At 40.5% G+C, this 57671-nt stretch carries 69 protein-coding genes and 2 pseudogenes (1 of these 71 cut by a window edge); 68 read left to right on the top strand and 3 right to left on the bottom strand.

Annotation, left to right across the window (positions count from 1 at the left end; all coding sequences use genetic code 11):
- From AM231_RS15000 to AM231_RS14790, 49 genes and pseudogenes are all read left to right on the top strand, one after another.
- On the top strand, positions 1-955 hold the 3' portion of the coding sequence (locus tag AM231_RS15000) for a DUF4037 domain-containing protein (protein ID WP_054403249.1). It extends 110 nt beyond the left edge of the window; 955 of the gene's 1065 nt are visible here — the last part of the coding sequence; its start codon lies off the left edge, out of view; it ends in the stop codon at positions 953-955.
- A 21-nt stretch (positions 956-976) separates the two neighbouring features.
- Positions 977-1843, top strand: coding sequence for an alpha/beta hydrolase (locus AM231_RS14995; RefSeq protein ID WP_054403248.1), 867 nt, complete (start codon positions 977-979; stop codon positions 1841-1843).
- A gap of 162 nt (positions 1844-2005) precedes the next feature.
- Positions 2006-2869, top strand: coding sequence for a serine hydrolase domain-containing protein (locus AM231_RS14990; RefSeq protein WP_242615166.1), 864 nt, complete (start codon positions 2006-2008; stop codon positions 2867-2869).
- Positions 2870-2887: 18 nt separating this feature from the next.
- Positions 2888-3157: a DinB family protein gene (locus AM231_RS14985; RefSeq protein ID WP_054403247.1), complete on the top strand. Its 270-nt coding sequence runs from the start codon at positions 2888-2890 to the stop codon at positions 3155-3157.
- A 531-nt stretch (positions 3158-3688) separates the two neighbouring features.
- Positions 3689-4048 carry a DUF6678 family protein gene (locus AM231_RS14980; protein ID WP_054403246.1) on the top strand — a complete coding sequence of 120 codons (360 nt, stop codon included), beginning with the start codon at positions 3689-3691 and terminating at the stop codon, positions 4046-4048.
- A gap of 66 nt (positions 4049-4114) precedes the next feature.
- The gene (locus AM231_RS14975) at positions 4115-4579 is read left to right on the top strand and encodes a hypothetical protein (RefSeq protein WP_054403245.1); all 465 of its coding nucleotides are present in this window, start codon (positions 4115-4117) and stop codon (positions 4577-4579) included.
- 58 nt (positions 4580-4637) lie between these two features.
- Positions 4638-4880, top strand: coding sequence for a hypothetical protein (locus AM231_RS29995; protein ID WP_242615165.1), 243 nt, complete (start codon positions 4638-4640; stop codon positions 4878-4880).
- A 432-nt stretch (positions 4881-5312) separates the two neighbouring features.
- Entirely contained in the window at positions 5313-5837 is a 525-nt protein-coding gene (locus AM231_RS14965; protein WP_054403244.1) for a phosphotransferase-like protein, read from the top strand.
- A 95-nt stretch (positions 5838-5932) separates the two neighbouring features.
- Positions 5933-6561 (top strand): annotated as a pseudogene (locus AM231_RS14960) (LysE family translocator).
- A gap of 81 nt (positions 6562-6642) precedes the next feature.
- Positions 6643-7224 carry a hypothetical protein gene (locus AM231_RS14955; protein ID WP_054403243.1) on the top strand — a complete coding sequence of 194 codons (582 nt, stop codon included), beginning with the start codon at positions 6643-6645 and terminating at the stop codon, positions 7222-7224.
- A 134-nt stretch (positions 7225-7358) separates the two neighbouring features.
- The gene (locus tag AM231_RS14950) at positions 7359-8888 is read left to right on the top strand and encodes a PucR family transcriptional regulator (protein ID WP_242615164.1); all 1530 of its coding nucleotides are present in this window, start codon (positions 7359-7361) and stop codon (positions 8886-8888) included.
- Between the two features lie 131 nt (positions 8889-9019).
- Positions 9020-10285: a cytosine permease gene (locus tag AM231_RS14945; protein ID WP_054403241.1), complete on the top strand. Its 1266-nt coding sequence runs from the start codon at positions 9020-9022 to the stop codon at positions 10283-10285.
- Entirely contained in the window at positions 10286-11389 is a 1104-nt protein-coding gene (locus tag AM231_RS14940) for a DUF917 domain-containing protein (RefSeq protein WP_054403240.1), read from the top strand.
- A complete protein-coding gene (locus AM231_RS14935; RefSeq protein ID WP_054403239.1) occupies positions 11382-12932 on the top strand; it encodes a hydantoinase/oxoprolinase N-terminal domain-containing protein in 1551 nt (516 codons plus the stop codon). The genes AM231_RS14940 and AM231_RS14935 overlap by 8 nt, the downstream gene beginning before the upstream one ends.
- A gap of 164 nt (positions 12933-13096) precedes the next feature.
- The gene (locus tag AM231_RS29990) at positions 13097-13405 is read left to right on the top strand and encodes an ankyrin repeat domain-containing protein (protein ID WP_242615163.1); all 309 of its coding nucleotides are present in this window, start codon (positions 13097-13099) and stop codon (positions 13403-13405) included.
- Between the two features lie 60 nt (positions 13406-13465).
- A complete protein-coding gene (locus AM231_RS14930) occupies positions 13466-14152 on the top strand; it encodes a hypothetical protein (RefSeq protein WP_242615162.1) in 687 nt (228 codons plus the stop codon).
- A 202-nt stretch (positions 14153-14354) separates the two neighbouring features.
- Entirely contained in the window at positions 14355-14858 is a 504-nt protein-coding gene (locus AM231_RS14925; protein ID WP_054403238.1) for a DinB family protein, read from the top strand.
- A gap of 161 nt (positions 14859-15019) precedes the next feature.
- Positions 15020-15445: a hypothetical protein gene (locus AM231_RS14920; protein WP_054403237.1), complete on the top strand. Its 426-nt coding sequence runs from the start codon at positions 15020-15022 to the stop codon at positions 15443-15445.
- Between the two features lie 45 nt (positions 15446-15490).
- Positions 15491-15913 (top strand): VOC family protein, encoded by a 423-nt coding sequence (locus tag AM231_RS14915; RefSeq protein ID WP_054403236.1) that lies wholly within the window; start codon positions 15491-15493, stop codon positions 15911-15913.
- Positions 15914-16017: 104 nt separating this feature from the next.
- Positions 16018-16236 carry a P-loop nucleotide/nucleoside kinase family protein gene (locus tag AM231_RS28220; RefSeq protein ID WP_082341648.1) on the top strand — a complete coding sequence of 73 codons (219 nt, stop codon included), beginning with the start codon at positions 16018-16020 and terminating at the stop codon, positions 16234-16236.
- A 137-nt stretch (positions 16237-16373) separates the two neighbouring features.
- Positions 16374-16460 (top strand): annotated as a pseudogene (locus tag AM231_RS30365) (AAA family ATPase); the annotation flags it as partial.
- Between the two features lie 22 nt (positions 16461-16482).
- Positions 16483-16635 carry a hypothetical protein gene (locus tag AM231_RS29985; protein ID WP_242615161.1) on the top strand — a complete coding sequence of 51 codons (153 nt, stop codon included), beginning with the start codon at positions 16483-16485 and terminating at the stop codon, positions 16633-16635.
- Between the two features lie 164 nt (positions 16636-16799).
- Complete coding sequence (locus AM231_RS14910; protein ID WP_053492323.1) at positions 16800-17309, top strand: GNAT family N-acetyltransferase; 510 nt, start codon at positions 16800-16802, stop codon at positions 17307-17309.
- Between the two features lie 96 nt (positions 17310-17405).
- The gene (locus AM231_RS14905; protein ID WP_053492324.1) at positions 17406-17726 is read left to right on the top strand and encodes a hypothetical protein; all 321 of its coding nucleotides are present in this window, start codon (positions 17406-17408) and stop codon (positions 17724-17726) included.
- A gap of 160 nt (positions 17727-17886) precedes the next feature.
- Complete coding sequence (locus tag AM231_RS14900) at positions 17887-18507, top strand: hypothetical protein (protein ID WP_054403235.1); 621 nt, start codon at positions 17887-17889, stop codon at positions 18505-18507.
- 67 nt (positions 18508-18574) lie between these two features.
- Positions 18575-19150 carry a uracil-DNA glycosylase family protein gene (locus AM231_RS14895; RefSeq protein ID WP_054403234.1) on the top strand — a complete coding sequence of 192 codons (576 nt, stop codon included), beginning with the start codon at positions 18575-18577 and terminating at the stop codon, positions 19148-19150.
- 141 nt (positions 19151-19291) lie between these two features.
- Entirely contained in the window at positions 19292-19780 is a 489-nt protein-coding gene (locus AM231_RS14890; RefSeq protein WP_054403233.1) for a DUF2569 family protein, read from the top strand.
- Between the two features lie 195 nt (positions 19781-19975).
- Positions 19976-20476: a DUF6985 domain-containing protein gene (locus AM231_RS14885; protein WP_053492327.1), complete on the top strand. Its 501-nt coding sequence runs from the start codon at positions 19976-19978 to the stop codon at positions 20474-20476.
- A gap of 39 nt (positions 20477-20515) precedes the next feature.
- The gene (locus AM231_RS14880; RefSeq protein ID WP_207383574.1) at positions 20516-20956 is read left to right on the top strand and encodes a GNAT family N-acetyltransferase; all 441 of its coding nucleotides are present in this window, start codon (positions 20516-20518) and stop codon (positions 20954-20956) included.
- A gap of 40 nt (positions 20957-20996) precedes the next feature.
- On the top strand, positions 20997-21290 hold the full coding sequence (locus AM231_RS28210) for an RNA polymerase alpha subunit C-terminal domain-containing protein (protein WP_082341647.1): 294 nt from the start codon (positions 20997-20999) through the stop codon (positions 21288-21290).
- Between the two features lie 111 nt (positions 21291-21401).
- Entirely contained in the window at positions 21402-21950 is a 549-nt protein-coding gene (locus tag AM231_RS14875; RefSeq protein WP_053492328.1) for a GNAT family N-acetyltransferase, read from the top strand.
- Between the two features lie 44 nt (positions 21951-21994).
- The gene (locus AM231_RS14870; protein WP_054403232.1) at positions 21995-22723 is read left to right on the top strand and encodes a hypothetical protein; all 729 of its coding nucleotides are present in this window, start codon (positions 21995-21997) and stop codon (positions 22721-22723) included.
- Positions 22724-22752: 29 nt separating this feature from the next.
- Complete coding sequence (locus AM231_RS14865; protein WP_165593406.1) at positions 22753-23016, top strand: GNAT family N-acetyltransferase; 264 nt, start codon at positions 22753-22755, stop codon at positions 23014-23016.
- A 6-nt stretch (positions 23017-23022) separates the two neighbouring features.
- Positions 23023-23433 (top strand): DUF4259 domain-containing protein, encoded by a 411-nt coding sequence (locus AM231_RS14860; protein WP_054403230.1) that lies wholly within the window; start codon positions 23023-23025, stop codon positions 23431-23433.
- Positions 23430-23795: a DUF4180 domain-containing protein gene (locus AM231_RS14855; RefSeq protein ID WP_054403229.1), complete on the top strand. Its 366-nt coding sequence runs from the start codon at positions 23430-23432 to the stop codon at positions 23793-23795. The genes AM231_RS14860 and AM231_RS14855 overlap by 4 nt, the downstream gene beginning before the upstream one ends.
- 222 nt (positions 23796-24017) lie before the next feature.
- A complete protein-coding gene (locus AM231_RS14850) occupies positions 24018-24548 on the top strand; it encodes a GrpB family protein (protein ID WP_054403228.1) in 531 nt (176 codons plus the stop codon).
- 29 nt (positions 24549-24577) lie between these two features.
- On the top strand, positions 24578-25585 hold the full coding sequence (locus tag AM231_RS14845) for a phosphotransferase family protein (RefSeq protein ID WP_054403227.1): 1008 nt from the start codon (positions 24578-24580) through the stop codon (positions 25583-25585).
- Between the two features lie 419 nt (positions 25586-26004).
- Positions 26005-26469 carry a metallophosphoesterase gene (locus tag AM231_RS30360; protein WP_341271613.1) on the top strand — a complete coding sequence of 155 codons (465 nt, stop codon included), beginning with the start codon at positions 26005-26007 and terminating at the stop codon, positions 26467-26469.
- 60 nt (positions 26470-26529) lie between these two features.
- A complete protein-coding gene (locus AM231_RS30355; protein ID WP_341271612.1) occupies positions 26530-26964 on the top strand; it encodes a metallophosphoesterase family protein in 435 nt (144 codons plus the stop codon).
- 115 nt (positions 26965-27079) lie between these two features.
- Positions 27080-28747: a DUF4091 domain-containing protein gene (locus AM231_RS14835; protein ID WP_242615160.1), complete on the top strand. Its 1668-nt coding sequence runs from the start codon at positions 27080-27082 to the stop codon at positions 28745-28747.
- Between the two features lie 136 nt (positions 28748-28883).
- Positions 28884-30647, top strand: a complete 1764-nt coding sequence (locus AM231_RS14830; RefSeq protein WP_054403226.1) for a sensor histidine kinase — start codon at positions 28884-28886, stop codon at positions 30645-30647.
- Positions 30625-31971 (top strand): response regulator transcription factor, encoded by a 1347-nt coding sequence (locus tag AM231_RS14825; RefSeq protein ID WP_054403225.1) that lies wholly within the window; start codon positions 30625-30627, stop codon positions 31969-31971. The genes AM231_RS14830 and AM231_RS14825 overlap by 23 nt, the downstream gene beginning before the upstream one ends.
- Before the next feature lie 124 nt (positions 31972-32095).
- Positions 32096-33826, top strand: a complete 1731-nt coding sequence (locus AM231_RS14820) for an extracellular solute-binding protein (RefSeq protein ID WP_054403224.1) — start codon at positions 32096-32098, stop codon at positions 33824-33826.
- 91 nt (positions 33827-33917) lie between these two features.
- Positions 33918-34808, top strand: coding sequence for an ABC transporter permease (locus AM231_RS14815; RefSeq protein ID WP_054403223.1), 891 nt, complete (start codon positions 33918-33920; stop codon positions 34806-34808).
- A gap of 11 nt (positions 34809-34819) precedes the next feature.
- Positions 34820-35710 carry a carbohydrate ABC transporter permease gene (locus AM231_RS14810; protein WP_054403222.1) on the top strand — a complete coding sequence of 297 codons (891 nt, stop codon included), beginning with the start codon at positions 34820-34822 and terminating at the stop codon, positions 35708-35710.
- Between the two features lie 49 nt (positions 35711-35759).
- Positions 35760-37037 (top strand): Gfo/Idh/MocA family protein, encoded by a 1278-nt coding sequence (locus AM231_RS14805; RefSeq protein ID WP_054403221.1) that lies wholly within the window; start codon positions 35760-35762, stop codon positions 37035-37037.
- Between the two features lie 213 nt (positions 37038-37250).
- Positions 37251-41603 (top strand): InlB B-repeat-containing protein, encoded by a 4353-nt coding sequence (locus AM231_RS14800; protein ID WP_054403220.1) that lies wholly within the window; start codon positions 37251-37253, stop codon positions 41601-41603.
- A gap of 434 nt (positions 41604-42037) precedes the next feature.
- On the top strand, positions 42038-43786 hold the full coding sequence (locus AM231_RS14795; protein WP_054403219.1) for a glycoside hydrolase family 35 protein: 1749 nt from the start codon (positions 42038-42040) through the stop codon (positions 43784-43786).
- A gap of 296 nt (positions 43787-44082) precedes the next feature.
- Entirely contained in the window at positions 44083-44631 is a 549-nt protein-coding gene (locus AM231_RS14790; RefSeq protein WP_054403218.1) for a GNAT family N-acetyltransferase, read from the top strand.
- Between the two features lie 222 nt (positions 44632-44853).
- Here AM231_RS14790 and AM231_RS29980 read toward each other — a convergent pair whose 3' ends face one another.
- The gene (locus AM231_RS29980; RefSeq protein WP_242615159.1) at positions 44854-45129 is read right to left on the bottom strand and encodes a hypothetical protein; all 276 of its coding nucleotides are present in this window, start codon (positions 45127-45129) and stop codon (positions 44854-44856) included.
- A complete protein-coding gene (locus tag AM231_RS29975; RefSeq protein ID WP_242615158.1) occupies positions 45129-45545 on the bottom strand; it encodes a class I SAM-dependent methyltransferase in 417 nt (138 codons plus the stop codon). The genes AM231_RS29980 and AM231_RS29975 overlap by 1 nt, the downstream gene beginning before the upstream one ends.
- Before the next feature lie 170 nt (positions 45546-45715).
- On the opposite strand from AM231_RS29975, the gene AM231_RS14780 reads away from it, so the two are divergent.
- The 19 genes from AM231_RS14780 to AM231_RS14695 all read left to right on the top strand — a co-directional run bounded on the left by AM231_RS14780 (position 45716) and on the right by AM231_RS14695 (position 57330).
- Positions 45716-46219, top strand: a complete 504-nt coding sequence (locus AM231_RS14780) for a 2,4'-dihydroxyacetophenone dioxygenase family protein (RefSeq protein ID WP_054403217.1) — start codon at positions 45716-45718, stop codon at positions 46217-46219.
- Positions 46220-46236: 17 nt separating this feature from the next.
- On the top strand, positions 46237-46656 hold the full coding sequence (locus AM231_RS14775) for a GNAT family N-acetyltransferase (RefSeq protein ID WP_054403668.1): 420 nt from the start codon (positions 46237-46239) through the stop codon (positions 46654-46656).
- A 95-nt stretch (positions 46657-46751) separates the two neighbouring features.
- A complete protein-coding gene (locus tag AM231_RS14770) occupies positions 46752-47102 on the top strand; it encodes a VOC family protein (protein ID WP_054403216.1) in 351 nt (116 codons plus the stop codon).
- Positions 47103-47201: 99 nt separating this feature from the next.
- Positions 47202-48269 carry an alpha/beta hydrolase family protein gene (locus AM231_RS14765; protein ID WP_082341645.1) on the top strand — a complete coding sequence of 356 codons (1068 nt, stop codon included), beginning with the start codon at positions 47202-47204 and terminating at the stop codon, positions 48267-48269.
- Between the two features lie 74 nt (positions 48270-48343).
- Positions 48344-49153, top strand: coding sequence for a DUF2785 domain-containing protein (locus AM231_RS14760; RefSeq protein WP_054403214.1), 810 nt, complete (start codon positions 48344-48346; stop codon positions 49151-49153).
- Positions 49154-49319: 166 nt separating this feature from the next.
- Positions 49320-49766 (top strand): hypothetical protein, encoded by a 447-nt coding sequence (locus AM231_RS14755; protein WP_054403213.1) that lies wholly within the window; start codon positions 49320-49322, stop codon positions 49764-49766.
- Between the two features lie 338 nt (positions 49767-50104).
- Positions 50105-50614 (top strand): hypothetical protein, encoded by a 510-nt coding sequence (locus AM231_RS14750; RefSeq protein WP_054403212.1) that lies wholly within the window; start codon positions 50105-50107, stop codon positions 50612-50614.
- A gap of 175 nt (positions 50615-50789) precedes the next feature.
- Positions 50790-51248, top strand: coding sequence for an NUDIX domain-containing protein (locus tag AM231_RS14745; RefSeq protein WP_054403211.1), 459 nt, complete (start codon positions 50790-50792; stop codon positions 51246-51248).
- 64 nt (positions 51249-51312) lie between these two features.
- Positions 51313-51597 (top strand): YciI family protein, encoded by a 285-nt coding sequence (locus AM231_RS14740; protein ID WP_242615157.1) that lies wholly within the window; start codon positions 51313-51315, stop codon positions 51595-51597.
- A gap of 30 nt (positions 51598-51627) precedes the next feature.
- The gene (locus AM231_RS14735) at positions 51628-52530 is read left to right on the top strand and encodes an RCC1 domain-containing protein (protein WP_054403209.1); all 903 of its coding nucleotides are present in this window, start codon (positions 51628-51630) and stop codon (positions 52528-52530) included.
- A 36-nt stretch (positions 52531-52566) separates the two neighbouring features.
- Complete coding sequence (locus tag AM231_RS14730) at positions 52567-53136, top strand: GNAT family N-acetyltransferase (RefSeq protein WP_054403208.1); 570 nt, start codon at positions 52567-52569, stop codon at positions 53134-53136.
- A 13-nt stretch (positions 53137-53149) separates the two neighbouring features.
- Complete coding sequence (locus AM231_RS14725; protein ID WP_054403207.1) at positions 53150-53692, top strand: histidine phosphatase family protein; 543 nt, start codon at positions 53150-53152, stop codon at positions 53690-53692.
- Positions 53693-53708: 16 nt separating this feature from the next.
- Positions 53709-54212 carry a GyrI-like domain-containing protein gene (locus tag AM231_RS14720; protein WP_082341644.1) on the top strand — a complete coding sequence of 168 codons (504 nt, stop codon included), beginning with the start codon at positions 53709-53711 and terminating at the stop codon, positions 54210-54212.
- Positions 54213-54275: 63 nt separating this feature from the next.
- Complete coding sequence (locus tag AM231_RS29095) at positions 54276-54434, top strand: hypothetical protein (RefSeq protein ID WP_165593405.1); 159 nt, start codon at positions 54276-54278, stop codon at positions 54432-54434.
- A gap of 91 nt (positions 54435-54525) precedes the next feature.
- Positions 54526-54915, top strand: coding sequence for an NUDIX hydrolase (locus AM231_RS14715; protein ID WP_054403205.1), 390 nt, complete (start codon positions 54526-54528; stop codon positions 54913-54915).
- Positions 54916-54938: 23 nt separating this feature from the next.
- Complete coding sequence (locus AM231_RS14710; protein WP_054403204.1) at positions 54939-55460, top strand: GNAT family N-acetyltransferase; 522 nt, start codon at positions 54939-54941, stop codon at positions 55458-55460.
- Positions 55461-55573: 113 nt separating this feature from the next.
- Entirely contained in the window at positions 55574-55873 is a 300-nt protein-coding gene (locus AM231_RS14705; protein ID WP_341271611.1) for a nuclear transport factor 2 family protein, read from the top strand.
- A 30-nt stretch (positions 55874-55903) separates the two neighbouring features.
- Positions 55904-56245 carry a hypothetical protein gene (locus AM231_RS14700; RefSeq protein WP_054403203.1) on the top strand — a complete coding sequence of 114 codons (342 nt, stop codon included), beginning with the start codon at positions 55904-55906 and terminating at the stop codon, positions 56243-56245.
- 74 nt (positions 56246-56319) lie between these two features.
- Positions 56320-57330: a phosphotransferase gene (locus AM231_RS14695; protein ID WP_054403202.1), complete on the top strand. Its 1011-nt coding sequence runs from the start codon at positions 56320-56322 to the stop codon at positions 57328-57330.
- A gap of 218 nt (positions 57331-57548) precedes the next feature.
- On the opposite strand, the gene AM231_RS28205 is transcribed toward AM231_RS14695, so the two are convergent.
- A partial coding sequence (locus AM231_RS28205; protein ID WP_165593404.1) for an IS3 family transposase occupies positions 57549-57671 on the bottom strand: 123 nt, incomplete at its 5' end.

Genomic DNA, 57671 nt, shown 5'->3' with positions numbered 1-57671 from the left:
TCCAGGTAGTGAAGTATTAGGATACGACACCATAATGTCAGCAGATCACGATTGGGGACCGCGAGTTCTTTTATTCCTTCAGGAAGAGGAAATCAGTAAAGTTGATGCATTTATTCAGTGTTTGGAGAGCAATGTCCCTGACGAATTTTACGGTTACCCAATAGATTCGAAACAAACAGTAATTACTTCGTTACCCCGGTTTTTAAAGACGAAATTGGGTGCAGACATAAGTCAAGGGCTTCAACCTATTGATTGGCTCACCTTTCCCTCACAAGTTTTAGCAGAGATTGTGGGTGGAGAGGTTTTTCGAGATGATACGGGTCAACTGATGAGCGTCCGTAAGCAACTCCAATATTATCCTCAAGATATATGGCTTTTTCTAATGGCTTCTACGTGGAACAGGATTGGGCAAGAAGAGCATCTGGCGCTTCGGGCAGGATACGTGGATGATGAAATAGGATCTTCCATTATCGCATCAAGAATTATAAGAGATATCATGAATTTATGCTTTTTGTTGGAGAAACGTTTTGCTCCTTATCCAAAATGGTTTGGTACCGCATTTAAGAAGTTGGACTGCGCTAATGAACTCATGCCATTACTGCTGAATGTTCAATTCGCTCAAACTTGGAAAGTGCGGGAGGAAGCCTTGTGCTTAGCCTATGAATACATTGCATGTAAACACAATCGATTGGGAATCACCGACAGAATAGATGAAGAGGTTACTCTATTCTACGATCGGCCATTCAGGGTTATACAGGGAAGTAAGATTGCCCAGACGATTGCTAAATCCATAACCGACCCGATGATCCGCAAACTCAATGAAAATAGACTTATTGGCGGAATCGATCACATAACAGATAATACTGACTTCCGATTGATCAATCAATGGTGTAACAGCGAGAATTCAACGCAGCGGAACATACTTCGTCTTGTTTTTGACAAGATTCTGGAATAGACAATGTTTGGAGGGGAATTAGTGAAGGAAACAAGAATCTATAAGCAAACAGAGAATTGTTCTATCAGTGCCGATATATATTATCAAGGCGCCGGAACTCCTGTAATTATATATATTCATAGTGGCGCTTTAATTTTTGGAACAAGAGAATGGTTACCTAATGAGCAGATTGAATATTTTAATAACAATGGATTTAGTGTAGTCAACATAGATTATCGCCTTGCACCGGAAACTAATTTTGAACTTATTATTGAAGATATAAGGGATGCAATTCATTGGGTACGAACGGGAGCAATACAATGGTACGACTTTGATATTAATAAAATTGCGGTTATGGGAGGATCAGCAGGTGGCTATCTTAGCTTACTAACCGGGACAATGGACTATAAGCCGAATGTTATTATTTCTTTCTATGGATATGGGGACATTTTAGGAAGTTGGTATACACAACCGAGTGAGTACTACTGTAAGAAACCTATAGTTGATAGGGAACATGCTCTCAATAAAATTGGGAATTCTGAGATTACAAATGGTAAATGGGATAGATTTGACTATTACGTTTATTGTCGCCAACAAGGAAGATGGATTCAAGAAGTATTAAAGATAGATCCTAAATCAGATGCAAATAAAATAAAGCATTACAATCCAGTTGACAATATTACAGAAGGATATCCACCTACTTTATTGCTACATGGCACTCAGGACACGGATGTACCTTATGAACAATCAGTCATTATGTATGAAAAACTCAAAGATATGGGGATAAATTGCAAGTTAATAACAATTGACGGGGCGGATCATGTTTTTGATCACAACTTCAAAGATCAACAGGTGCAGGTTGCATTTTCAGAATTATTGGAATTCTTGGAAGTTCATTTGCTTAAGTAATGTAATGGAAAACAAAAATGGATAATGTGCTTGAGACAATGCTGGTTCTTGTGAGTATTTAGATGAAACAATATGCAGATAAGGATGGAAAGAATGGATTCAATTATACTTCATGAATTTGAACGGGCTATAAAAAAGGTGAAGATCAAAAGCTGTCTAATTATGAGTGAAGATAGATTGATTTTTCAATATTATAAAAATAAAAAAGTTGAAATGAATCCTCAAAAAGTTAATTCGTGTACTAAAAGTATTCTATCCATACTTATTGGTATTGCACTTGATAAAGGATTTATAAAAAGTATTTCAGAACCAGTTAGTAGTTACTTTCCGGAACAAATTAATAAACAAACAGATGTTAGAAAACGACACATCACGATTGAGGATTTACTTACTATGTCGGCGGGGTTTGACTGGCCTGAATTTGGTGAATGGAACTATTTCGCCCCGATGGTGTTTAGTTCTGACATTGTGAATTATGTGTTTGAAAGAGATCTCCAAGATAACCGAGGAGAAAAAATGAATTATAATTCGGGTTGCTCGCATGTGTTAACAGCAATTTTGCAGAAAGCTACAGGGATGAAAGCTATTGAATTTGCAAATATTCATCTGTTCAAACCTCTGGGAATTACGAAAACAAATTGGTTTGAAGATAGTAAAGGCATTAACCGAGGTGCTGACGGCTTGAATATGTGCACGGTAGATATGTTAAAGATAGGAGCTTTGATTTTACATGAGGGTAAATGGAAAAACATCCGTATTGTTTCCTCGGAGTGGTTGAAGAAATCCACACAACCGTATTACCTAACTTATGAATCTATTGGCTATTATGCATATCATTGGTGGGTAAGAAACCTAAAGATAAATAGAGAAGAAAACAGTAATACAGAAATGATTTTTGCATTGGGATTTGGCGGTCAATATATTTGTATAGTACCTCAATTGCATATGGCAATAGCAATAGCTAGCGAGTTATACGAGGATTCGTTGAAACCATTAAGAATACTTGAAGAATTCCTTATTAAGTAATAAAAAAGGAGTAAGGATATGAAAAAAATAATTGATCAATACACAAATGGCTACAACTTAATAACTCAAGCTATAAATGATGTCTCCGATGAAGAACTCATTTATAGACCTGATGAAAAGAGTTGGAATATCAAAGAAGTGCTTATACATCTGGCAGATTCAGAAACAGTGGTTGTTTATAGAATAAAGAAGATCATCTCTGAGGAAGAACCCATACTTAATTTAATGCACCAAGAACTTTGGACAAAAAACTTAATTACATCGATCTTGATTATAGACCTTATTTAGAATTATTTCGTGCACTAAGAGAAACCACAGCTATGCAGTTAAGGACAATAGAAGAGAGTGACTTTAATAAAATCGGTATCCATGAGACTCTCGGGAAAATCACGCTGAAGGAGTTAATTGAACGATACTTTGAACATGTTGTAGGACATGTAAAACAAATCAACCGAATAAGAGGGGATTATAAAAAGCAGAGGACTCTTTTGTGAGATAGCAAGGAAGCCATGACTGGCAGACAACTTCTAAAGATCACCCGCTTTCTACAGAACCTTGACGCTCACATGATATTAACTTCAATTTCTCCTAGAAAGTTTACCCCAGATAGAATACATCAAAAAGCTTTGTTATGGTCGATTGTGACTTCATTGTATCTGGCCTAGAACCAGTCGATGAGATTACGGACAAAATAATAATAGAGCTTGAGAAACGAAATGTTATGTAACTCAATAAATAAAGGCGGTAGTTTGATTGGAACGTGATCGTTACAAAGAAAAAAATATGAATGCAGTTTCGGAAAGGTAGTTAGCCTCAATTATGAATAATACGAAGTGGACAGAGCTGCAAAATGCTGTTCTTAACACTTTGCCGTTTCCACCACCTTTTCAAGCAAAGTATGTATTAACTGAAACTCCGACTCCAAATGAGTTTGAGGATGATGTGTGGTACGTGGGGGATTGGGTTGAAGGACTGATACCCTTTTATGCTGTTGAATGGATAAGAGTTAGACCAAGACGGATTGTAAATATAGGGAGATTAATGCCACCTGAGTTAATTGATATTACTGAGGAGTTTATAGGGATATTGAAAGAATATTCGATTCCATATTACCAGAGTAACGATTCAATTTATATTTATGGATATACATCACAAATAGATAAATTAATAATAGATTAAAGAACGTTATATGAAATTGATGCAAATTGATGTAACAAGAAATTTGTGAAGTAGAGAGGTAACTTAATGGAAGACAATGAAGTAAGCTATACATCATATTCTCAAAAGCACTGTGAAATTGTTGAGAATGGTCCAGAAGCGATTAAAAAGTACTTAAGTGAATCAGAATATGGTGAGAAGCGAAGCCTTTTATTCAGTTTAGATCGATATCTTGATCCATACTTCGGGTATAATCTACCGTTTTTTGATGGAATAATCCTTCTATTACAGGAACAACTGTTCAAAGAACAAGATAAAGATATAAAGGATGATATAGTTCAATTACTTACTGATTACTCAAAAGGTCAGCTAGATTATCTTGCGGAACATATTGATAAGATTGATACTCATTATTTGGCTGATGCGCTCTATGCTATAGGTCTTACTTACAACAAGAAATATGTTCCCTTACTTATGAATTATGAGCATCATGAGAATCAAATTGTACAGAGAGTTGCTCAAGATGCATTAAAAGAACTCTCAAAAATATGATTCTGGGTAACTAAAAGAAGGCCCCATGATCATACAAAACAGTATAAGGAGAGGTTATATGACAAATAACAGAAAGCGATATATATTTTTTATTTTGTTAAGTATATTGTTTGTCATTTCAGCCTGCACGGGTACTAAATTTGATTTATATGAAGGAAGGTTATTGAATATTGCTGTTATTGGAGAACCACCTCAAATAAAAGAAAAGCAAGTTATCTTTAAAGAAATTTCTTTTGATGAAATGAATAAAGAAGACTTAGACAAATATGATGCTCTTTTGGTTATGAGAGAAAAATCTTAATCAAGCAGCAGAAAGACAATATGCAGATATATATACAAATTCACAGATCCCATTCTTTTTTATTTCAACTACAAGTCATGTTCCTTTTACCGAAAAAGGTGTTGAATATGATGAGACTTGGGATTGGTCTCCGGGTACGAGTTATGCTGTCAGTGCCTATAAATCAAATGAAGATGATACAATAAAATACTGGGAATTAGGTTTGTATAATGATGAAACAACCGATGAAAATATAGAAAAGCTTTATTCAAGAATTTTTATGCAAATAGAAGAGATAGATAGTTATTCTTAAAATAGAACAAGACAGTAATCTCAGAAGTAATGATCTGCGCATAACAATGAGTTAACGCTGTTATTGCAAATGATCTTTCTATGCCAGTAGAATTTGAAGAGTGAAGTTAAACATAACCCATGCAAAGGAAAATGAGAACTATGAATAAAGGAAGAATTATATTTTTGAATGGCGTAACAAGTTCAGGTAAAACTTCAATAGTAGAAGCTATGCAAAATTATTCTGATCCATTTTTTTATGTTGTTGCCAATGATCTTTTTGAAAATACGATTGGTGATAAACAACTTCGCACTGACTACTGGAAGTATTTAAGTGAAGTAATAATAATGATGTACTACACAGCAAGATTATTTTCAGATAGTGGAAAGAATGTTTTAATCGACGGGATACTTGTTGAAAGACCTGAGTTAAAGCCACATTATAATAGAGTCACAGATATTTTTCATGGATACCCTTTGGATATAGTTGAGGTGTATTGTCCTTTAGATATTTGTCGTAAGCGAAATAGCGAACGTGGTGACAGAAGAGAAGATCAATCAGACGAGCAAAATAGAATGATGTCACAGAACATTCGATATAGCTGCTCAGTCGATACCAGTATAAATACGCCAGAAGAATGTGCAGAAATCATTATCACATCATTATTCAAACAGAATAATAAATAATCAGAAGCCGAGGAATCAGATAATAAAGTGTTTGCGCATCAGGCATTCACCCTTGGTCTGCGGAAGGGTTCGAATCAGTAACCCAAGAACGTTCCATGAGAGGAAAACAAATTAAAATACGAGGTAGTAACATGACACCGTTCATGAAGGGGATTATACTCGGATTTTCCATAGCAGCACCAGTCGGTCCGATTGGGGTATTGTGTATTAAGAAAACGTTAAGCCAAGGACGATCATATGGATTCATAGCGGGTTTGGGTGCAGCAACTGCAGATGCCATCTATGGATGTTTTGCTGCATTTGGGCTTACCATCATTACGCAATTTCTAATTGGATTAATCTATTTGGAGCTGTGTTCCTACTATATTTAGCGTACATTACATTTAGGGCACCAGTGAACAATAGTTTCGAGGGAAATCATGCGAGGAGTAATTATTTCAAAACATTTGGAACAACATTATTTCTAACACTCACAAATCCGTTAACTATCATTTCGTTCATAGGAATATTCGCTGGAATGAATATAGGACCAGTGTTGGGATCTTCCGTTTATTTAGTCTTTGGAGTATTTATAGGCTCAGCAGCATGGTGGTTGTTATTAAGTTTTTTTGTTGGAATCTTTAGAAGAATGATTAGTGCAAGAACAATGAAATTAATTAATATGTTATCTAGTTTCATTTTATTAGGATTCGGAATTTATAGTCTTTACAGGATTTTCGAGTAAATATTTGTGAGTGTATCAACATAGTGAGAACTATAATCTATACATAAAAAAGGGTGTAATTGTAGGGGAGAGCAGCTAATTATGAGGAGATCCCACCTGGTTTTACTTATCATATTTATTTTGTTTTTATCAGCTTGTCAGTCATCTAAACAATTAAAACCAATAAAAGAAGAAACCATGGATTTCGACTTAAACACTGCAATGGAAATGGTTGAGAAAAAAGAAAAAATGATCATTGATTTAGCATTGAGAGAAAAGGTGTCAATACTGGAGTATAAGGAATTAGAGGAATCTTTTACTGAAGAGTTTGGAACTTATGCAAAGCAAATTCTATCCATATTATTTAACCATAATATGGATGCTGGCCCCGAGGCAGATATGTATGTACAAAAGAACACACTATACCCAACTGTCTTTCATAAAGGAATAACTGTAACAAATGCGGTCCTTTATAAGAGTTACTTCGAGAACGAGTTTTTTAATCAAACTATATTAAGCATAAAGGAAGAATATGTTGGTGATGATGAGAAGTTAAAGGATTGGCAGCGAGAATACATTTTTACTCCAAACGAAAATGGTGATTGGGAATTAAATGGATTTTCCGGAGAGATGAATTTCTTAGGAGAAGATTATAATATGAATTATTTAGAGTTAAATAGTTAATCAAACTTATTTGGTTGCTTATCATAACGAAGGTTATACTAGTAGGAGCAGCATGAATCGAACAAAAAAGTGGTGGTTGAATTGGGGTAACCGTTAAAGATTTACTGCAGCTGCCTTCATTTAGAGGAGCTCAAGTGGTCACTGGAACAAGCAGGCTTCATCAGACCGTCTCCTCTTTATCTGTTTTAGAGGTGGCGGATGTCAATTTCTTCTCGCAAATTATTCAAACCGTACAAGAAGAATGGTATGCCGAAGAGCTGGTCATTAGCTCTTTTTATTCCATTAAGGACAGCGTGGAGCAGCAATGCCAAACGGTTCAATATTTGCATGACCTTGGTGAAGTGGGGTTGATTTTATACTATGTTGGCATTGTAATGCCAGACATAGCCGATGAAGTGCTTGAGCTGGCCGAATCGCTGAATTTTATTATCATTTGCATGCCGAGAAACGATTACTCTCTTAGGTATAATGAAGTCATTTATGAAGTCATGGAGGCGATCGTAAGCAACCAGAATGTGAATGAGCATTTCGTGAATGAATCGCTGGAAAAGGTATCGCTGCTGCCGGAACATTTACGGAGCGTGGAAATTACCCTTAAACTGCTGTCTGACCGGATGAAAGCGAACATCGTTCTGACAAACAGCAACCTCGATATCATCAATCGTGTCATGTGGCCGCGCAACTCCACGCTTGATGTGGCGGATTTGATCCAGTCCATGGCACCTTCCATTTTGAACGGCAGAATGGGAGAAGGAGAGCTGGATGCGTCCTGCTTCGTTGAATACAAACGTGTCCATCAAAAAAACGGGGAAGCGCTGTATCTGTTCCTCATTAAAGAGAATACCAAGCTGCCTCCGAAGACGATGGATCAAATCAGCGAGGTGGTGCAGGTGGCCATCAATTTATGGGGAGACAAGCATAACGAGGTCAGCGAATACGCTTTGGTTAAAGCCATCGTGAACGATGAAAGCGAAAAAATGCGCAGATTGGCCAATCTGCTTCATATCGACGTATCCGCCATCCAAATGATGTGGCTCGTGTACATCCAGGATTTGTCTGAGGAAAAAAGGGTCAGAGAAGATTTAAAAGCGCATCTCTCCCAATATTATAAAACCGCGGTCATACAAACGATAGATTATTGCATTGTTGTCTTACTGGGGAATTGCTCCTATAAATACAACGAGTATGAAATCGCAGCCGAGTATATGGAAATGACGGGTCTCGTCGCTGAAATTTCAAGCATCGTATATTCTCCGAGAATGCGGAACACGCAGGACGTAAGGCGGATGTACCAGCTCGTCAACAGCGTGGAAAAAGAGGTTCACCGTATCTATCATCACCGCAAGCTATATACCGCGGCTGAAGTTCGTTCCATGAAACGGGCCATAGACCTTAGTAAACAAGGGGAAGAGATCACGGAAGAATGTCTGTCCGTCATAGAGCCATTGATGGACGATCCGGATACTTTGGAAACGCTGATGACCTTTCTTCTGGATGCGAAGGGAAATATGGATGACTGCAGCAAGCTCTTGTTCGTCCACAAAAACACGGTGAAATATCGCATTAAAAAAATTAGCGAGCTCATCGGATACGATGTCACCGTCAACTCGGAGTCGTACGATGTTTATACCGCCTGCATGGTCTACCGCCTGATCCATAATTAAAAAAATCCTGATGTTTGTCGATTCAGACAAAAACATCGGGATTTTTTTTGTTTTCTGAAAAAGACGCAGCTCTGCTTCATCTTTTACAATAAGAAAAAACAATTCGAACGAACAAGCTGAGGAGGGATCATATGAAAACCGTTAAAGAAAATCAATCCTGGTTCAGTCTCGGAATCATCTGGGCTGGCGCGGTCATTAGCATCCCGAGTTTGTTGGTAGGGAATGCGCTTGTTGCAGGCATGGGATTATCTGAGGCATTGCTCGTCACTTTGGCAGGCTACGCCATCATTGTTGTGCTCATGATTTTGCAGGGGATTCAAAGCACGGATTTAGGAAAGCCGACCGTTCAGGTCGCAGGTCAGGTGTTCGGCAAAACAGGGTCCCGGACGATTCTGTCGATTATTCTCGCTATTGCGTGTCTTGGATGGTTCGGGATCCAGGCGAATGTGTGCGGCGCGGCTTTGGCAAACCTGCTAGCCGAGATCGGCATACACCTTCCGGTGCCGCTGGCATCTCTCATCTGTGGTCTCGTGATGGTGGTTTCGGCCATGTATGGCGTTAAAGTACTGCGGGTGATCAGTTATATTGCCGTTCCTTTATTGATCGGAATCAGTGTGTACGGTTTGATCGAAGCTTTGACTGGGGACTCTCTGCAGATCATCAAAAATTATAAGCCTGCGGCCGCTATGAACTTTACCGATGGTCTGGCGGTAACCTTGGGCTCATTTGCACTGGGTGCGGTCATCGCGGGAGACTATTCGCAATTTTCGAGAAAACGGTCCGATGTGCTGAAAGCCGCTCTTTTTGGAATAATTCCGGCAGGTCTGCTGATGATCGGTGCAGGAGCTGTCCTGACGATTGCTTACCAAGCCAGCGATATCACAGCAACCTTTTTGAGCATCATGACACCGTTTATTGGCGGTGTGATTTTGATCCTGGCTACCTGGAAGACGAATCTTGTGAATGTGATTTCAGGCGGTTTTGCCTTAATTAACGTGTTCAACGTTTCGAAGGAGAAAGAAAAGTGGGCTGTCGGCATTGCCGGAACCATTGGGACCGTATTGGCTGTCGTCGGCATACTTAACTATTTTACGCCGATCATGTCCATCCTGTCGGCCATGATTCCACCGGTGGCAGGCGTGATGATCGCTTCGTACTGGGTGCTTGGCAAAGGGGATAAGAGACGCTGGCAAGAGGTTGAGGGCGTGAACATCCTGGGCGTCGTCTCCTGGCTTGTGGGCGCGGTCATTGCCTGCACTCCTGTCGTGTTGTCCTTCTTCCCGAGCTTGCCGCAGGTACCGAATCAGCCGTTAACCGGGATCGTCATTTCTTTTGTCGTATATTATATCGGCTATCGTTTATCGGCTCAGAAGACTGTTATATTGGAGGAATCGTAAATGAGATATTTAGATCAAGCAGCTGTTGAACATATTGCCGTCGGTGCAGCATTTCTGGGAACCGGCGGAGGGGGAGACCCTTATATCGGAAAATTGATGGCACTCTCGGCCATTAAGAAGTTTGGACCTGTCAAACTATATTCTGTCGACGAAATTGGGGATGAGGACTTTTTCATTCCAGCTGCGATGATGGGAGCACCTTCTGTATTAGTGGAGAAATTCCCTCGCGGAGACGAATTCGTAAAGGTTTTTCAAAAGTTAGCGAATTACTTAGGAAAAGACAAGATCGCCGGCACGTTTCCGATGGAAGCGGGGGGCGTCAATTCCATGATTCCCATCGTCGTTGCGGCGCAGCTGGGATTGCCTCTGATCGACTGCGACGGTATGGGACGGGCGTTCCCGGAACTTCAGATGGTGACGTTTAACCTGGATGGCATTCCTGCGACACCGATGGCGATTACGGATGAGAAAGGGAACATCGGCATCTTTGAGACCATTGACAACAAATGGACGGAACGGCTCGCCAGGGTGGCTACGGTCGAAATGGGCGCCAGTGCTTTAGTCAGCCTGTATCCGGCAACGGGTGCACAAATTAAGAGAAGCGGCGTTCATCATATTGTGACCCTCTCCCAGCAGATTGGAGAAATCATTACCTCGAAGAACCGGGATGCCAAGGATAAGCTTCAGGAACTGCTGAAACTGGTGTCCGGCTATGAACTGTTTCAAGGTAAAATCGTGGATGTCATCCGTGAAACCAAGGGCGGATTTAATCTTGGCCGCATGCATCTTGAAGGTATCGAGGTGTTTAAAGCCGGGGAGATGAAGGTTCACTTTCAAAATGAAAACCTGGTTGCTGAGCTGAACGGTCAAGTGGCGGCGATGACCCCGGATTTGATCTGTCTGGTCGATTACGAAACCTTGTTACCTGTGACCACGGAAAGTCTGAAATACGGAAAACGCGTCCGGGTGATCGGGCTGCCCGCTCATGAAAAGTGGAGAACGGAAAAAGGAATCCAGACGGCAGGGCCAAAGTACTTTGGATATGATTACGATTATGTTCCCATTGAGGAACTGGTGAAAAAGGCGGTGACCGAGAATGTTTAGAATTGGGATCGATGTAGGCGGCACCAACACGGATGCCATCATTTTGGACGAGGATCATCAGCTGATCCATGCGGTGAAATCACCGACAAGCCTGGATATTCGCACAGGGATTGAAACCTCGCTCCGGCAGCTGCTGCAGGGGGCGAATATTGATAAAAATCAAATTACACATGCGATGTTAGGCACAACACAATGCACGAATGCCATTGTAGAACGCAAAAAGCTGGCTCAAGTCGGCGTCATTCGTCTGGGTTACCCGGCAACGGCTTCCGTTACGCCGTACACCTCCTGGCCTGAGGATATGATTCAGAAACTGTCGGGTAAATATGCTCTCGTACAGGGCGGATACGAATACGATGGCCAACTGCTTGGAGAAGTCGATGAAGCCGAAATTACAGCTCTTCTGGAGGAGTGGCGCGGGAGTATTGAATCCATCGCGGTCATCGGCGTATTTTCATCCCTTAAAAATGACCAGGAGTTCCAAGTTCGCGATCTCATCCATCAAATATACGGACCGGAATTTCCTGTTTCCTGTTCTTCATTGATTGGTTCGGTCGGTTTAATCGAACGAGAAAATGCGACCATCCTCAACGCGGCTTTGTGCAAGGTTATTGAAACGACAACCGAGGGGTTTGTGCAGGCGTTAGAAGAAGAAGGTATCTCGGATGCAGCAGTGTTTTTATGCCAAAATGATGGTACCTTAATGTCGATTGATTATGCTAAACAGTTTCCGATATTGACCATTGCATGCGGGCCGACAAACAGTATTCGCGGTGCTTCTTATTTGGCGAAGATCAAAGATACGATGGTTCTCGACGTGGGCGGCACGACATCGGACATCGGTGTGTTGCAGGACGGCTTTCCGAGGGAATCTTCGGTTGCAGTTGAGGTTGGTGATATCCGCACGAATTTCCGCATGCCGGATATTATCTCCGTGGGACTGGGCGGCGGAAGCATCGTGCTCTCGGAGAACGGTAAAATTACGGTTGGCCCGGACAGCGTAGGGTACAGGATCCGAGAAGAGGCGCTAGTTTTTGGCGGCAATACGCTCACGACAACGGACATTGCCGTTCGACTGGGTCTTGCGGATGTCGGGGATCAAAGCCTGGTGGCGCATCTGGATGAAAGCTTCGCTAAACAGGTGCAGGCCGAGATTGCATCCATCGTTGAGCAGGCCATTGATAAAATGAAGACATCTTCAGGCGATGTTGAGCTTGTGTTGGTAGGCGGAGGCAGTGTCGTGATCCCGGACACCATTCGCGGGGTATCCCATATGATTAAGCCTGAGAACGGGGGCGTGGCTAACGCCATTGGGGCGTGTATTGCCCAAATCAGCGGACAATATGAGCAAATTTACATCTATTCTACAGAACCCCGTGAGGAATCATTAAAAGATGCTCGCGAAAAAGCCGTGAAGCAGGCGGTACTGGCCGGCGCTGATCCGGCGACGGTTGAGCTGGTGGAAGTGGAAGAAACTCCGCTGGCTTATCATCCGGGAAATGCGACAAGACTGAGAGTGAAAGTCGTAGGAAACATGAAGTAAATGAGAGGCTTCACACGAGTTCAAGCTTGTGTGGGGCTTTTTTTATTATCGGTGGGGCCCGAAGAACCTTGTAAGAAACAACAAAAATTAATAAGATGGTAAAATATAGAGTTTATATGGTGATGGGAAATTTATTAACTCTGACGTAAGGAGAGAAAGTACATATGGGCAAGAAAAGAAAAACCTTACCGAAAAATTTTGATGAGCTCATTGAAGCAGGAGACCTATCTGCATTAAAAGAGGTGTTTACCCAATGCGAATTGGATGCCCGCGGCGGTTACAGTAAATCAACAGCTTTGAGCTTTTACCAAGTACCTGATGAATTGGTTCACTGGCTCGTAGAACAGGGTGCTGATGTAAATGCAAGAGACAATTACGGCGCAACGCCTCTGCACAAACATGCAATGAGCTGGTGTGGGAATACGGAGTTGCTGTTTGATTTGGGTGCAGATATAGAAGCCGTTGATTATTAAAACGAGACACCTTTATTTGCTGCAGCAGGTTCATTTAAACCAAAAGCGGTTCACGCGTTGGTGACTAGAGGCGCAAATATCAGCGCAAAAAATAAAATGAGACAGACTCCATTAGAAAAAGCTTTGGCAATGTGCAGAAACGCTGATATTGTCAATATGGCGGAAGTTGCCGATATCATGCTTAGCGCTGGCACCGCTGTAACGCCGGAAATGAAAGATTCTATTAAGCGAATCGGAGATGACTTTGAGTTTCACAGAGAAGGTTTTAATAAAGAATATTTGAAGCAAACCGATGAAGCACTTTTACGTTTATATGAGCTATTTGATGTTCACCCGGTAGAGAAGCGAAAGACGCATGATGGCGCTTCTTCAATAACAGTATCAGCAAAGGGATGGCAGGCGCAGCATCAAGAACTCTGGACTTTACTAATCCCTTCAAAAGGTCATGCCAAAACTGTACAGGGTGAGGTTATCCGAATTACCGGTAAAGTGTCATACGAAATTTTAGATAATGGCGGTATCAACTGGGATAATCAATATCGTAAAATGCTCAAAAGTTTGATACATCACTTAAGCTTGGGTACACCATTAAGTCCTGCTTCACTTCAGGAGGCAGCAGCATTAGCCAAAGAACTTCACAACGGAAATGGTAATGATGAACCTTCGAGACTGTGCGAACTGGCAGTACATTCGGTACTCAGCAATCCTAATCCGATTACTTTGGAACAGCCTGACTATAAGCGGTAACATATGTTCGACTTATCAACGAATACAAATACAATAAGCTTTTTTTACGCAACTACATTCCCTTTTTCTACGCACTTTCCAGCTAAGAAAAGGGGATATTTTTTAATTCGAGGCAGTAAGAATGTAATGAACGAAGTGAAATGTATACGTACTGGAATGTTTTGGGGAATATCCACGATAAATTAATGAAAGGGAGTTTTCCATGAAACTTCAAGAAATTAATCGAAAATTAAAAGAAACAAGAGATGAATTACTAGGAATTATTAATGGATTAAGTGGAGACCAATTAAACAAACGAAAAGACCCACAAAGTTGGAGTATTAGCCAGGTGTGTCAACACTTAATTAAGACAGAAGAATTATATGTCGTAGCAATAAAGAAAGGATTAAAGAGCAAGGAAGATTCATTCATAGAGAATAAATCATTAGGATTTTTACTAGATAGAAGTAAAAAATTGGAAGCGCCAGACATTGCTAAACCAACTGATGAGAACTTAGAATATCAAGAAATCATTGAGAAACTAAACAACTCAAGAGAGAAGTTATACGGAATTTTAAACACAGTAGAAGACCCATCAATTCTGAGTAGAAGACATTTTATACACCCCGTTTTTAAAGAGATGTTATTAATTGAATGGGTTAGATCACTGTACTTGCATGAACAAAGACATATTAAACAAATTAATGAAATAAAGGATGAATTTTAAGAATGGCTCTTTGTTATATTCGAAGAAGGCCGATACATCATATAACAGGGTATAAAGCATCTAATCTGACGGTAATTTGTTCGGCTCGAGATTTACGAGGAAGTTGATCAGGCGAGCAACTCTGCGAACATAACCCTAGGCGGAATTGAAGGTGAACCTGAATGTCAGACATTAGTTCGGTAATTAAAATGATTGATAATGCAGCAATTCAACAGGATTATAAAGAGATAGAAAAACTAATTAAAATATTGGACATAAGCGATCAACATGAATTACATAGCTTATTGAATGAAAAAACAATTGAAGTAATTACTGAACATAAGGACAAAATCAATATTGCTTCTAGTGTAAAGGAGCATATCGTTTGGTTTCATTTTTATAAATTATCTTGGTCTGATGAGATGCTTGATCAACTAATTAATATTTATAAAGAAGAACATTATCTTGCTTTAGAAAGCAGAGTAATTAGTGCAATGAAATCAGATGAAATAGATGTTAGTCAGATAGAGAAATTAGAATGTGTATTTAGTTCATTGGAGTTTAAAAAGCAAATTGAAAACTGGAAGAAGAGAAATAGTTTAGCTTAGTATTCTTGAATTAGAAACTCAATTATAAAGAGTCGGAGGTAATTTATGAAGCCGAGAATTACTGTAATAACTTTGGGTGTAGATGATTTAGAAAGGGCATTGAAGTTTTATCGAGATGGACTTGGTTTTCCGACGGAAGGCATCGTTGGTACAGAATTTGAACATGGTGCTGTTGCGTTCTTCGATTTACAGGAAGGATTAAGTATGGCGATTTGGAAACGTAGAGATATTGCGTTTGATACTAAACTTAATCAAACCGTGACTAGTCCTACTGAATTCACGATTGGTCATAATGTGGGAAGCAAAGAAGAAGTTGATTCAGTAATGGAACAAGCTAAGAAAGCTGGCGCGACAATCACAGTATCGGCCCACAGCACATTTTGGGGTGGCTATTCGGGTTATTTTCAAGATCCAGATGGACATTTGTGGGAAGTAGTATGGAATCCTCAATGGGATAATAAAGAATAATCTTCTATGCTTCATATAATTTTTACGAAGGGGAATTTGGATGATAAAAATCTTGAAAAAGACGATTTTATCTATCAAGCAAATTTTTCCGTGCCATTAGTTGGATGTGTGGTGTGGCTGGATCAGGAAAAACAACATTTGCTCAACGGCTAGAGAGGTTAGGCTTCGTACGACTCTCCATTGATGAAGAAATATGGACTACAAATGGTCGTTATGGAATTGATTATCCTATTGAAATATATGAGCAACTTAAAGTTGAAGCCGAGTTGAAATTGCGAAATGAACTAGGGCGTGTATGCAAACCTAAGCGAGCCAGACCATAATTGATGCCAGCGTTAAAAAAGCCTTGAATGAGCTTGCNCGTATTTCATATCGTCTCATCATACTTATTAATTACCCAAATTATAGGGTCACAGTTTGCATACAGGCCCTAGTAAATCTTTTGAACGAAAAGCGCAATGTGGTTGTTGATTTCAGTTTTTGGCAGCGGACGAGACGAAATGAATATAAGAAGCTTATTGAAGATGGAGGAGGAGAGTGGAGACTGATTCATTTGAAAGTTCCTCCGAATGATTTACGTAAACGACTTCGCATTCGGAGCCAGCGATTTGATGCAAATGCTGCATTTTACAATAACAGAAGAAATATTATCTTCATTCCTAGAAGGTTTTGAAGTTCCTTCAGATGAAGGTGAAATCATCGTAGAAGTAAAAGAACAATAATCGGATGAGGCGTTTCAGTAAACAGAGAAGTGAAGTCAGCCGGACACCTTCGCAACGATTAACCGCACCGCAGCTGGCTTCAGGTTGAGCCTTAAGTCGGTGGGACATCTTGAATATAAAATCGTTTGATGATAGATGCAATTCAAAAATGAAGGGATGAGACTATGAGTGATGCGATAACTATTCATGAGATAGATTTAATCGAGTCTATAATGCTTGAAAAATTAACTGAATTATTGATCAGTGTAGTAGATGATGGTGCCTCAGTTGGTTTTTTATCGCCTCTTAGTAAAGAGGAAGCAACTCAATACTGGAAAGATGTTTTACAACCAGGGGTAACACTTTGGATTGCGCAAAATAATGGGCTCGTTGTAGGAACGGTGCAGTTACAATTGGCGATGAAGCCAAATGCCTCTCACAGGGCAGAGGTAGCTAAGTTAATGGTGCACCCTGGCTATAGAAGAAAAGGAATTGCATATTTACTTATGAAGCATCTTGAACATAATGCATTAGTCAAAGGGATATCTTTACTTGTTTTAGATACAAGAGCTGGAGATTCTTCTAATAAACTCTACAAATCAATGGACTATATAGAAGTTGGTCGAATGCCGAGGTATTCGAGATCTTCAACCGGGGATCTAGATGACACGGTAATCTATTACAAAGAGATTTAGCCTAAGGATTAAATGATGATAAAAACATAAGCCTCTAAAGTTCGAAGATATAACAAGGATAAATCTAATTACTTGATCACAAAGAGAGGTAGAAAAATGGGGGAAGATCCAATTTCAAGACCAAGGCTTTTAAGTTGGCAGTTCGATGATGAAGTTGAAACTGATAATCTAGATGAATGGAATTGGATAGAAATCACGATGCATTTCACGGATGGTTCGAAAAGATGGAGTGTTTTATATACACCAGAAAGACTGTTAAATAACTTGTCCAGACCAAACATAGATCCACCTGGTTTACATATGCAACAGCTTATAGTAGTTAGAAGCTATGTAGTAAGTGATATTGACAGAGTATTAATGGTTTTCGATGAAGAAGATAAATTGATAGAGGCATCAAGAGCATATCCCGAGTTATAAAAATTAGCCACCAACACAACCTAACATAATGTTCACGCATCGGGCATATGCCTTCGATTATTAACCATACATAAATAGGGATGGTGTCATAACATTAATCTGAAGGGAGTGCGGCAAGCAGTTACAAAAGGGCTTTCAATTCAGGAAGTAGGTTGTGTTTATGAGACATGTACTTTATAAAAAGTCTATTACGTATGTTTCGAAAGTAATTTTAAAGAAATTCATCTATTATTTTTTTGCGATGATTCCTACTATTTTACTTTTGTGTGTACTGGTATATTTATTTCCATACACTGGACTTGAGAGAATAGTTGCATTACCAGCTATATTTATCATAAATTCTACGATTATTTTTATTGTAATGGCTAAATCAAATTCATTAAAGAAACCTATAAGGATAATCACATGGATGTTAGCCATATTTCTAACAATGTTTCTTTCAATTGCAATGTATCCTCAAGAACATAATCCCCATGTGTTCAAACAAATAGGTAATAGTATTTCTACAATAAAGGAATATGATCGTATCTCAGAAATGGAACTAGATCTTAGTAGAGCTCACAAGAATAATATAATAGATAATCAAAGTGTAGAAGATCGGTATGTAGTCGCACTTTATAAATTTAAGGACCAGATCCCTCTAGACGGAACATATCATTTATATCAACGAGAGAGTACATATTTTTTCGATACTACAATTACAAGTATAGATGTAATCTCAAATAAATTAATTGGACATCATAAAGTAATATGGTGGTATTTAGATGCTTTTAATTATTGAGAAGTTCAGAGATTCAATAGTGAATTCAGTGTAGGTAACACAAAGATAGAGAGTAAGGAGCAGAATAATGAATTTCAATGAAGTAAAAGAAAAAATACTGCTATGTCAAGACTGCAAAGATAAGTTTGGATTTACACCTGTTCCAATTATTCATGGAAATCAATATTCTAAAATTATGCAGATCAGTCAGGCTCCTTCAAACAATGTCCACATAACAAAAAGACCTTTTAATGATCCAAGTGGAGCCAAGCTAAAATACAAATGGTATCAAATATCCGACGAAGTCTTTTACAATGAAGATAACTTTTACATCACGGCCCTATCGCATTGTTTTCCTGGTAAGAACACTAAAGGAGGAGATAACCCACCCCCTTTAGCTAGTGCAAAAAAATGGTTAAAACAAGAACTAGATTTGGTGCAAAATAAACTATATATAATAATTGGAGCGAAAGCTGCGAAATTTTTATATCCCGATAGAGATTTTGTTGAACTGGTTTTTTCAAGTAATTCTATTAACGATAAGCCAGCCATAGTATTACCTCATCCTTCTCCACTGAATATAAAGTGGTTTAAGGATCATCCGAATTTTGAAGAAAAAAGATTGCCAGAAGTAAGAGAATTAATCAGTAATGTGCTCAAATAGAATTTATGATTAAAAAATGTCTGTTTATTACTTAACATCATATTCACGCGTCAGGCGTGAGCTCGCGGTGTGGCAGAAAAAGTTATAGGTATGAATTGGAATTTCTGTAACAAAATGGTGACACGGGGGTGATATTAGGAAGTGGAAAATGAAATAGTACTAAATGAAGAAAAGGTATATCGGAAAATCGGTGGGGGCTTGTTTGTAGTACCGGTATTATTTTTGCTTTTACCGATCTATTTTTTGGCACAGTTCAAAAGAGATATCTTACCGAATGTTAAAGCACTTGGATTATATCTTCAAATGAATCCTGCTATGATTCTTGTTGCAATATTTGAAGTTGTCTCCATAATTACTCTATTTTATTTGTTGATATCAAGTATCATTTTCTTTTTTAAGAAGAAGGTTGAATTCCAGAAGGTAATGGTTAGTTTATTGGGGTTTTATAGTCTGTTTCTTATAGTGGATTACTTCTTGTGTAATTTATTTGCTAACTATGCTACCCCAGAAATCGCTGAAACATTTAATGCACCGTATCGAAAAGTTATATATAGAAGCTTAATTATCAGTGCAATTCTCATTCCATATCTGCTCGTGTCAAAGAGAGTCAAAGGAACATTTATAAAATGATTTTGAAAATACTCTTGGTCAAGATAGTAACTGCGCATAACAACGTTTTCACCTTTGGCTCGTCTGGCGCCACTCCTCGGTTTGACGGAGGAATAAGCTCAGGCCAGACAACCCTGCCACCACCTAATGGCAGTCACGACTGGTCACGGGGATATGCTTTTTAAACGAAGATACAATTATTTAGGAGGAACAGCTGTGATTGAAAGGTTTCATTTAAAAAATGTTGGAATAGAAGATGCTTTAGATGAAAACAGTATATCTGGTTTTGGGTTGCTTCCTTTATTTCAATGTATTGTAGAATATCACTTTAGTACTAAAGACATGAGTTTGGAGGAAGCAGAGTTATATATTCATAATATATTGAATCAATTGCCGGTTGAAACCATTAATGAAATATGCAAGAAAGCATGTGAATGGAAAAGCATTAAAATGACTAGTGATACGGTCGATTACCCTAGTGGATTGGCCGAAGCTTACGGTAGGGACATTTTGGGATTCATGTCCGTAGGGGAAGTTAATCTTTATCGAAATCCTTTCGATAGAAATGATAATACATTTGGTGCAATTCTGAGTGGAGGCACAGAATGGGACTCTGAAAATGGGATGGAAATTATCATTCGGGGCAGTAAAGTTCTAGAGGTGCGTGAATATTTAGGTTATGGTGAATTTGCAATATGGGAGAAGAAATCAGTTTGAATCCCCAAAATACTATTTGTTTGAGAGGGCAGATGAATTGTGAATATTAACTACCGGTGCGCTGAAATACAAGATGAAGAGGAATTGTTTGTTTTAGCGAAGAAACTGGCGACAAGTTATACCCTTAATAAGGTTGATTTTTCAAGGATTTATGCAGAAATCTTGAGTGATGAAAATGCTGACTTAGTAATAGCAGAAAAGGATTCAAGAGTAATAGGGTATGCATTGTCATTTCACCACTCAACTTTTTATGCAAATGGTGTGATAAGTTGGGTGGAAGAGTTGATAGTTCTACATGAATTTAGAGGAATGAAGATAGGAAAGAATTTGATGGATTTAATTGAAGAGAAAGCTCAAGAACGTGGTTCAAAACTTATTGCACTCGCTACAAGAAGAGCTAGTGGATTTTACAAGTCCATTGGTTATGATGAGTCTGCAGTTTATTTGAAAAAGACAATGAAGGCAAATTATAAATCATAGTAAGGTGACTCCTAATTTAAAAAGAAGGTGACTGATTAAAATGGCAACTTCAAATAAAGAATTAAGAACTTGCAGCTTAGGTCACAAATTTTATAAAAGCAGTGATTGTCCGACCTGCCCGATCTGTGAGCAAGAAAGCAAACCCGATAACGGATTTCTTTCACTTCTCTCGGCACCAGCAAGACGAGCATTGGAACACAATGGGATAACCACTTTGCAAACCCTCTCGAAATATAGTGAAAAGGAGATTTTGCAATTCCACGGTATGGGCCCTGCATCTTTACCTAAACTAAGGACGGCTTTGGAGGAAATAGGGTTAACATTCAAAAACTAATTGTCAAACGATTATAAATACTTGCTAGATAAAATACATTATTATGATACATACGGGATCCCCATAATTGTGGGCTACAAATAAATACTAATTAGGTACACGGAGGAAAATATGTTATACGGAAAACGAGTAACATTAAGGCCTGTTGTCGAGGAAGATTGGGAACTGCGATATGAATGGCTGTCCGATCCTGTAGTTAACCAAACGTTACCCTCAGGAAGTGGAATGCCTTTAACACCTGAAGTGGTCAGAGAACGTACACGGAGGTACGCGCAAGCAGATCAATCGGCTGTCTATTTTACTATAATAAATGAGGACGGCATTCCGATTGGCAGTACCCAGTTGTTTAAAATCCACCCTTGGTCCAAGCACGTTGAATTTGGTATTTGGATTGGGGACAAAAAGGTATGGGGAAAAGGTTATGCTACAGAGGTGACAGGTGTTGTACTGGATTTTGCGTTTAAGCGTTTAAACCTTCATAAAGTGTATTTGACGGTGGATGCTGATAATCCTGGTGCTATCCGAACTTATGAAAAGGCTGGTTTCAACAAGGATGGCATACTAAGAGATGAAGTCTATAAAAATGGTCAATATGTCGATCGTATAATGATGAGTATTTTGAAACATGAATTTATGAAGCAACCTAGTTGTTCCAAATAGCAAATGGTGTATGATACATAAAACTATATTAATGAGGGGTCATCTTGAGGAAACTAGCATACATTCTATTGGCAACTTGTCTGTTGTTATCTATTTCTGCTTGTAAAAATGTTAGTAATTCAAATCCCAATCCAAATTCAAATTCAAATCCTGTAGTTACTGATACAGAAGGTATCCCCGAAAAAACGAATGATATTTATTCCTTGATCCCTTCCGGATGGAAAATATTGAATAAAGAAGAGAAACAAGTATTATTTGAGGGAGATTTAAATAAGGACGAATTTAATGATGTTGCAGCTGTAATAGAGGAAATTAAGTCCCAAACGGATGAGGCTCCACAAAGAGCACTCTTAATTGCATTCGGAGATAAAGACAATAACTACAGGCTTTCCATTATAGCTGACCGTGTCATACTGAAGGCAGACGAAGGGGGAGTCTGGGGAGATCCATTTGATTCGATATCCATCGATCGTGGATCATTGGTTGTTAGTCATTACGGTGGAAGTAACTGGAGATGGTTTAATACCTATCGATTTAGATATCAAGTTAATGATTGGTATTTAATTGGAGCAACGACAGGCGAATACTTTACTGGTAGCGCAACTGAGGAAGAAGCCAATGAACAAGATTATAACCTTTTAACCGGGGATTATATTATTAAAGAGACCGATGAAAGTGGCAAGCAAAAAACAACTCATGGAAATAGAGGTAAGAAAGAGCTCATAAAACTAAAAGATTTTAATCCCGAAAATATAAATTTACATGAACAATAATTGAAAGTGGTAAAGAACTTGAAGAAGCTGTGATTGGAAGATTCTTAATTGGCGAAACGCAAAATCAGGGAAGAGGAATTGGAAGAAAGGCATTGAAAGAAATTGTAGAGATTGGATTTAAACAGTTTGGATTAAAGGCAATAAATTTAAACGTATTTGATATTAATGAATCGGCGATAAGATGTTATGAAAGTATTGGTTTTAAGAAGATGAATCATATGGAGAATGTGTATCAAGATAAAACTGGACGTCAATGGAATAATATTGAGATGAGGTTAGTGAAGGAAGGATGAGGAGATATGGGAGCTTGGGGTTATGGAATACTTGAAAATGATACTGTTTTAGATTGGGTAGAGGAACTTTTAGAAACACAGGATTTAAGTTTAATTACTGAAGCAATTGAAATGGTGCTTGATGATCGTGAAATAGAATCATTTACTGCAGAAACTGCACTAGGAGCAATAGAGATACTTGCCGCCTTGCAAGATAGACCAGGTAATGAAGAATATGATGAAGAGCTTGAAAATTGGATTAACCGCCATAAAGGCCAAGGTAAAGAACTATTAGTGCCATCTCAAAAAGCGTTAGGGAAAATCTTAGATGAATCCGAATTAAAAGAATTATGGGAGGAATCTGAAAATTTTGAGAAATGGGTAAAGGTTATCAAAGAACTAGAAGGAAGATTGATACCAACCGGAGGACAACTATGAATATAAGAAAAATTGAACAGAATGGAATAGAGATTGCCATTGTTACTAGTAATGAAGTGCTTATTACCGATGTCCAGTCTGCCTTGGATTTAATGGCAACTGTTAGTTATGAAGTAGGCTGCAATCGAATCGTGTTAGACAAATCAGCAATATGTGAAGATTTTTTCGACTTAAAAACGCCTCTTGCTGGAGAAATCCTTCAAAAGTTCATTAATTATCAAACAAAAATTGCGATAATTGGTGATTTCTCAAGTTATACAAGTAAAAGCCTGAAGGATTTTATATATGAAAGCAATAAGGGAAACGATATATTTTTCTTGTCCAATGAGGACGAGGCTAGTGAAAAATTAAGCAGGGTTTAAGTTCATGCGACAACCTTGAACTGGCTAAGCCTGTCGTACAAGCGCTAGTGTGCTAAAGACGGTGAATGGAGAAATTACAAATCAGCTTCTAGTGTATCCAGGTGATAGTGACCCTGTTTTAGATAAGAGTTATCTAAGGCAGGGTCATTTGGTGAATACAAATACTTGATCAGGAAAAGTTGTAACAGGGTAACAAATTCAAGAAAGTTGGAGTTGAAGAGAATGGAAGAAGTCATTGTAGATGAATACAATCCAAATTGGAGCCGTGAGTTTGAAGAGGAAAAGATAAAAATAATTAATGCCTTAAGTGATCTTCAAGTAGTTATCGAACATATAGGGAGTACTTCGATTCCGGGGCTGGGTTCGAAGCCAATAATTGACAGTATGGCCGGAGTTTCCAGTCTAGAATTAATTGACGAAACTTATATAAGAAACTTATATGACATCGGTTATGAGTATGTCAACAAACCAGAATTTCCTGAGCGGTTATTTTTTAGAAGAGGACAGTGGAGAGCAGGAACGCATCATCTACATGTGTATAAATATCAGGGGAAGAATTGGAACGATAACATATTATTTAGAGATTTTTTAAAGAAAAATCCTGAAATAAAGAATGAGTATTATACTCTTAAAAAGAAACTCGCAGAACAATATAAACATGATAGAGTGGGATATACGGATGGTAAGGCTGATTTTATTAAGGGAATAATTAATAGGGCATATACAAGAGACATTATAGGTAATCAGCAATAACAAAGATTCTGATAGTTAGGAGTTAGCTAATGACCACTAAAATATTTTTCTCTGCAAATGGAATTGGAGCAATAACGAATCTGCAAGTACAGGCGGTACTAGATCGTTTTAATTTAGGCAGCCTTATAGGGGTTCGAGAAACTTCTCATGGTGTAGGCAAGCAAACGATCTTTGTTAGTTCGGATCTAGGAGAATATGTGCTAAAAGGAAACCCTTTATATGAAGGGCAATTTCTTGAGGAAAAATTTAATGTGGAAAGCTTAAACAAGTTAACAAGCCTACCCGTTGCTACCCCATACATAGTAGATGAACGCCATGATATATTTGGTTGGAACTACGCCATTATGCCGAAACTTCCTGGAAAGCACATCAACGATCAAAACTTAACAAACAAAATTAACAAAGAAGAAGAGAAGCAAATTGCTAAACTGTTAGCAAACACTTTATGTGAGTTACATCAGTGGAAGGTTGAACACTTTGGTGAATTTGATCCAACGACCCAATGTATTAGACCGTTCAATGGCACCTATAAAACTTGGCTTTATGATCGGATAAAATATTGGTTGGAAGATGCAAAGAAGTATTCCGTAATTACTTGTAAAGATATTGAATGGGTAGAGAAATTATTATGGATGAGTGAAGAAGCGTTTAATGCTCTAAGTTCGCCCACATTTGTAATGGGTGATTTTAAGGCAGACAATGTACTGGTTCAGCGATCAGCTGAGGACTGGATATTAAGTGGAATCTTTGATTTTACAACAGGGTATTTTGGCGATAGCGTAGCTGATCTGCCTAGAATAGTTACCATGTACATAGATGAAGAGGAAGAAGAACTTGCCAGGCTTTTTATCAGAGAGTATTTCAATCATTGTGAACACAAAGAAAACTTCATTGCAAGATATAAAGTTCATATGCTTCATCAAAGGGTGATGGATTGGGGATGTGCCAAGGCAACCGGTGATGTAACTTGGGATGAGAGTTTATCCTTTACGGAGTGGGCAGAAAAATATACGGAGTTTGAGTTCCTTGTAAAGTAGGATGTCGTGGACGAAGAAAGAAAAAATTATCTTCACAACGGGGTATTAATAGCATAGTTGCATATTTCAAGCGTTACAAGCTAGAAGGGTTAAACAAAAACAAAAAACTGTGATATTTAGTGGATTGACAATCAAAGACTCCAAATATAAACTAGCCTAACAACAACAGAAAACCACACGAAAACACACAACCAAATATAAAATCATATTACCCAACACAATACCGGTTTTCTCCATGGTATATTTGAATGCGCTTTCAATTTTACCAGTATTTGTGTTGCTTCGATGGCTCCATCGTTGATTTAATGACGAGCATCGACATCTATAAATCAGCGATAAAATTTAGTGTTTGGGATTGTGCTGCCATTTTAGTTAGCTCAGGGGATTGGAAAGATTCTGTGAAAGAGGTGTGTATAACATTGGAAAAAAAGCTGAAATTTCGCGATGACGGAACATTTGTCATTGTACAGTTTTCGGATATGGAGTTTATTGACGATGAGGATCACGACCCGGAGACGCCACTTCTTGATTCGATAACGAAGGCGACCATGGAGAGGATTATTTCGCTTGAGCAGCCGGATCTTGTTGTTTTTGCTGGTGATTTGACGGCAAGTGCAAGAAGTAAAGATCCGCTTCAGTCATTACGCAGTGCGATCGCTGTCGCGGAAGAAAAGCGTGTGCCCTGGGCGGCGGTGTTCGGCAACCATGATTCGGAAGGACGAATATCTCGCAAAAGAATGCATGAGGAGCAGCTGCTTCATCCCTATTGCGTTGCAAAAGAAGATCCTCTGGGAATGAGCGGAGCGGGAAATTATGTGCTGACGGTAGAAGATTTGTCTGGGAAACCGGCGGCTGCATTGTTTTTCCTTGATAGCGGCGATTAATCCCCCCTGGAAGGGGTTGGAGGCTATGACTGGATTCGCCGTGATCAGATCGAGTGGTATGTGTCCGAATCCGGGAAGTTGGCCGAGCAAAATAGCGGAACACCTCTGCCTGCACTGGCATTTTTCCATATTCCTCTGCCCGAGTATGCAGAAGTGTGGAACACGAAAGTGTGCGAAGGCCACTGCTATGAAGGGATTAGTTCGCCGCGGATAAACTCTGGCTTTTTTGCTGCTATGCTGGAAATGGGTGATGTCATGGGCACGTTCGTTGGTCATGATCATGCGAATGATTACTGCGGCACACTGCACGGCATACGTCTGTGTTATGGTCGTTCAACGCGTTATGTTAGTTACGAAGACGGCATACGTAAGGATAAATTCCCGACAGGCGCAAGAGTCATTCGGTTAAAGGCAGGGGAGCGACAATTCGAGACTTGGATCCGTCAAAACGATGGACGAATTGCAGAATTGCCGGTGCATTCGCCTGATATTTGAAGAACGGATGGGCCCCTGGCTGGCTCGACTCGGCGTCATGGGTTACGCTGGACTGGTGGATGGAGACACACCTAATGAATATTAGTTTATTATTCGTATTATGGAGGAGATTTAATTGCAGACAAAACCATTGGCAGATCCATTGGAAACGAGAATCGTCAGTTCATTGATAAAAGTGTTTGCGGACGATGAATTAGAGGCACCACCTCAAGCTTCAGGTTCCTGTTTGCGTGGAGAAACCTATTCATTTCAGGTGGCTTATCGCGCTCAAGTTCATATGAGATCGCTTCAGGTCCATGTGGAGTCAGAGCTTCAGGCGTATATCTCGCTTCGTACGGTGGAACTGGCCCCTGCAGAGTTTATCAACTATCATGATGCCGACGAGTTCGTACTGCGAACGACGCCGGGATTATATCCCGATCCACTCGTTCCACTGAATAATGAAAGAGGACTGACCGGCTATCCGCATCAATGGCGGTCCATATGGGTTTCCGTGGATATTCCCGTTGATGCTGAGGCAGGTGCTTTTGATATATCGGTGAAGATCACTGACAGTCAAGGGAAATCATTGGCTCTGGAAACATTTAAGCTGGAAGTGATCGCTGCCGCCCTGCCGGAACAGACGCTGATCCATACGGAGTGGTTTCATGTGGATTGCTTGTCGACACACTACGGGGTGGATGTGTTTAGTGAGCCGCACTGGGAACGGATTGAACAGTACATACGAACAGCTGTCAACCACGGAATGAATATGATTTTGACACCGTTGTTTACGCCGCCTCTCGATACGGAAATTGGAGGGGAGCGTCCGACGGTTCAGCTTGTGGATGTAGAGTTGTCAACCGGAAACTATCATTTTTCATTTGACCGGTTGGAACGCTGGGTAGATTTATGCAATCGTTGCGGTGTGAAATATGTGGAGTTCTCACATTTGTTTACGCAATGGGGGGCGAAGCATGCTCCAAAGATTATGGCGACCGTAGACGGACAATTCAAGCAGCTTTTTGGATGGAATACCGATTCACGGGACCCGGAATATACCGCATTCATCACCTCGTTTTTGCATGAGTTAATCCGGTTTATCGATGACCATGAACTTCGGGAGCGAGTGTTTTTCCATCTGTCTGATGAACCAGGCCTCGGGGATCTAGACACTTATCGCGCAGCCAGTGAGCTTGTTAAGCCTATCCTGAAGGATTTTCCTATGATTGATGCGCTATCGGATTACGATTTTTATCGAAGCGGGTTAATCGAACATCCGATCCCGGCCAGCAACGATATCCAGCCGTTTCTAGACCACGGAGTCGAGGGGTTATGGACTTATTATTGTTGTGCACAGTATAAGAAAGTGTCTAACCGCTTCTTCCATATGCCTTCCGCGCGTAATCGTGCGCTGGGTATCCAGCTGTATAAACTGAATTTAAAAGGCTTTTTACACTGGGGATATAACTTTTGGTATTCACAGTTTTCCAAATACCCCATTAACCCGTTCCAGGTTACGGATGCAGGAGGGGGATTTCCGGCAGGTGATCCGTTCCTGGTGTATCCAGGTGAAGAAGGACCGATTGAATCGATCCGTCTGGAAGTGCTAACCGAAGCGCTCCAGGACTTGCGCGCCCTTGAGCTGTTGGAGACAAAGCTGGGCCGTGAAGGAGTCATTGCCCTATTGGAAGAAGATCTCCAGGAAGAGATATCGTTAACCGTTTATCCACATAGCTCGGAGTGGTATATTCGCAAACGCGAACAAATCAATGCTGTGATTAATAATAACTCTAACGGCTAACCTGGAAGACAGCTCTAACTGGAGCAAGCCAAAAAGCACGATGATTTTGCAGGGGAAATCCGGGCAGGTCACGTGCTTTTTATTTTTCCTTGGGTTTTGAAATAGAGAGGAAGAGCTAGCAATTAGGGGGGAAAACATGAAGCTTCGAGATACTGGGAAGGTAAAATGGTTTGTCTATCAGAAAGTCGTTATTGTGTTTATCGTCATGCTGATCCCACTGATCTCGGTAAATATTTGGGTGAATTATAAAGGGATGTCCTTTACCAAAAACGCAATCCTGGATTCTTCTCTGGCAGGGGCATCTTTCTATTCCAAACAATTGGATAAAGAGATTTATTTCATTCGCAATCAGCAATTGCAATTTCAAGAAGATAAGAATATCCAGAAATTAAGCTTTCGGGGCGGCAGTCTTGAGGGATTCGATCAGATAGAAATGATTGATAACGCTTATTATCTGTTGAATCAAATGATCGACTCCAGTGATTATGTTGTCAATGCTGGTGTATACGTTAAGTCTCTGAAAAAAACAATCTCAGGTAAAACAGGGATTACGGCCACACCTAATGAGGAATTCGAAGCCATTGCCTCATTGCTTAATACAAAGGAAAAGCCCTCCTTCTACAGGGATGGAAATTCAATTTATCTTATTGAAACCGGGGGGAACGGGGAACTGTGGTCGTACATCGAAATCTCTAGGGATAAGCTATTGGAGGCATTGAATCAGATCTCAAGCTTATATCAGGGCTCAGAGGTTTTACTCGGGAGCAGTGATCTGGGAAATGTACTTTCGACTTCGGAGGACCGCATCGTTTCTTCGGCAGTTCTTAAGCTAATCTCAGAACAGGACCCGAATTATTCGGACATTCCCGAGATCAATAAGATAAACGGCAAAAGTTACTTTATTGCCCATAACTTCATCAGTTCTCTAAATCTTTCTTTGATTATGTACGTGAACCAGAACGAAATCATACGTCCTTTAAGCCAGTTTAACACCCTTCTCTATATCTCGTTTTTTATCGCCATTGCAGTGATGATTCTTTATTCTTATTCGCTTAATTTAATGATTCACAGACCTCTGTCCAAGCTAGTCAGGACCTTCCGCACGGTAGAGACAGATAATCTTGATCTGGTGGCTGAGCCAAAGAGAAGAGACGAATTCTCTTACATATTCCAAAGCTTTAATCGGATGGTCTCCAGGCTAAAGCATTCGATTGAAGAAAATTATGAACAGAAAATAGCGCTTCAGCATTCGGAATTAAAGCAGCTGCAATCGCAGATCAATCCGCATTTTCTGTATAACAGCTTCTTTAATATTTATATGATGTGCAAAGTGGGGGATGCAGACAGTGCAGCCGAGCTTTCACAGAAGCTGGGAAACTATTATCAGTACATTACGAGAAGCGGCTCAGATGAAGTTCCGCTATTTAAAGAATATCAACATGCGCTGGATTATTGCGAGATTCAGTGTATACGCTTCTCCAACCGGATTTCATATGAATATGAGGAAGTTTCGGATTCGATGAACACGGTATTAGTACCGAGATTGATTATTCAACCGATCGTGGAGAATGTATTTGAACATGCATTTGAGGATGGTACCCAGCGTGGGGTTGTCTATATCGGCGCCGAATGCGGGCAAGACACGATTAGAATCACGGTAGAAGACAATGGCACTCTTTTAACAGATGAGGATATAGAGGCGCTGCAGAGAAACCTTGCCATGGGTTTGAAGCATGTTGAGAAGACAGGTCTAATCAATGTAAATAACAGACTCCAATTAAAATATGGGTCAGGCAGTGGCTTATTCGTATCCCGAAGTCAATACGGAGGGTTAAAGGCAGTACTCATCATAAAATACAGGGGCGAGGATGATAACCATGTACAGAATACTGATCGTTGATGACGAGCCTGTGATTGTGAATGGTTTGGTGCAGCTGTTCCAGGAACAAACCGATTTGGAACTGGATATACGGAAAGCTTATTCCTCCATGGAGGCGCTTGAAATCGCCAGAAAAACCAAATTGGATATAATGATCAGCGATATTCGCATGCCTCAGAAGAACGGGCTTCAGCTTGTGGACGAAATCGTCTACTATTGGCCGTCGTGCCGGGTGATTTTCCTAACGGGATACAGTGAGTTTGATTATGTGTATGAGGCGATCCGTAAAAATGTGGACAATTACATACTGAAAACAGAGGGGATTGAGCCGATATTTAAGGCCGTTAAAGAGGCAGCCCGCAAGCTGGAAGAAGAGAATCTTCGAAGACTTCAGCTGGAAAGGGCGCAGCTGCATCTGGATATCGCGAATTCCTTCTTGAAAGAAGAGCTGATGAAGAGGGTGATTGGTGGAGAGTCCATTATTTCACTCTTGGAAGATGAACGCTATCGGGGTATTGATTTCGGTATCGCGCTGGACCGTACCTCGTTCTTTGTTGTAGGCGTTGCAGACCGCCGGGTTGATGAGCACAAATTCAAGCTTCCCCAGTCTGTTCAGCGCATTTTTCGTAACCACCTACCGGTGTCTATTTCTTGTGAGGAAGTGAGTTACGATGATCGAATATTCGTCTGGCTGCTTCAACCTGATATGGGCTTGCTAAATCGCTTTCGGGGAACTTATGAAGATACGGAAGAGATCCATTGGCAAGGTATAGTCGCTTATATGAGAGGGATCCTGGAGCTTGTGCAAAACGAGTGCGGGGAGTTGCTCGGAGTTAACATATCATTTGGCATTTCGGGTGATTTGCTTCACCAATGGGAATCCATCCATCTTCAATTCGAAGGTATACATTCCATGATCGTTAAGCGGACTTTATTGGGACAGCATATGCTGATCCTGGAGCTTGAGAAATTGAGCCGACTTGAAGATACGCTGCATAAAGCCGGGGGGATTGAACAGGCAGATTTTAAGACCATTCTTATTGAACAAATTCATCAGTACATAGAGGATAATTTGGCCGGAGACGTGTCGCTTACTGCCATTGCCGAAGAGGTTCATCTAAATCCGTCCTATCTGTCAAGGTACTATAAACAAGTTACCGGTCAAAACTTGCTAGAGTATATCCAATCTACGAAACTGCATGTGGCGATTCAACTGATGGAGAAAACAAGCTTGAAACTAAACGAAATTGCTGCCCGGGTCGGGTTCGAATCACCATCGTATTTTACAACCTTTTTTAAACGCAAGATGGGACAATCTCCTCAAGAATATCGGAATTCTAAATGAGTAAATAAAGTGAAAGTAATGTAAAAAAAACAAAATTTAAAGCGCATTCTTATCGAACTAGAATTAAAGCCAGGTACACCGAATTGGCCTTGAATTACAGCTCATAGAAGGGGAGAGCGTTTAGATGCGTAAAATCAGACCGTGGAAAATGATGCTGGCAGTAACCATGATTATGTCATTATTATCTGCCTGTGGAGGTCCGGCAAAGGAAGCCGGCGCCCCATCCGCACCGAAGGGAAACACCGAAAACAATTCGGCTGCAGGAGAAACAGCGCCAGATCCGCTAGGGAAGTACCCGGAAACCGTTGTTGTCACAGAAGTACTTGGATATAACCCGCCGGAGGATCCAAGAACACCGAGCGGTATTACGCCGGATCAGAATGCTTATCTGAGAGATCTCAAAGAGATGATGAACATTGAGGTGAAATACAAATGGACGGTGCCTTCAGCCCAGTATGAACAAAAATTTTCACTGGCGATGGCATCCGGAGATTTGCCTGATGTGATAGAGGTCGATCAGAAAAACTATGAAAAGCTTAAAAAGCAAGGCATGCTGGCTGATTTGACGGAAGCATACGCAATTTATGCATCTCCAGATCTCAAGAGTTACATGGAATCTGACGGCGGATTCGCCATGAAAAGGTTTAGCGAGGATGGTAAGCAGTTGGGAATACCTGCATTTGAAGACCCGTTCCTGTCCACGCAAATTCTATGGATTCGCCAGGATTGGCTGAAGAATTTGGGGTTAGAAGCACCGAAGACCATGGATGAGCTTGAGAAAGTTGCACTGGCGTTTACAAATAATGACCCCGATCAGAACGGTAAGAATGACACTTACGGCCTAGCCCTGCAAAAGAATTTATTCTTCTGGGGATTTGATGTGAGAGGTTTCTTCAATGGCTTCGGAGCGTACCCATCTGTCGGCGATAATCAATCTGCCTGGATCAAAGGCAGTGACGGCAAGCTCATCCCGGGATTAATCCAGCCAGAAGTGAAGACAGGGCTTGGGAAGCTGCAGCAATGGTATAAAGACGGAATCATCGATAAGGAGTTCGCCCTTAAAGATGAGAATAAAGCGGTTGAGGACCTGATTTCAGGTAAGGTGGGCATTTCTTACGGAGAATGGTGGTATCCGAACTGGCCGCTTAACTCTAGCGTTGATAAGGATCCGAAAGCCGACTGGATCGCCATTCAGCTTCCGGGGGTGGATGGACCGGCAAAATCGCTCGTTCCAAAAATCCGCAGCAACAAAATCTTCGTTGTAAACAAAAAAGCGAAGAATCCGGAAGCTGCCGTCAAGATGCTTAATTTCTACATCGAAGTCGGTAAAAAGGAATTTAAGGACAAAAACCGAGCTGAGGAAGGTTATGTATACAACTGGTTTAACCCAAGGATCGCTAACCCGGTTGATATTGATACCATTTACATGGAAGTAAACAAAGCGCTTGATGCTAACCAAACTGAAATCGATATAAATGATGCCAACTACAAGACCGTTGCAGACACGTTTAAAGCTACACAGGACTATCTGGCGAATGACACATCCAACGCTACCAAAGGCATTAACTGGGGTCTTTACTACAGCCGTGCTGCAAAAGACGGCGGCTGGGGATTAACGAAGAAAATCAAAGAAACCGACCAGTTTGTGTATAACGAATACTATGGTCTTCCGACACCAACCATCGTTGAAAAAGGCGGCCAGTTAGACAAGTTGATGCAGGAGTCTTTCACCAAGATTATCATGGGTGCTTCATTAGATGAATTTGATAAGTTCGTGGATAGCTGGAATGCGCTCGGCGGAAAACAAATTATCGATGAGGTAAATGAATGGTACAACACTGAAGCTGAGAAATAATTCATAGGAACAGTTAAGTGGGCGAGGTGAGTCGATTGCAGTCGACGCACCTCCCATTTTTAAATGAGTAAGCTCACGAGGAGGGTCACCCATGAAATCGCTGAAAAAGGAAATGCCGCTTCACATCATGTTAATACCGGGCGTGATCGTAACCTTGATTTATGCGTACGGCCCCATGGTTGGACTCGTAATGGCATTTCAACAATTTGAACCGTTATCGGGATTTTTTAAATCCGATTTTGTCGGATGGGATAACTTTAATTATGTGTTTCACTTGCCGGATTTCAAACAAGTTCTATGGAATACGCTTATCATCGCCATTTCCAAAATGGTGTTGTCACTACTAGTTCCCCTCATCCTGGCCTTATTGCTAAACGAGCTTACCAAGAAGTGGTTTGCGGGCTTTATTCAATCGGCTATTTTCCTTCCGTTCTTCCTTTCCTGGACCGTACTTGGGGGTGTTATCATCGAATTATTCTCTCTAAGCGGACCGATCAACGGCTTGATCGCCTCGATGGGGTTCGAACCGATCATGTTCATGCTTGATAATAGCTGGTTCAGAGGCATTATTATCGGGTCGGATGTTTGGAAAGGTATGGGTTATAACATGATCATCATGCTTGCTGCGATTACTGGAATTAACGCAACGCTGTACGAAGCAGCGGAAGTTGATGGGGCAGGAAAATGGAAGCAAATGCTTCATATCACGCTTCCGGGTATATCACCGATCATTATTTTGCTAGCCGTATTAGGTCTGGGCGGGATACTTAACGCTGGATTTGAGCAGATCCTTATGATGTATAACCCGACTGTGTATGAAGGCGCGGACATTATCGATACTTTTGTCTATCGGTTAGGCATGTTTAGCCAACAATTTGGTCCGGCCGCGGCAGTAGGGCTATTTAAATCTGTCATTTCATTATTCATGGTATCGGTAACCTATTACGCTGCTTATAAATTCAACAATTACCGCATTTTCTAGGAGGCGGAGATGTGTTACACAAACAATCACTCAGCAGAAAGCTATTTATCGTATTTAATGTGCTATTCCTAACTTCCATTACTTTGCTTGGCATCATCCCGTTTGTTCATTTGCTATCCATTTCGCTTAGCTCCAATACGGCTGCGATGGCTGGAGAAGTTAAGCTGTGGCCCGTCGATTTTACTTGGGATGCTTATGTATATTTGGGGGAGAAGGTTGAGTTCTTCCGTTCCTTGGTTGTATCGGTCGAACGGGTAGTGCTGGGCTCAGCAGTCAATATGCTGTTAATTTTTATTACAGCATTCCCGCTTTCCAAATCGAACGATCAGTTTAGATTCAGAACGGTATATGTATGGATCTTTGCAGTTACGATGTTTTTCGGTGGAGGTCTAATCCCTACTTATATCATCGTAAAGGACACAGGTTTGCTGGATTCGATTTGGGCGCTGATTTTACCTGGTGCATTAAATGTATGGAATATGGTATTAATGCTTAATTTCTTCAGAAGCATTCCGAAAGAACTGGACGAAGCGGCAACCATCGATGGTGCAGGACATTGGAGAGTACTCTGGCAAATCTACTTGCCGATATCCCTTCCTTCCATCGCAACGATTGGCTTGTTTACCATTGTTGGTCACTGGAACGCCTGGTTTGACGGGATTCTGTATTTGAACTCACCGGATAAATATCCGCTCCAGACCTATCTTTCTACATTAATTATGTCTCTGAATGCTCAGATGTCATCGATGTCCGTGGAGCAGCTCAAGGTTATGGAGAACCTGAGTGAGAAAACGATTCGTATGGCGCAGATCTTTATGGGGGCATTGCCTATTATGGTCGTATACCCGTTCTTGCAAAAGTATTTTGTTAAAGGGATGACAGTTGGAAGTGTAAAAGAGTAGAACGAAGATTCTTCCATCAAAAACAAGCATGTACGGAGGGCAGAGTGAGATGAAGAAAGTTACGGTTGCATTAATTGGAGCGGGTCTGCGGGGCATTAATTATTCAGAGTATGCGATTCAGCATCCCAATGAACTTCAAGTTGTAGCGGTTGCGGAGCCGAACCTGGAACGACGGAATAAATTCAAAGAAAGACATGAGCTAGGGGAAGAGGCGTGTTTCGCTAGTTGGGATGATTTTTTTGCCTCACCTAAGGTAGCGGACGCCGTATTCATCTGCACGCAGGATAATCAGCATTACGAACCGACCATGAAGGCGCTGGAAGCGGGTTATCATGTGCTACTAGAGAAACCCATGTCCCCTGATGCCAAAGAATGCGTACTCATGGGACAAATGGCTAAAGAAGCCAATCGCGTCTTTTCGATCTGCCACGTACTAAGATACACCAATTTCTTTACTACAATTAAAGAACTGCTGGATCGCGGGGCCATCGGGCAATTAATGTCCATTCAACATAATGAGAATGTGGGTTACTGGCATCAAGCCCACAGCTTTGTAAGAGGGAACTGGCGGAGGAAGGATGAATCCAGTCCAATGATCCTCGCCAAGTCCTGTCATGACCTGGATATTCTCTCTTGGTTAGCCGATTCGGAATGTGAACGCGTTTCCTCCTTCGGTTCACTATCTCATTTCAAATCAAGCGAGGCGCCGGAGGGAGCACCTCTACGCTGCACTGATGGATGTCCGGTTGCAGATCAATGTCTCTATTATGCTCCCAATATATATCTAACAGAAAATACAGATTGGCCTACTTCGGCAATTAGTGATGATCCAAGTTACGAAGCTCGTTTGAAGGCTCTGCAAGAGGGTCCATATGGAAGATGTGTCTATCATTGTGATAATGATGTCGTTGATCACCAGGTAGTAAATCTGGAATTCGCTAATTCCGTAACGATAGCATTTACGATGAGTGCATTTACTAAAGAAGTAAGCCGCACAATCAAGCTTATGGGCACGACAGGCGAAATTCGTGGTGCTATGGAGAAAAATGAAATTGAGATTCTTCATTTCGGCAGCGGTAAGGTAGAGAGAATCTCTTTTGAGGATATGGGAGGCCACGTTGGCCACGGTGGCGGAGATTTTGGATTAATTAAAGACTTCATAAGGCTGGTTCGAGCGGATGGAAAGACTCAGGGCCTTACTTCAGCTCATCATTCCGTCCAAAGTCACCTTATGGCATTTGCAGCGGAGCAATCCCGTATTGAAGGTAAGATTATTGATCTGAAAGAGTTTGCCCAAAGTGTATTCCAACATGAAGTGGTGAGTTGAACGATGAATGTTCCGCTGATGAGAATTCCGCTGTTAGAACAGGAGCTCTGGTTCAGTGGATCATGTTTCTAATGTATTTCTCTTAGTCCGTTTTGGTAGGACTGCCTTTGGGGCTCTGTGTATTTCGCCCGGGTGGAACGGCCGGTTGATATGTGGTTCAAATCGAACAACAGGAATAACAGGATAACATCAAGTTATTAAGGAGGAGTACATGTGAAATTGAAACTCGCACGTAAAGGTTTATCCCTTACCCTCGGTATTCTGTTGGCGGTCACCAGTTTTCCTTTCGCACCACCACGCGCGCAGGCAGCGCCGGATTCCGGCAAGGCTCTGTATGTCGGCAGGGATGTTTACACCAATGCAACGGCAGAGGAACTAAAAAAAGCGATAGGAACCGGTCATAACGTGGCTAATAAACCCGAGTTCCACGTGCTATTGGACGAGTCACCTGGCTTGGCGGACTTCACCAGGCCGAACGTTCTTGACTGGGTTCATTATGTCAGTAGGGACGGCGCCAATTCCGGAGAAAATTTGACCGGCGCTGCAGGCCAAGTGAAGCACGTCAAGAGAGAAGTAGAAGGTGACCGCTTGGAGATCAGCGGAGCTGACGGCTCCGCAAAAAATGGCGGAAACTATGCCGATTTAGGGCTGTTCGGCCCCAAATACACGGATGGGATCATATTGTCTGATGGCGTGGAGGTAAACTCAACCGAGAACGTCAATATGCGCAGGGCGCATGCTGCCTTTACCGGGACCAACGCAACCGCCACATTCATTGCGCCATCTTCGAACGGTTCGCCCCGTACACTGGAGATTTATCTAGCCGTGAATGGCGGACAAAATGTAACCGCTACCGCAACGATGAATGGCGTTTCTGTAGCTTCGGTCCCTGCTTTTGATAGAAGAGTAGAAGACACCACTGCCAGTAAAAATAGTCTTACGGGGCTTAAATATGTTTTCACCTACACGGGTGATGAAAATGAATATCCGCTGGTGGTTACATTTACTTTGGCTGCTGGCGACAATACGGACTGGAGCGGTATTCGCCCTGTTGCTGCGAGTATCCTTGACGGAACTACGAACCCTGTTGACGTGTCCGGTGGTACGGCGGTATATGACAAACCGTTCAGCAAGCCAGGTGACACTAGCGAGTTCCTGTCAGGCAAAACCATTAAGCTGACCGCTGGAGATGCGCCAGTCGGCAAGGTGTTTGATGCGTGGATAGGTGAGGATGCTTCGCTGATTGACAATCCGAGCAGCGCCATGACCCTGTTCACCATGCCTAACCATCCCGTGACCCTCACCGCTACATATAAGGACATGGCGAAGAGAACTGTAACGGTGACTGGCGGCACCGCGAAGGAGGTCGGAGGGTCCAACAAAGGCGAGAGCATCAGTGTACATGCGGGCAGCACGATTATGCTTAAGACTGAAGCGCCACCTGAAGGCCAAGACTTTAAAAACTGGACAACTATCAACAATACCTCAGGCGTCACGTTTGCTGATCCCAATGCTAGCACGACGACCTTCGTGATGCCTGATAAGGATGTGGAAATTGGAGTGGAATACCGTGCGAAAGGCACAGCTGAGCCGGGAATCAAGGACAATAAGGATACCCAAACTGGAACGAAGAAGTACAATGACTACCTGTTCTCAAAGCATTCCGCGGGAGAACCAAGGAACCCGGTGGCCGGGCTAACCCCATTCTCCGACGTTTCCAATAACACTGCCATTCCGGGCGTACCGCAGATTGACGACAACCTGAGCGCCCCGAACGTCCTTGATTGGATGCGCTTTACTAACAATGGCACGGGTGCCAAAGAAAACCGCAAGAAGGGCGCCGGTTTGCTGTCAGCGAAATTCGCCGGCACGGTAAGCAATACTCGCGTTCATGGACAGAATGAGGAGCGTAAAAATATCCGCCTGACCTATGTTGACGGTACAAGCCCGGCGGAGGATAGCAGCAGCTATAGCGTAATACGTACAGGGGCGACGACTGCTGAGTTTACCGCTCCGTCTGCGGAGGGTATCGAGCGGACACTGGATGTGTATCTCACGTTCCAGGCGACAAATGCCCGGACGCTCACGATCAACGCTACCATGCCTAAGCAGGGCGGCGGTAACTACGTATACACCAAAACCGAAAGTTTGGTCAAAATGGACACCATCAGCAAGACCAGCGGGCGATACGCTGCCAAGTTTTCGTTCGCTTATGTGGGCGACGCGGGTGAACAGCCTTTGACCGTCAAATTCTCGCTGAACAATACCAGTGGAAACATGGGCGTCCATGGCGTACGGCTCACCGAGGGAACATCGGAGCCGCAGATCTACATGACCACGCCTGATCTGGACAATGACAAGTACGCGATCATCGTGCCTGACTCGCTGTTTCAGCGGCGTAAATTCCCTGTCAAGGTAGTTGACGCCTCCGGCACCCAGGTGAACGACCCAGCAGTCACCTATTCCTACGAAGGCGTATCCGCTGGTGTGAAGGGACAGACCGACATCTCTGGCATCAGCATTGGAGATGACGGTATGCTGTATGTCCGTCCGAATACCGAAGCTTCGATGACGATTGCTGTTACTGCTTCTGCAGCTGTGGATGGGATACCCGTGTCTGTAACGCGTAACGTGCGAATCATCAAGAATGCGGGCATTAAGGATTGGCCGACTCGCAATGCGGAGGAGGGCCCCCTAGGTAAGAACGCCAACGACTGGAAGCTGTACTTCAACGACGATTTTAACGGGCCCGAGCTGGATGCCACAGCCTGGGTCCCGCAGTATCTTCAGAGCTGGGCCATCAACAAGGACAACAGTGAAACACAATATGAGTTCGTTCAAGACGAGATTGGTAACCGTTATCTGGCACTGGGTGCTAAGGAACAGCGGCCAGACTTCTCCGAAGGCTTCAACGGCACCAACGACGGCGGTGACCAGCCCATCGTTGCACTCACTTCTCGCGACCGCCATCACCAACACTTGCTGGAGGACGGACGCGGCGATGCCTTAGATCCGGACCTACCTGATTTTGACGGCCTCGTGACTACTAAATACGGTTACTTTGAGACCCGCCTGCGTTTGCCTAGCACTGGTGACGGTGCGCACTTCGCTTGGTGGATGATCGGCGCACAGGACGACTCGCACCCGACGCAGGCCTTGTCAGGTCCAGAGCCGACTGGCACTCGGCATGGGGCAGGTACGGCATCTAATATGTACGACTTCGGGCCTGGCAATTGGGGAAACTACGTTTTCTATACCACTGACCAGGGCGTGGAGTATGACATTCTGGAGATCACGGCGGACAAAAACAGCCCTAACGGGGAATACAACCGCTGGCTGCCGGTCATCCACAAGAATGGCTCACGTTTATCACCATCCAATCCTGCAAGCGGGCGTTGGTGGGCTGGTTCTGACGTAAGCACCACGCCTAACCCGGCGATAAGCCCTTACGGACGGTATGATTACACTAAACATACCGAAGACGGTTACACCAGTGGCCGCGATGCGTACCAGGAGTTCCACGTATACGGCTTTGAGTGGGACGAAACCGGCACTAAGATGTACATTGACGGTCATCTGGTTTATGTTTCCAGCCGCACCGCCGACTACCGCATGCAGACGATTCTCAGTATCTATCTGGGACGTAACGGTGAGGGCGACGGATACGGACACGATCACGGCTACTGGCCTAAGGAAGCCATGTTTGACTACTTCCGTATCTACAAAAAGAAGGATCCGGTTCCCACCTCTATTGTGATTAACGGCCTGCAGGATGCGGAAGGCAACCCTGTGGAAGGTCGCTACAACACATCGTGGGACTACTTTAAGCAGGACTCAACCGTAAACCTGTCCGCGACTGTGCTGGATCAGTTCGGAACCCCTTACGATATCTCCGGCAAACCGAACCTGTCTATCAAGTGGCGCTTCTCCGACGATATCGGCGGCTCAAAGCCGTTGACCGGCGGAAGCGTGGATCTGGTTGGCGCGGCCAAAGTGACCTATCCCGCGAATTACAGTGCGACCAGGATGACTGGCCTTACCCTGAATGCGGATACCGGATTGCTGACCGTCGCGGCCGATGCCGCCAAGAACCAGGATATCTTCCTAACCGCCTATCTGGCCGATTCCAACGACCAAAGCGGCTACTACGGCGGCAAACTTACGGTCGCCAGCGATACCGCGGTCAATGAAGCAAAGCGCAACAGGGGCAAGATCCAAGAGACCAAACACATCAAGATTTCCGGTGACGCACCTAAGCCGCATCGTATCTTCTTTGATAATCCTGTGATGACCATTGCGCCGGGCGAGACTCTTAGCGTTAAGGCCACAGTGTATGATCAGTACAACAACCCGATGCCTGCACAGACCCTGAGCTACGTTCTTACCAAAGACGTCACGCTCCGAGAGACTGTGGACCTGAGCCTTAGCGGCATAACCCTGTCCGGCAGCAATCTGATCGCTGAGTCAAACGCTGTACCAGGCAAACAAATCATGGTTCGGGCCCAGTTGGACGACAAAGTGTATCAGAACCTGGCATTGAAGGTGGAGTCTACTCCGAACCAGTAGATACTGAAGCTCCACCCTAGACTGCAGGCCCGAATCAACAGGTTCACAAGAAGTCAGCGATTTATTCCTTAATGCAACTTTTACATTTAAAGTTGAAGCGGGAGATGAAGCAGTTACATTAATTTTACGATGTTAGACTATGCATTTTAGTTTTACTAAGCGATAAGCAATAAAGCCGCAGTAGTTTATAGCTGTGGCTTTATTGCTGTATGACACGTATGGAGAGTAACTTGGTGATGAACATCCGTTGTGTGAAGAGGATGTATTTACCAAATCCACTACCCAACCGAAGGGGTACCCATCGCGAGGTGGTTCGCTGTAAACCCAAGGGACCACGGATCATGGCTATTGGCGGCAAAGAGCAGAGCAGCCAAGTCTTGGAAAAATATTATACTTAAAACTTAAAAACACACAAGTTAAGAGGTGCAGAGAACATGGCGACTTTTCATTATTCAGGATCCACATTTTATTACAATGATCAGCCTGTAACCATTATTTCGGGAGCCATTCATTATTTCCGGGTTGTACCGGAGTACTGGCGGGACCGTCTCTTAAAATTGAAAGCCTGCGGCCTAAACACGGTAGAAACCTATGTGCCATGGAATTTACACGAGCCGCAAAAAGGAGAATTTTGTTTTGAGGGCATAGCGGATATCGTTCGGTTTATTGAACTTGCTGGGGAATTAGGGCTGTATGTAATCGTTCGTCCTTCGCCTTATATTTGCGCTGAATGGGAATTCGGAGGTCTGCCTTACTGGCTGTTGTCTGATTCGGATATGCGTTTGAGATGCTACCATCGGCCGTTTCTCGATCATGTGGATGCTTATTATGATGTATTACTTCCTAAATTAAAGCCATTGTTATGTACAGAAGGTGGCCCGATCATTGCATTGCAGATTGAGAACGAATACGGAAGTTACGGTAACGATAAACGCTATTTGAATCACTTAAAAGAAAGCATGATATCCCGCGGTATGGATGTTCTCTTATTCACGTCCGATGGTCCTGAAGACGCCATGCTGCAGGGGGGGATGGTCCCTGGTGTCTTGGCAACGGTAAACTTTGGCTCCCGGACAAAAGAGGCCTTCGATAAACTCCTTGAATACCAACCCGATGCGCCTGTGATGTGTATGGAGTATTGGAACGGATGGTTTGATCACTGGGGTGAGGAGCATCATACGCGTTCCGCGGAGGATGCTGCGCATGTATTGGATGAAATATTAAGCCTGAACGGATCCGTTAATTTCTATATGTTTCATGGAGGAACCAATTTTGGATTCTATAATGGAGCCAATGCTCATTCACTTGACGCGTATGAACCAACCATTACCAGCTATGACTATGACTCGCCATTAAATGAATCGGGGGAGCCCAGGGAGAAATATTTCGCTGTTCGTGAGGTTATCTCGAAATATGTGAATCTCGGACCCTGCGAGCTGCCATCTCCGATCCCAAAGAAAGCGTACGGAAAACTGCAGATGAAGGAGCAAGCTTCACTAAAGGCTAATTTGGACCGGATCTCAGCCCCAATTGCCTCTGCATACCCTGAAACCATGGAGAAATTGGGTCAAGCTTATGGGTTTATTCATTATAGTACGTATATTTCAGGACCGAGACCGAAAGATGAACTGGTCATCCAGGATGTGCACGACCGTGCACAAGTCTATCTGAATGGGCAGCTGGCAGCCACGCTGGATCGAATAAACCCGGATGTTAAACTGGAGTTCGAGGTGCCAAACGAAGGGTTACATGTCAGTATACTTGTGGAGAATTTAGGGCGCATTAACTACGGACCTTTTATGAAAGAATATAAAGGCATTACCGAAGGCGTTCGTTTTGGACGACAGTTTCTATCGGATTGGACGATGCATCCGCTGCCATTAACGGATTTAACTGGCCTAATATTCGAAGAACTATCTGAACAAACAGAGCCCTGCTTTTTCCGTACAACTCTAGTTGTGGATGACCCTTGCGATACATTCTTAAGCCTGGAAGGATGGACAAAAGGGGTTGTATTCATCAATGGATTTAATCTCGGACGCTATTGGAATATCGGACCGCAGAAAACATTGTATGTGCCAGGTCCTCTATTGAAGCAAGGCAATAATGAAATTATGATCTTTGAACTGCACGGTACTTCAGATGCCTCGGTAACTTTCTTGGAGCGGCCCAATATCGGGTAACTGTTGAATAAAACCTAATCAAACGAACAATAAATATCGTAGAGATAATCCCTATTATAGCGTTATAAAATGAGATATACTGAGGTGGGAATTGGTTAGAGTTCGTAAGGGAACACGAAACCAGTGTACATTATCAGCATAAAGAGCAGTCTACCGTTAAGTGGTGTGTGAAACAGACCGTTCCCTTAAGGGTGGTCTGTTTCTTTTTTATATTAGGTAAGAAGCGTCAAAATGAATATGCTAAACATAAACAGCATACGACCCGGCCTTAAGTAATTTATGTGGAGGAAGATATAATGGATACAACCATTAGAAGAGCAAATGTTAATGACCTTGAGTTCATTGTAGAAACTGACTTGTTAAATGAAGGGTACACATTCAAAGACAATAAAGTATCACAAGAAGAATTAATAGAACATAGAAAAAAACTAAACCAATTTATAGTTGATAAGGATAAAGGAGTGCTAATGTTAGAGGATTCAGAACAAAGTGTACGAATCGGATATATTATGTATCGTATAAGTAATAGAGACAAACCATATCCTTGGAAAACAGCGTTTAGTGAGATGGATCGTTCCCTTTTTCAAGAAGACGGACGTTTTTTAGAAGTATTTAATTTATGGATCGATTCAGGATATCGCAGGCAGGGGTTTGCAACATTACTTAAGAAAGCAATTGAATTAGAAGCAAAAAACCATGGTCTTAATCTAATTTATACACATACAGAAGAAGAGAATGAACATGTTATAGAATTAAATAGAAAACTTGGATACCAAGAAGTGTGCCGAGGGACAATCTGGGACCAAGTTATTCGAGTAAGTTTAATTAAACATATTGAGGATTAAATAGTAGCGCTGTGAGGGCGTTTACTTCTTATAACAGATGCTACGATAACTTGTGTCGATTTATTAGAGTCCGCAATGATCAAGCTCGAAGATTATAGTCAGCAATTTCATGTAAGGGATAAGCTCAAGCCCATTTTTTGGGGACCTTTACAGCAGGAGAAGAAAATAAACAGAAACCATGGTGTTAATAAAGGTCCCCGGGATTTTCCCTATGGAACAAGTCTAGTTATCTATCTTCCTTGCAAACATTACAACAAAATTGTAGTACTTATAAATACAATCAACATCAGTAAATCCACTTTCATTTAGCCAACCTAATTGCTGGTTTAGGGTAGTCATCTTATCCAGTTTTGTTCTCTCAATTGCTGAAGAGATCTCCTGTTGATCCAGCCCACTATGCTCAACGTAATTTCTCCAATCTGATTTGTACAAGGACTCTAAGAATTCGGTATTCCCTAGGACTTGATCAGCATTTATAAATATACTGTTGCTTTTCATTATTGAATAAACCTTCTGATATAGATATTTCTTTTGGAATCATTCAAGTGATGGATAGATAGTGAAGATATTACTAAATCAAATTGTTCACGATACTCAAACTTGGTGTAATCACCTGCTATGTATTGAATATTTGGTTTGTTTTGAAATCTGGTCTTCGCAATATCCAGCATATTCTCGGATAAATCAATCAGTGTTATTTTTGCTTTGGGGTATTTGTTAAGGATGTAGCTTGAGAATAATCCTGTGCCTGCGCCTAAATCTAAGACCCTGGGTGAATCAGTCTCCAATGAAGCTAAATCAGTAGCTATTTTATAAAAATCTTCAAAACAAGGAATAAGCTTCGCTCTTTGTTTGTCATATTTTTGAGCTACTTCATTAAATTGTTCTTTGATATCAAGACGGTTAAACTCCATTTTAATAATCCTCTCCCTTTTAATTTCATAATCAAATGATATATTAATGACAAGTTAAAAACTAATATTTGGAAATGATAGCATTGATAGGTTAAAGCTATAAATGAACAATAATTAATTGATTAAGTGGATATATTGTTAGACCAATAAATACAAGAGGAGACTATAGCATGAATAGATTGATTAAAGATTCTGTAGTAAAACTAGCAGAAGATCTTCAATTGCCTGAAAGGGTATTTAATATCGATGATTTACCGTGGGTTCCTTTTGACGATGGAGAAGAAGCCAATTGTTATTTCAAGCCTCTTAGATTTGATCTTGCAACTGGCACCTGGATATACCTTTTTAAAATAAAGAGTAATCAAGTCTTGACGCGCCACCGACATACTGGTGGATCTGTTGTTGGATATAACATTAAGGGGCAATGGAGATATGAAGGACGTGATTGGATCGCGAAACCAGGGAGTTTTATATTTGAACCACCTGGGGATATCCATACCCTGATTACTGATGATGAAGAAGTAATTACCTTATTCATTCTTGGAGGCTCATTGCAATACTTCGATGAAGATAATGTAGTTATTGGTCAAGATGATATATATACAGTACTAAAGAAATATAGAGATCATTGTCAAGAGATGGGAATCGAAGTGCGGGAAGATCTTGTTTATTGATGGAAGGAGTGATGATGTTGTCGATCGAGATCACAAATAATATTGATACTGATAATAAAGATTATGTAAGGAACAAGATGATAGAGTTTAATCTTAGACACTTTCCAGATGATTTGAAAGGTCGTTATCAAGAATTAAAACTACATTTAGTTCATGATGGCGACGCGATAATCGGAGGAATTGTGGGAGAGTTTTGCTGGAATTGGCTTGAAATTCATTATCTTTTCGTTGAGGAAGAGTATCGGAAATTTGGGTATGGAAGAACACTTCTAAGGGAAGCGGAGAAGATGGCTCTAGAAAGAAAATGTGATTTTATTAAACTGGATACATTGAGTTTTCAAGCATTGGATTTTTATTTGAAGGAAGGATTTCAGATTTATGGATCTATTGAGAACGCTGGAGGGCATACCCATTACTATCTAAAGAAAGATATTTGAAATCTAAATTTAGGGAGGATTTAAAATAAAACCTGAGATTTTCGAGTTCCAGGCAAAGAAATTTTAGCATAAGAATTTAGTTGTGGAGGTAGCAAATGAAAGTTAAGCGAATTGTTCCGAATATAGATGCAAGGAATATAAGTGCGGCTAAATCGTTCTATCAAGATGTACTCGGACTCGATTTGTTGATGGACCATGGCTGGATAGTAACTTATGGATCAAGTGATGAAATGAGTATCCAAATTAGTTTCGCTTCAGAGGGCGGCTCACAGACTCCTACACCTGATCTCTCGATTGAAGTTGATAATGTTGATATTTGTTATGATCGGATGAAGAGTGCCGGATTTTCAATAGAATATGGTCCTACAGATGAACCTTGGGGAGTTCGACGTTTTTTTGTCCGCGATCCATTTGGTAAGCTTGTAAACATTCTGGCTCATACATAAATTATCTGGCTAAGGATATGGATTTAATAGCAACAGGTGAAAGTTAGTTTAGTTATTGGAGCAAGGTAATAGGTTTCGATTAACAGTAAGAGTATAAGGATGAGAGAAATGGAAATAGGGAGAAGGGTCTTAGTATTTACAGATAAAACTCGTATCGATCCAATAAGCAAAGAGTCAAGAGAGGTCCTCACTAGTATTTATTATCCTTCAGAACCCACGGGGAATAAGGGGAAGTACGCTACTTTATTTGAACCTTGTACCTCTTTGGCTGTTGATATGCTCAGTAGTATGGGAGTAAACAAAGAATATATTAGTAATCTAGAAACTGTAATATATAATAATGCAAATATTAATATGACCGTTAGGAACTGTCCCATTATTTTTATAACTCCTGCTTATGGTGTAGTTAGAGATATGTATTCCTTTTGTGTGGAACACCTAGTAAAGCAAGGTTTTATTGTTATTACAATTGGTGCCACTCATGAATCGCTATTTTCAATTTTCCCAGATGGTCGTTTTATTCAGCAATCGAAAGAGATATCCGAAATTGACAGTTTGGATATACATTATTGGAATCAATTATTGGAACTTAGAGTTGAAGATGTTAGGTATGTTATGAATAATCTAGAAGAAATTCTGAATTCTGATAAGGACCTTATGGCAATAGTAGATGTCAATGAAATAGGGATAATTGGTCATTCGTTAGGTGGCGCTGCTGCGTATGAAGTACTAAAAAGAGATAAGAAAGTCAAAGCCAGTGTTCTATTAGATCCCAGTTTCCATTTAATAAGGGCAGATATAGAAGAAAAAGTATCGGTTCCATTATTGGTAGTTCGACAAGAGAAATGCTCGATCGAGGAATTAGAAAATGATTTCTCTCCAGAGTTGTTATCCTTGTTCTTAAGTGGTTATAACGCTCTATATAATTCGTGTGATATAAATAGTTCTTTTATTAAAATGCAAGGAGCTCATCATATGACATTTAGTGATATCCCGATACATTACAAGGAAGCTGGGATTAAACTAAGGCATTCGACTATTACTAAGTACATTTCTGCTTATTTCGAGGAGTATTTAATGAAGAGAGAGAACATTTTTCATGAATTGATGAAAGATAACATTAGCGATGGAGTCTATGAAATAAATAGTGTTGGATTAGTTATTTGAGAGGTTATCGAGGAGACGTTACCTTTCAGATAGCACAATTCTCTCGTTCAGGGGGGAAACATAAGGAGGAACAAATGAACAACCTTAAAAGTTTTTTGAGAGATGTAAGAGATAATAATTATGGGATTCCTGAAGGAACAGACATTGATCAGGTAGTTCATGAAATGATACAAAACATTGGTTCGATTGATGACGAATTAAGGGATAGGCTCATTTATGGGACTTTGCATAAATGGATAATGAATGAAGAACTAAGTATAGAATTAGTTAGAAAGGTATTGTATATAACTTTAGATGATGATCATTTATTCTGTGGGATAGGGGATATTGATCAAGATACAGTGTTTACACGTTCTTTTTCTGCTCTGTTTATTCCCCTTGCTTTTCATTATAACGATATTTTTAATTATCTTACTGAACAGGAATATGAATATATTTACTCTAGAATGAGAAAGTACTATGAACTTGAGAAGGATTATAGAGGATACATATTAGATAAGGGATGGGCCCATTCGATCGCACATGCAGCTGACAGTTTACATTCTATTTCATCCGCATCTTATTATTCTCAGAAGCATTTATTAGTTATCTTAGAGTTGATAAGGGAAAAGGCTTGTGTTAGTAACTATTATTTTATAAACGATGAAGACGAGAGAATGGCAGCAGTTGTAATTCAAATTGTAAAGCGTAATATCCTCAAGGAAGATGTTCTAATTAATTGGGTGCAGCAGCTTGGATGTATTGAAAGAATTGCATATCCACGATATGACATAATGAGAGGCAATATCAAGAATTTTTTGCGAAGTGTATATTTCAGATTATTGGATATTAGTGGAACTGAGGGTATAAATAAAGAAATAATAAAAACATTAAACCAGCTCTAATACGAAACTAAATTACTCTACAGCGAGGAGGTTACTTAGTTTGACAATATGTATAAACCGAAATGGTGATATATATGAAGGATTTCTAATCATCTCTGAAGATAAGACGAAACAAATCATCAATTAACATTAGGTGAGATCTGTGAGAAGGGGAATAAACCAGAGTATGAACAAAAAGTATGAAATTAAGTTCCCCAATTCAAGATATGTCCAATTGATTTGTTCTATTATCATTACTTTCTTATTAATACATGTAATTCGAATAGATGATTTATTATCTGTTATTAATGTAGCTATATTATTGTTAGTTTGCCTTGTACAAGTAGTAATGCTATTGAAGAGGATATTAAGAAAAGATAATGAGCTAGTGATTACAGAAAGTACAATTAGGCTTAATCAAGTGGAAGTACCAATACATAAAATCGAAAAAATAATAATTGAAGGCTATTTTATACAGAGTGTCGGTATCAAGTTATATGGAAGAAAATTAATTTCAATAGATTTCCATTTTCGGTTCAAGGAGAATGAAGATATTAATATAAAAGAATTAAAACAGTGGGCAAATATGAACAATATACAAGTAGCTAGTGGAAAAATATTTAGATGGATATAGATAGCCGCATAAGTAATGCAGGGTGTTCCTGGCATCAGATAACATCGTATATTCGCTTTGGGTATCAACCGGATGAATGGGATCAACTCTAACGGATACGAATACGTAGGGATGCACGGATGACGGACATAGTAAATACCAGAAGTCCTTAGGAAAATGAAGGCGAGTCAAGGATTCATACTAACATCACAAAACATAATACTCATGCTGCGGGGCTGACACCCCTTGCTCGTCCGATGTATATTCGTGGAAGACAACTCGGACGTTACACGAGCCGGCCTCAGATAGGAGCTATCTAATGCTGGCTTTATTATCAGTATAGGAGGAAGGTAAAGCGTTTGAAACAAATTGCTTTTTTGCTATTGTTGATTTCTTTCCTATGTAGTTATAGAAACTCAGATGTCAGTCATACAAACAATGACCAGAATCATAATTCAATTATAAGTTACAGTAACAATTCATTGAAATCAGTAGAGGTCAGTATGTATCGAACCAATTCTGTAAGAGGTCAACCCGAGTTAATAAATGTATATTTTGAGCAAGCTGAAATCGAAATTATAAAAAACTGGATTATGAATACAACAAAAACGACGACATCCATTCCATCATCCACACACTCAATCTTTCTCTATAGGTTCATTTATCAAGGATTAAATAATACGGAAGAACAAAAAATACTAGCATATGTGACAGCTCAAAATAATGATGTGTTCATTCATCAGATTTCAGCCGAAACTTTAAGAAAATTAAATGGTTTTGATACGTTCCAAGAAAAAGATCGGTCAACTATATTAAGCTATATAGGAGAAGATGACTGGTATAAAACAAACGAATTAATAATTCGATGAGTAGAGCTACTATATTAAAGATTCATGGCTATCAACATTGGTTTTAGATGTATAATCATGGAAGGAGCTCAGATAACAAACACCCCAGCCCTATGATAAGAGCATCCAAGGCTGGGGTGTTTTGGCTATACCTATTCATAAATACTTGGGTCATAAGGGAAGGTTGTTTATAGTGATGAAAATAATAGTAACTGGTGGGGCGATCATACGAGATAATGAAGGCAGGATATTACTGCAGCGGAGATCAGATTATGGTGATTGGGGTCTTCCTGGAGGGGGAATGAACGCAGGTGAATCTATTGAAGAAACGATGGTTCGAGAAGTCTATGAGGAGACAGGCTTAGAGGTAAAGCAATATGAACTTTATACTGTGTATAGTGGACCACGAATGAAGTATAAATATCCAGATGGAAATGAAGTTGTATTTGTAATGTTTATATTTAATGCCAGAGCAGATTTAGAAGGAAGAATTGCTGATGATAATAAAACTCTAATTTACAAAGATGAAAACCAAGAATCATTGAGATTAGAATTTAAATCGATAGAAGAAATACAACTAGAAGATATTAGTACTGTACAAAGAGTTGTCTTTGAAGATATAAAGAATGGTAAAAACACATTATTAAGAACTTAAGGTGCTGTGTAAATCCAATTGCTATGCAAGTGAGGAGAGGGAACAGATGACTTTCGTTTATTTAATGAATAATCAAAAGCCGTTAAATGAAGAAGTAATTATGAGTCATGTGGAGTACCTAAGAGGTCTAGAGTCACAAGGCGAACTTATTCTCTCTGGTCCTTTTACTGATTATCCTGGAGGGATGGTCATTGTTATAGCAGAAGATTTAAATGAAGCAACCAACATTGCAAATTCTGATCCATTTATTGCATCAGGGTACAAATCATATGAAATTAGAACATTAATGCTGGCGAATGAAGAAAATAATTATTTACTCGGAGAACTTGATCCAAGAAGCACATCCTGAAAAATGGTTTTGTTTATAAGGAGGTAATACATGGATTACACTACAGAGATTGAAGCAACGTTAAAGGTGAAACCGCAGCCTAAACACACTATTGCGGCAGGGCGCCGTCATACCGTTGGTTCAAAATCTGATGGAACCGTGGTTGCTGTGGGTGATAATAAATCTGGCCAATGTGATGTAAGTGGCTGGCACAATATTGTAGAGGTTGCGGTTGGTAATGTTCATATGGCGACGAATACGGGAAATGCTCATACTGTCGGTCTAAAATCAGATCGCACAATGGTTGCTGTTGGTTGGAATACAAATGGCCAATGCGATGTACAAGAGTGGGGCGATATCGTAGCAGTTTCGGCGGGGTGGCGTCGTACTCTCGGGGTGAAATCGGATGGCACGTTAGTTGCTGTAGGTCGAAATAATGAAGGCCAGTGCAATGTAAGCGGTTGGCGTGATATAGTGGCGGTTTCAGCGGGTGACTGGCATACCGTTGGGCTTAAATCAAACGGCACGGTGACAATTGTAGGCAATAATCGCTATGGTCTATACGATGTAGTTAACTGGCGTAATATTGTAGCGGTTTCGGCAGGTTACCTTCACACCGTCGGTCTTACATCGGGTGGTACGGTGGTGGCTGTGGGTTGGAATAAACACGACCAATGCGATGTAAGCGGCTGGCACGATATGGTAGCGATATCTGCAGGGAGTTATCATACCATCGGCCTGAGATCTAATGGCACGGTGACGGCTAAAGGTTGTAATGCGCATGGACAATGCAATGTAAGTGGCTGGCGTGATATTGTGGCAGTTTCAGCGGGTTGCACTCATACTGTCGGCCTTAAATCGGACGGAACCGTGGTTGCTGTGGGTGATAATACATCTGGCCAATGTAATGTAAGCGGCTGGGGTGGTATCCGGCAGCCTGGCAATTTGCTTTAGATCAAGCCGCTATCTGACTAAAAAGGAGCTTGTAACATGAGCATAGATGTATTGTTTGAAAAATTCCCTATAATCAATGGAGACAGAATCACTTTAAATAAAATTGAGACAACCCATCTAGATGATGTCTTTTCTATCTATGATAACGATCTAGTTTTTGAGTATTGCGGGATTATCCCTAAACACAATAAAGAAACTGTAAAGAATATGATAGGTCATTTTGAACGCGATTATAACAAGCGGTCACGGGTAAAGTGGGGCATCTTGTTAAACGATTCATCCAATAAACTTGTTGGGATCATGGAAGCATTTGATTTTAATCAGAAAGTAAACATGGTTACAATTGGTTATTTCTTAGAGCAATCTTACTGGGGGCGAGGTATCGCCTCGGAAGCTGTAAGACTTCTAACTTCTTATTTTTTTGAAATAATTGATATTAATAGAATCCAAGCTGAAGTGATGCCAGGAAACGATGCTTCAAAACGTGTTTTACTTAAAAATGGATTCTCTAAGGAAGGAACCTTAAGACAAGCAAATATCTGGTCCGGGAAGGGAATTGTTGATTTGGAGATATATGCGATTCTTAAGAAAGACTATAAATCATAGGAGGTCTACTTGAATGATTTATGTGGTGAGACATGGACAGACGGATTTGAATAAGGAAAAAAGATTACAAGGTAGACAAGGAATGCCTTTAAATGAAGAAGGAATTAAACAAGCCGAGATACTAAGAGAAGAGCTCAAGGAAATTAAGTTCGACTGTGTTTTCTCATCTCCACAAGAAAGAGCTATTCAAACTGCTGAAATTGTGAGTGGGTTAAAAGCAATCCCTGATGTAAGACTTGATGTATTTGACTTAGGTGAAGCAGATCGTTTACGAAGAGAAGAAGTGATGATGAGAGGCCCAGTACCTGATCCCTCCATTTATAAAGGTGTGGAAAACATTAAAGATTTTATAAAGAGGGTTTTTCATTTTATGTCTGAGCTAGAAGGAAGATATCATAAAGAACAAATTAATATATTGATTTCTGGACATCGGTGTACCACAGGATGTATGGGTGCATATTTTCTTGGGGAACCACAAGATGGGGATTTACTTAAGTTCTCATCAAACAATGGTAAATATAAAGTGTATGAGTTTGAAAAGAGACAGATCATATAGTTGATGATGCAAATAAATGATTGAGGAGCGTGAAACAATGGAGGCAAGAATCATTGAGAAACAAGCATTTAATGTAGTAGGGATGACTTTAGAAACGTTGCTGAGAGATGAGCGAGAACAAAGGAATATTCCAAAGTTATTTGAAACATTTGAACAAAGGATAACTGAAGTTAAGAACAGAAAAAATGACCATTCCATAGGCATATTTATTGATCCGCCGAACTACAATCATGAGACAGATAAGTTTAGATGGATTGCAGGTGTAGAGGTATTGAATGGTAATGATATTCCTGATGGTATGGAGCTTTATACATTTCCGGCTAATGCGTATGTATGTACAACTTACAAGGGGCCTTCGGACGCAACCTATCGTGCTTATGACTTTTTGTACAAATGGGTTAATGAATCGGAAGATTATGAATTAGCAGATACATATGGAATTGAACAATATTTAGGTAGTGATGAAGCGGGGACGCAATTCATGGACTTAATGTTTCCTGTAAAGATAATTAAAGGCTAGCTTTTTTTGAAATGTTCTTAACGTCTGTTAACAACGATTTTAGATGGATGGAGGATAACAAAGATGCAAAAAGCAGTAATCCTGTATTTTCTATCAGAAAAGAAAAACAACCTGGAAGAATTAAACCATTTGTTAGCCGAAGGATGGAAAGTAATTAGCCAAAATCCCATGAGTAATGGGGAGGGTAATGCATCGATTTCATTAGTGATCGTAGAAAAATAACATATTAATTATTCAACAAACGACCCAGCATTAGATAAAATCTATCTAAGATAGGGTCGTTTCGTGAATAGCAAGCAAAGGGGCTAGATTCATGGTTTTAGAAATACCCATTTCAGTTAAAGGGATCATGATTGATTCAGAAGGAAAGACTTTACTTCTTAAGAATGAGAGAAAGCTATGGGAACTACCTGGAGGTAGAATCGAAGAGGGGGAACAACCAGAGGATGCATTAAAACGAGAAGTACAAGAGGAACTTGGGATTGAAGTAACTATAAAGAGGCTAAATGATACATGGATTTATGAAGTGCACAAAGAACGGTACATATTGATTATAACCTTTGAGGTAGCGTATGAGTCAGCAGAAGTAATTCGATTGAATGAAGAACATATAGATATGGGTTGGTTTAGTGTAGCTGAGATCGAGCAATTAAATGCTGCGGACGGATACAAAAACTCAATAAAGAAAACTATGTATAAATAATTCAACAACAATAGGGAGTTACTATGATAAGAAAAATGACTCAAGCTAATATTACCGATTATAACAAGTCATGCGACGGATTCACTATAATTGGAAGGATTGTGCCCAGGTATGAAGATGGTATCTGGTCATATACTGAAGAGATATTTAAAGAACACTATAACAAACAATATGAACTAGATGACATTGATGATAGCTACATAGAAGATGAGGATAAAGCAGTTTACTTTTATTACGAAGAAGATAGATGTATTGGTCAGATTAGGCTTAACACAAATTGGAACGGATTTGGACTTATAGAAGAAATTTATGTGGCAAAAGGAAGTAGAAACAAGGGGATTGGGACTGCATTATTAAACCAAGCTGAAGAGTGGGCAAAGCAAAATCAATTAATTGGTCTAATGCTTGAAACGCAAGATGTTAATTTATTGGCCTGTCGATTTTATGCGAAGCACAGCTTTGTTATTGGAGCGGTAGATACTATGTTGTACTCGAAGTTTCCATCAGCACATGAAAAGGCAGTATTTTGGTATCACAAATTTTAAAAAGATGGACAAGGGGAGAAAAGCATTTATGAAGGACATTGAAATTAATACACTGATTAGAAATTATTTAGATGCATATAACTCTTTTGATATTAATGGGATGACAAGACTCTTTGATAAAAGAAGTTGAATTTCGAAACATCTCCAAAGGTATAGTTGATACTGAAACAAAGGGCATTGATCAATTTCGCGAGTTAGCTGAACAATCGTTAAAGATGTTCACACAAAGGCGCCAAACGATCAAGCAAATTATAACTCATGATGATAAAGCAGAAATTGAAGTTGATTATGAAGGAACTTTGGCAACAAACCTACCTAATGGTATGAAGGCTGGTGACACAATAAAACTTAAGGGCAAGTCTATCTTTCGAATGAAAAATAACAAGCTAATTATGATTGAAGATTATAGTTAGGGATAGCCCTAAGAAAAAGGAAGTATAAATATGAAGTTTAGTAAAAGAAAATCCTATATAGCACTTTATGATTTTCTATCAAAGCGTTGGGAGAACTCAAACAAAGAAAACGAAGATGCAGCTATTTTTCTAGGAAGTATGTCTCCCCATATTTCTAACGATTCAAAGTCAACTGATCCAGCCTATTGGCAAGATTGGGACACGGCCTGGCAGGAAGCAGAACTTCAAAGCGACATAAATGAGGGAAAACTACTCTTTATAATAATTAAATTTATTAGAAACTATGAAGAGCTAGGATTTGAATTAAGCGAATTAATTATTGAAATAGAAAAACAGCATCAAAACAGAGATTTATTCAAATTACTTGATTAGTTGATTATGAAAAATCATCTTGAACTTTGAATCCGTGAGGTGGGTTCTAGACAATATAAAAAAGGACTGATGGAATGGATTATCAATACAATCTACAGTTTGGGAAATTGTGCAGCATGTTAGATATTGGCGATATAATCAAAACCCCCAAAGCTATATCAGGTGGTCTGTTACATAGAATGTTTGCAGTCGAAACTTCAAAGGGAAAGTATGCTGTAAAAGCTCTAAATCCACAAATAATGGCAAGGCCCACTGCCGAAAATAATTATGTCATGTCAGAAAAAATCGCCAATATTGCCTCTAAACATATACCTGCTCAACCGGCAAATATATATAACGGAACAATTTTACAAAACATTGATAATCAATTTTATCTGGTTTTTGATTGGATCGAAGGACAAAGTTTGAAACCGCATGAGAGTACCACGGTACATTGTAGGATGATCGGATCTATGCTTGCTGAAATTCATCTTACAGATTATTCGCAAATCGATTATAAAAATGAAAATTCTAATGTGATTAAAGAAATAGACTGGAATTTCTATTTAAACAAAGGAAGAGAGAACAATTCTAATTGGGTGAATCTTTTTTCTGATCATATTGAGAACTTGTTTCTATGGAATGATAGGGCGCAGAATTCTTCATTTATGTTAGGGGAAGAGAGTGTTTTCAGTCACAGAGACTTAGACCCTAAGAATGTTATGTGGATACGTAATAATCCGATAATAATAGATTGGGAATCAGCGGGCAGCATAAATCCAAGCCATGACTTGATAGAATCTGCTCTATACTGGTCAATAAATGAATCAGCTAGAATAGATAAAGAGAAATTTCATGCTTTCGTTAGCGGATATCAACAGCGTTTCGGGAATATAAATGCGGATTGGAGACTAGCTCTAGAACTTGGATATTCAAGTAAGTTAGAATGGTTAGAATACAGCCTTAAGCGATCATTAGGAATGGAATGTAATGATGAAAGAGAGCAGGAAATGGGAACAATTCATGTAACAGAAACAATAAATGCACTTAAGGGTTATGACGAGGTGATGCCTGAATTAATAGCCTGGTTAGAAAATATGAAATAAGCTAAAGTGGTTAAAATAAGGAGTTTTACATCATATAACAATGTATTGATGATCAAGATTGGGCATGAAGCCTTAAGGAGTAAGCTATGAAAATTAATATTAATACTATAAATACATATATAATCACTCTTAATTTAATCACATTTATTAGCCTTTTAAATATGACCTACATCTTTGTCCGTAATATTGCGAGTGATTTTTGGATTGTCAACAGAAAATCAAACAACATTTTTAAGGGCTTCATAGCGATACTGGACAGGCGTCATATAGCCTAAAGTTCCATGAATACGATGTTTATTAAACCAGTTGACGTAATCATATAATTCCACTTCTAACTGTCG

This window comes from Paenibacillus solani (assembly GCF_001277345.1).
GTDB lineage: Bacteria > Bacillota > Bacilli > Paenibacillales > Paenibacillaceae > Paenibacillus_AQ > Paenibacillus_AQ solani.
This window is presented reverse-complemented; position numbering and strand designations above follow the sequence as displayed.

What these genes read in the sequence shown, in the direction of transcription:
- AM231_RS14830 (WP_054403226.1), top strand. Translation starts at nt 28,884, where the DNA reads ATGAAGCTTCGAGATACTGGGAAGGTAAAATGGTTTGTCTATCAGAAA.
- AM231_RS14790 (WP_054403218.1), top strand. Translation starts at nt 44,083, where the DNA reads ATGGATACAACCATTAGAAGAGCAAATGTTAATGACCTTGAGTTCATT.
- AM231_RS14845 (WP_054403227.1), top strand. Translation starts at nt 24,578, where the DNA reads ATGACCACTAAAATATTTTTCTCTGCAAATGGAATTGGAGCAATAACG.
- AM231_RS14920 (WP_054403237.1), top strand. Translation starts at nt 15,020, where the DNA reads ATGTCAGACATTAGTTCGGTAATTAAAATGATTGATAATGCAGCAATT.
- AM231_RS14770 (WP_054403216.1), top strand. Translation starts at nt 46,752, where the DNA reads ATGAAAGTTAAGCGAATTGTTCCGAATATAGATGCAAGGAATATAAGT.
- AM231_RS14805 (WP_054403221.1), top strand. Translation starts at nt 35,760, where the DNA reads ATGAAGAAAGTTACGGTTGCATTAATTGGAGCGGGTCTGCGGGGCATT.
- AM231_RS14955 (WP_054403243.1), top strand. Translation starts at nt 6,643, where the DNA reads ATGAGGAGATCCCACCTGGTTTTACTTATCATATTTATTTTGTTTTTA.
- AM231_RS14935 (WP_054403239.1), top strand. Translation starts at nt 11,382, where the DNA reads ATGTTTAGAATTGGGATCGATGTAGGCGGCACCAACACGGATGCCATC.
- AM231_RS14985 (WP_054403247.1), top strand. Translation starts at nt 2,888, where the DNA reads ATGAAAAAAATAATTGATCAATACACAAATGGCTACAACTTAATAACT.
- AM231_RS14825 (WP_054403225.1), top strand. Translation starts at nt 30,625, where the DNA reads ATGTACAGAATACTGATCGTTGATGACGAGCCTGTGATTGTGAATGGT.
- AM231_RS14815 (WP_054403223.1), top strand. Translation starts at nt 33,918, where the DNA reads ATGAAATCGCTGAAAAAGGAAATGCCGCTTCACATCATGTTAATACCG.
- AM231_RS29980 (WP_242615159.1), bottom strand. Translation starts at nt 45,129, where the DNA reads ATGAAAAGCAACAGTATATTTATAAATGCTGATCAAGTCCTAGGGAAT.
- AM231_RS14780 (WP_054403217.1), top strand. Translation starts at nt 45,716, where the DNA reads ATGAATAGATTGATTAAAGATTCTGTAGTAAAACTAGCAGAAGATCTT.
- AM231_RS14710 (WP_054403204.1), top strand. Translation starts at nt 54,939, where the DNA reads ATGATAAGAAAAATGACTCAAGCTAATATTACCGATTATAACAAGTCA.
- AM231_RS14695 (WP_054403202.1), top strand. Translation starts at nt 56,320, where the DNA reads ATGGATTATCAATACAATCTACAGTTTGGGAAATTGTGCAGCATGTTA.
- AM231_RS14745 (WP_054403211.1), top strand. Translation starts at nt 50,790, where the DNA reads ATGAAAATAATAGTAACTGGTGGGGCGATCATACGAGATAATGAAGGC.
- AM231_RS14765 (WP_082341645.1), top strand. Translation starts at nt 47,202, where the DNA reads ATGAGAGAAATGGAAATAGGGAGAAGGGTCTTAGTATTTACAGATAAA.
- AM231_RS14915 (WP_054403236.1), top strand. Translation starts at nt 15,491, where the DNA reads ATGAAGCCGAGAATTACTGTAATAACTTTGGGTGTAGATGATTTAGAA.
- AM231_RS14725 (WP_054403207.1), top strand. Translation starts at nt 53,150, where the DNA reads ATGATTTATGTGGTGAGACATGGACAGACGGATTTGAATAAGGAAAAA.
- AM231_RS29985 (WP_242615161.1), top strand. Translation starts at nt 16,483, where the DNA reads ATGATTTACGTAAACGACTTCGCATTCGGAGCCAGCGATTTGATGCAA.
- AM231_RS14875 (WP_053492328.1), top strand. Translation starts at nt 21,402, where the DNA reads ATGTTATACGGAAAACGAGTAACATTAAGGCCTGTTGTCGAGGAAGAT.
- AM231_RS29095 (WP_165593405.1), top strand. Translation starts at nt 54,276, where the DNA reads ATGCAAAAAGCAGTAATCCTGTATTTTCTATCAGAAAAGAAAAACAAC.
- AM231_RS14795 (WP_054403219.1), top strand. Translation starts at nt 42,038, where the DNA reads ATGGCGACTTTTCATTATTCAGGATCCACATTTTATTACAATGATCAG.
- AM231_RS14820 (WP_054403224.1), top strand. Translation starts at nt 32,096, where the DNA reads ATGCGTAAAATCAGACCGTGGAAAATGATGCTGGCAGTAACCATGATT.
- AM231_RS14715 (WP_054403205.1), top strand. Translation starts at nt 54,526, where the DNA reads ATGGTTTTAGAAATACCCATTTCAGTTAAAGGGATCATGATTGATTCA.
- AM231_RS14965 (WP_054403244.1), top strand. Translation starts at nt 5,313, where the DNA reads ATGAATAAAGGAAGAATTATATTTTTGAATGGCGTAACAAGTTCAGGT.
- AM231_RS14975 (WP_054403245.1), top strand. Translation starts at nt 4,115, where the DNA reads ATGGAAGACAATGAAGTAAGCTATACATCATATTCTCAAAAGCACTGT.
- AM231_RS14980 (WP_054403246.1), top strand. Translation starts at nt 3,689, where the DNA reads ATGAATAATACGAAGTGGACAGAGCTGCAAAATGCTGTTCTTAACACT.
- AM231_RS29995 (WP_242615165.1), top strand. Translation starts at nt 4,638, where the DNA reads ATGACAAATAACAGAAAGCGATATATATTTTTTATTTTGTTAAGTATA.
- AM231_RS14755 (WP_054403213.1), top strand. Translation starts at nt 49,320, where the DNA reads ATGAACAAAAAGTATGAAATTAAGTTCCCCAATTCAAGATATGTCCAA.
- AM231_RS14895 (WP_054403234.1), top strand. Translation starts at nt 18,575, where the DNA reads ATGAATTTCAATGAAGTAAAAGAAAAAATACTGCTATGTCAAGACTGC.
- AM231_RS14990 (WP_242615166.1), top strand. Translation starts at nt 2,006, where the DNA reads ATGAGTGAAGATAGATTGATTTTTCAATATTATAAAAATAAAAAAGTT.
- AM231_RS14855 (WP_054403229.1), top strand. Translation starts at nt 23,430, where the DNA reads ATGAATATAAGAAAAATTGAACAGAATGGAATAGAGATTGCCATTGTT.
- AM231_RS14900 (WP_054403235.1), top strand. Translation starts at nt 17,887, where the DNA reads ATGAGACATGTACTTTATAAAAAGTCTATTACGTATGTTTCGAAAGTA.
- AM231_RS14730 (WP_054403208.1), top strand. Translation starts at nt 52,567, where the DNA reads ATGAGCATAGATGTATTGTTTGAAAAATTCCCTATAATCAATGGAGAC.
- AM231_RS14850 (WP_054403228.1), top strand. Translation starts at nt 24,018, where the DNA reads ATGGAAGAAGTCATTGTAGATGAATACAATCCAAATTGGAGCCGTGAG.
- AM231_RS14905 (WP_053492324.1), top strand. Translation starts at nt 17,406, where the DNA reads ATGGGGGAAGATCCAATTTCAAGACCAAGGCTTTTAAGTTGGCAGTTC.
- AM231_RS14760 (WP_054403214.1), top strand. Translation starts at nt 48,344, where the DNA reads ATGAACAACCTTAAAAGTTTTTTGAGAGATGTAAGAGATAATAATTAT.
- AM231_RS14925 (WP_054403238.1), top strand. Translation starts at nt 14,355, where the DNA reads ATGAAACTTCAAGAAATTAATCGAAAATTAAAAGAAACAAGAGATGAA.
- AM231_RS14910 (WP_053492323.1), top strand. Translation starts at nt 16,800, where the DNA reads ATGAGTGATGCGATAACTATTCATGAGATAGATTTAATCGAGTCTATA.
- AM231_RS14860 (WP_054403230.1), top strand. Translation starts at nt 23,023, where the DNA reads ATGGGAGCTTGGGGTTATGGAATACTTGAAAATGATACTGTTTTAGAT.
- AM231_RS29975 (WP_242615158.1), bottom strand. Translation starts at nt 45,545, where the DNA reads ATGGAGTTTAACCGTCTTGATATCAAAGAACAATTTAATGAAGTAGCT.
- AM231_RS14940 (WP_054403240.1), top strand. Translation starts at nt 10,286, where the DNA reads ATGAGATATTTAGATCAAGCAGCTGTTGAACATATTGCCGTCGGTGCA.
- AM231_RS14735 (WP_054403209.1), top strand. Translation starts at nt 51,628, where the DNA reads ATGGATTACACTACAGAGATTGAAGCAACGTTAAAGGTGAAACCGCAG.
- AM231_RS14945 (WP_054403241.1), top strand. Translation starts at nt 9,020, where the DNA reads ATGAAAACCGTTAAAGAAAATCAATCCTGGTTCAGTCTCGGAATCATC.
- AM231_RS29990 (WP_242615163.1), top strand. Translation starts at nt 13,097, where the DNA reads ATGGGCAAGAAAAGAAAAACCTTACCGAAAAATTTTGATGAGCTCATT.
- AM231_RS14700 (WP_054403203.1), top strand. Translation starts at nt 55,904, where the DNA reads ATGAAGTTTAGTAAAAGAAAATCCTATATAGCACTTTATGATTTTCTA.
- AM231_RS14740 (WP_242615157.1), top strand. Translation starts at nt 51,313, where the DNA reads ATGAATAATCAAAAGCCGTTAAATGAAGAAGTAATTATGAGTCATGTG.
- AM231_RS28220 (WP_082341648.1), top strand. Translation starts at nt 16,018, where the DNA reads ATGTGTGGTGTGGCTGGATCAGGAAAAACAACATTTGCTCAACGGCTA.
- AM231_RS14720 (WP_082341644.1), top strand. Translation starts at nt 53,709, where the DNA reads ATGATTGAGGAGCGTGAAACAATGGAGGCAAGAATCATTGAGAAACAA.
- AM231_RS28210 (WP_082341647.1), top strand. Translation starts at nt 20,997, where the DNA reads ATGGCAACTTCAAATAAAGAATTAAGAACTTGCAGCTTAGGTCACAAA.